Source organism: Chitinophaga sp. CF118, assembly GCF_900112615.1.
GTDB lineage: Bacteria > Bacteroidota > Bacteroidia > Chitinophagales > Chitinophagaceae > Chitinophaga.
This window is the reverse complement of sequence record NZ_FOMK01000009.1, coordinates 173,015-230,685: the sequence shown is the minus strand read 5'-3', so window position 1 is coordinate 230,685 and position 57,671 is coordinate 173,015. Positions and strand designations below refer to the sequence as shown.

At 42.2% G+C, this 57,671-nt stretch carries 54 protein-coding genes (2 of these 54 running past the window's edge); 28 read left to right on the top strand and 26 right to left on the bottom strand.

Going from position 1 to position 57,671, the window contains the following annotated elements:
- The 3 genes from BM176_RS26345 to BM176_RS26335 all read right to left on the bottom strand — a co-directional run.
- Window positions 1–848, bottom strand: the 5' portion of a protein-coding gene (locus BM176_RS26345) for an Rne/Rng family ribonuclease (RefSeq protein ID WP_090107391.1). Its footprint begins 703 nt before the window's first position; the window shows 848 of its 1,551 coding nt (coding positions 1–848); its start codon is at window positions 846–848; its stop codon lies beyond the left edge, outside the window.
- A gap of 432 nt (window positions 849–1,280) precedes the next feature.
- Window positions 1,281–2,126 carry a tetratricopeptide repeat protein gene (locus BM176_RS26340; protein ID WP_090107390.1) on the bottom strand — a complete coding sequence of 282 codons (846 nt, stop codon included), beginning with the start codon at window positions 2,124–2,126 and terminating at the stop codon, window positions 1,281–1,283.
- Window positions 2,127–2,149: 23 nt separating this feature from the next.
- On the bottom strand, window positions 2,150–2,437 hold the full coding sequence (locus tag BM176_RS26335; protein ID WP_073084475.1) for an HU family DNA-binding protein: 288 nt from the start codon (window positions 2,435–2,437) through the stop codon (window positions 2,150–2,152).
- A gap of 644 nt (window positions 2,438–3,081) precedes the next feature.
- Here BM176_RS26335 and mutY point away from each other — a divergent pair.
- The 7 genes from mutY to BM176_RS26300 all read left to right on the top strand — a co-directional run bounded on the left by mutY (window position 3,082) and on the right by BM176_RS26300 (window position 9,407).
- On the top strand, window positions 3,082–4,146 hold the full coding sequence (gene mutY, locus BM176_RS26330) for an A/G-specific adenine glycosylase (RefSeq protein WP_090107389.1): 1,065 nt from the start codon (window positions 3,082–3,084) through the stop codon (window positions 4,144–4,146).
- Window positions 4,147–4,325: 179 nt separating this feature from the next.
- On the top strand, window positions 4,326–4,781 hold the full coding sequence (locus tag BM176_RS26325) for a single-stranded DNA-binding protein (RefSeq protein WP_090107388.1): 456 nt from the start codon (window positions 4,326–4,328) through the stop codon (window positions 4,779–4,781).
- Window positions 4,782–4,951: 170 nt separating this feature from the next.
- Window positions 4,952–6,310, top strand: coding sequence for a gliding motility-associated protein GldE (gene gldE, locus BM176_RS26320; RefSeq protein ID WP_255373591.1), 1,359 nt, complete (start codon window positions 4,952–4,954; stop codon window positions 6,308–6,310).
- Window positions 6,311–6,340: 30 nt separating this feature from the next.
- Window positions 6,341–6,961: a gliding motility lipoprotein GldD gene (gldD, locus tag BM176_RS26315; RefSeq protein WP_143097937.1), complete on the top strand. Its 621-nt coding sequence runs from the start codon at window positions 6,341–6,343 to the stop codon at window positions 6,959–6,961.
- Between the two features lie 124 nt (window positions 6,962–7,085).
- The gene (locus BM176_RS26310; RefSeq protein WP_090107386.1) at window positions 7,086–7,661 is read left to right on the top strand and encodes a DUF3109 family protein; all 576 of its coding nucleotides are present in this window, start codon (window positions 7,086–7,088) and stop codon (window positions 7,659–7,661) included.
- Between the two features lie 118 nt (window positions 7,662–7,779).
- Window positions 7,780–9,156 (top strand): LutB/LldF family L-lactate oxidation iron-sulfur protein, encoded by a 1,377-nt coding sequence (locus BM176_RS26305; protein ID WP_090107385.1) that lies wholly within the window; start codon window positions 7,780–7,782, stop codon window positions 9,154–9,156.
- Between the two features lie 47 nt (window positions 9,157–9,203).
- Window positions 9,204–9,407, top strand: coding sequence for a YqaE/Pmp3 family membrane protein (locus BM176_RS26300; protein WP_090107384.1), 204 nt, complete (start codon window positions 9,204–9,206; stop codon window positions 9,405–9,407).
- 119 nt (window positions 9,408–9,526) lie between these two features.
- On the opposite strand, the gene BM176_RS26295 is transcribed toward BM176_RS26300, so the two are convergent.
- The 7 genes from BM176_RS26295 to BM176_RS26265 all read right to left on the bottom strand — a co-directional run bounded on the left by BM176_RS26295 (window position 9,527) and on the right by BM176_RS26265 (window position 20,701).
- Window positions 9,527–10,891 (bottom strand): energy transducer TonB, encoded by a 1,365-nt coding sequence (locus BM176_RS26295; RefSeq protein WP_090107383.1) that lies wholly within the window; start codon window positions 10,889–10,891, stop codon window positions 9,527–9,529.
- On the bottom strand, window positions 10,875–11,462 hold the full coding sequence (locus tag BM176_RS26290; RefSeq protein WP_090107382.1) for an RNA polymerase sigma factor: 588 nt from the start codon (window positions 11,460–11,462) through the stop codon (window positions 10,875–10,877). The genes BM176_RS26295 and BM176_RS26290 overlap by 17 nt, the downstream gene beginning before the upstream one ends.
- Before the next feature lie 73 nt (window positions 11,463–11,535).
- Complete coding sequence (gene purH / locus BM176_RS26285) at window positions 11,536–13,050, bottom strand: bifunctional phosphoribosylaminoimidazolecarboxamide formyltransferase/IMP cyclohydrolase (protein WP_090107381.1); 1,515 nt, start codon at window positions 13,048–13,050, stop codon at window positions 11,536–11,538.
- Window positions 13,051–13,062: 12 nt separating this feature from the next.
- Window positions 13,063–15,096, bottom strand: coding sequence for a ComEC/Rec2 family competence protein (locus BM176_RS26280; protein WP_090107380.1), 2,034 nt, complete (start codon window positions 15,094–15,096; stop codon window positions 13,063–13,065).
- Window positions 15,097–15,608: 512 nt separating this feature from the next.
- Window positions 15,609–18,425, bottom strand: a complete 2,817-nt coding sequence (gene carB, locus BM176_RS26275) for a carbamoyl-phosphate synthase large subunit (RefSeq protein WP_090107379.1) — start codon at window positions 18,423–18,425, stop codon at window positions 15,609–15,611.
- A 268-nt stretch (window positions 18,426–18,693) separates the two neighbouring features.
- On the bottom strand, window positions 18,694–19,953 hold the full coding sequence (locus BM176_RS26270) for an MFS transporter (RefSeq protein WP_090107378.1): 1,260 nt from the start codon (window positions 19,951–19,953) through the stop codon (window positions 18,694–18,696).
- Window position 19,954: 1 nt separating this feature from the next.
- Window positions 19,955–20,701: a DeoR/GlpR family DNA-binding transcription regulator gene (locus tag BM176_RS26265; protein ID WP_090107377.1), complete on the bottom strand. Its 747-nt coding sequence runs from the start codon at window positions 20,699–20,701 to the stop codon at window positions 19,955–19,957.
- Window positions 20,702–20,773: 72 nt separating this feature from the next.
- Between BM176_RS26265 and BM176_RS26260 the strand changes: the two genes are divergently transcribed.
- Window positions 20,774–21,295, top strand: a complete 522-nt coding sequence (locus tag BM176_RS26260; RefSeq protein ID WP_090107376.1) for a 5' nucleotidase, NT5C type — start codon at window positions 20,774–20,776, stop codon at window positions 21,293–21,295.
- Here BM176_RS26260 and BM176_RS26255 read toward each other — a convergent pair.
- Both BM176_RS26255 and BM176_RS26250 read right to left on the bottom strand, forming a co-directional pair.
- On the bottom strand, window positions 21,290–21,739 hold the full coding sequence (locus BM176_RS26255; RefSeq protein ID WP_090107375.1) for a hypothetical protein: 450 nt from the start codon (window positions 21,737–21,739) through the stop codon (window positions 21,290–21,292). The two genes, BM176_RS26260 and BM176_RS26255, sit on opposite strands and share 6 nt — an antisense overlap.
- Before the next feature lie 204 nt (window positions 21,740–21,943).
- Window positions 21,944–22,570, bottom strand: a complete 627-nt coding sequence (locus tag BM176_RS26250) for a helix-turn-helix domain-containing protein (protein ID WP_090107374.1) — start codon at window positions 22,568–22,570, stop codon at window positions 21,944–21,946.
- A gap of 398 nt (window positions 22,571–22,968) precedes the next feature.
- Between BM176_RS26250 and BM176_RS26245 the strand changes: the two genes are divergently transcribed.
- The 3 genes from BM176_RS26245 (at window position 22,969) to BM176_RS26235 (ending at window position 26,433) form a co-directional block, all read left to right on the top strand.
- A complete protein-coding gene (locus BM176_RS26245; protein ID WP_090107373.1) occupies window positions 22,969–23,265 on the top strand; it encodes a hypothetical protein in 297 nt (98 codons plus the stop codon).
- 204 nt (window positions 23,266–23,469) lie between these two features.
- Window positions 23,470–25,383 carry an acetate--CoA ligase gene (gene acs, locus BM176_RS26240; protein WP_090107372.1) on the top strand — a complete coding sequence of 638 codons (1,914 nt, stop codon included), beginning with the start codon at window positions 23,470–23,472 and terminating at the stop codon, window positions 25,381–25,383.
- Between the two features lie 246 nt (window positions 25,384–25,629).
- Window positions 25,630–26,433 (top strand): alpha/beta hydrolase, encoded by an 804-nt coding sequence (locus BM176_RS26235; RefSeq protein WP_177230553.1) that lies wholly within the window; start codon window positions 25,630–25,632, stop codon window positions 26,431–26,433.
- Window positions 26,434–26,633: 200 nt separating this feature from the next.
- Here the strand turns inward: BM176_RS26235 and BM176_RS26230 are convergent, their stop codons facing one another.
- From BM176_RS26230 to BM176_RS26205, 6 genes are all read right to left on the bottom strand, one after another.
- A complete protein-coding gene (locus tag BM176_RS26230; protein ID WP_090107370.1) occupies window positions 26,634–27,197 on the bottom strand; it encodes a L,D-transpeptidase family protein in 564 nt (187 codons plus the stop codon).
- Window positions 27,198–27,316: 119 nt separating this feature from the next.
- Window positions 27,317–30,262, bottom strand: coding sequence for a M16 family metallopeptidase (locus tag BM176_RS26225; RefSeq protein WP_090107369.1), 2,946 nt, complete (start codon window positions 30,260–30,262; stop codon window positions 27,317–27,319).
- Window positions 30,263–30,437: 175 nt separating this feature from the next.
- Complete coding sequence (locus BM176_RS26220) at window positions 30,438–30,677, bottom strand: hypothetical protein (protein ID WP_090107368.1); 240 nt, start codon at window positions 30,675–30,677, stop codon at window positions 30,438–30,440.
- 32 nt (window positions 30,678–30,709) lie between these two features.
- Window positions 30,710–31,615: an outer membrane beta-barrel protein gene (locus BM176_RS26215; protein WP_090107367.1), complete on the bottom strand. Its 906-nt coding sequence runs from the start codon at window positions 31,613–31,615 to the stop codon at window positions 30,710–30,712.
- Between the two features lie 48 nt (window positions 31,616–31,663).
- Window positions 31,664–32,731, bottom strand: a complete 1,068-nt coding sequence (locus BM176_RS26210) for an anti-sigma factor (RefSeq protein ID WP_090107366.1) — start codon at window positions 32,729–32,731, stop codon at window positions 31,664–31,666.
- A gap of 16 nt (window positions 32,732–32,747) precedes the next feature.
- On the bottom strand, window positions 32,748–33,233 hold the full coding sequence (locus BM176_RS26205) for an RNA polymerase sigma factor (RefSeq protein ID WP_090107365.1): 486 nt from the start codon (window positions 33,231–33,233) through the stop codon (window positions 32,748–32,750).
- Between the two features lie 313 nt (window positions 33,234–33,546).
- Here BM176_RS26205 and kbl point away from each other — a divergent pair, with 313 nt between their 5' ends.
- The 7 genes from kbl (at window position 33,547) to BM176_RS26170 (ending at window position 41,738) form a co-directional block, all read left to right on the top strand.
- Complete coding sequence (gene kbl / locus BM176_RS26200; RefSeq protein ID WP_090107364.1) at window positions 33,547–34,734, top strand: glycine C-acetyltransferase; 1,188 nt, start codon at window positions 33,547–33,549, stop codon at window positions 34,732–34,734.
- A gap of 388 nt (window positions 34,735–35,122) precedes the next feature.
- A complete protein-coding gene (gene blaOXA, locus BM176_RS26195) occupies window positions 35,123–35,917 on the top strand; it encodes a class D beta-lactamase (protein ID WP_090107363.1) in 795 nt (264 codons plus the stop codon).
- A gap of 252 nt (window positions 35,918–36,169) precedes the next feature.
- Window positions 36,170–37,204, top strand: a complete 1,035-nt coding sequence (locus BM176_RS26190) for a VWA domain-containing protein (protein ID WP_090107362.1) — start codon at window positions 36,170–36,172, stop codon at window positions 37,202–37,204.
- Window positions 37,201–37,986: a tetratricopeptide repeat protein gene (locus tag BM176_RS26185; RefSeq protein ID WP_090107361.1), complete on the top strand. Its 786-nt coding sequence runs from the start codon at window positions 37,201–37,203 to the stop codon at window positions 37,984–37,986. The genes BM176_RS26190 and BM176_RS26185 overlap by 4 nt, the downstream gene beginning before the upstream one ends.
- A 57-nt stretch (window positions 37,987–38,043) precedes the next feature.
- Complete coding sequence (gene ispG / locus BM176_RS26180) at window positions 38,044–39,996, top strand: (E)-4-hydroxy-3-methylbut-2-enyl-diphosphate synthase (protein WP_090107359.1); 1,953 nt, start codon at window positions 38,044–38,046, stop codon at window positions 39,994–39,996.
- 452 nt (window positions 39,997–40,448) lie between these two features.
- The gene (locus tag BM176_RS26175; protein WP_090107351.1) at window positions 40,449–40,724 is read left to right on the top strand and encodes a hypothetical protein; all 276 of its coding nucleotides are present in this window, start codon (window positions 40,449–40,451) and stop codon (window positions 40,722–40,724) included.
- A 105-nt stretch (window positions 40,725–40,829) separates the two neighbouring features.
- Entirely contained in the window at window positions 40,830–41,738 is a 909-nt protein-coding gene (locus tag BM176_RS26170) for a LysR substrate-binding domain-containing protein (RefSeq protein WP_090107345.1), read from the top strand.
- A 52-nt stretch (window positions 41,739–41,790) separates the two neighbouring features.
- Here the strand turns inward: BM176_RS26170 and BM176_RS26165 are convergent, their stop codons facing one another.
- From BM176_RS26165 to BM176_RS26150, 4 genes are all read right to left on the bottom strand, one after another.
- Window positions 41,791–42,285: a lipocalin family protein gene (locus BM176_RS26165; RefSeq protein WP_090107343.1), complete on the bottom strand. Its 495-nt coding sequence runs from the start codon at window positions 42,283–42,285 to the stop codon at window positions 41,791–41,793.
- 93 nt (window positions 42,286–42,378) lie between these two features.
- Window positions 42,379–42,837: a hypothetical protein gene (locus tag BM176_RS26160; RefSeq protein ID WP_090107341.1), complete on the bottom strand. Its 459-nt coding sequence runs from the start codon at window positions 42,835–42,837 to the stop codon at window positions 42,379–42,381.
- A 206-nt stretch (window positions 42,838–43,043) separates the two neighbouring features.
- Window positions 43,044–43,496, bottom strand: coding sequence for a hypothetical protein (locus tag BM176_RS26155; protein WP_143097936.1), 453 nt, complete (start codon window positions 43,494–43,496; stop codon window positions 43,044–43,046).
- A complete protein-coding gene (locus tag BM176_RS26150) occupies window positions 43,497–43,997 on the bottom strand; it encodes an RNA polymerase sigma factor (RefSeq protein ID WP_090107338.1) in 501 nt (166 codons plus the stop codon).
- A 188-nt stretch (window positions 43,998–44,185) separates the two neighbouring features.
- Between BM176_RS26150 and BM176_RS26145 the strand changes: the two genes are divergently transcribed.
- From BM176_RS26145 to recR, 3 genes are all read left to right on the top strand, one after another.
- Window positions 44,186–45,577: a PD-(D/E)XK nuclease family protein gene (locus tag BM176_RS26145; protein WP_090107336.1), complete on the top strand. Its 1,392-nt coding sequence runs from the start codon at window positions 44,186–44,188 to the stop codon at window positions 45,575–45,577.
- 187 nt (window positions 45,578–45,764) lie between these two features.
- On the top strand, window positions 45,765–47,240 hold the full coding sequence (locus BM176_RS26140) for an Ig-like domain-containing protein (RefSeq protein ID WP_177230552.1): 1,476 nt from the start codon (window positions 45,765–45,767) through the stop codon (window positions 47,238–47,240).
- Window positions 47,241–47,304: 64 nt separating this feature from the next.
- Window positions 47,305–47,922: a recombination mediator RecR gene (gene recR / locus BM176_RS26135; RefSeq protein WP_090107333.1), complete on the top strand. Its 618-nt coding sequence runs from the start codon at window positions 47,305–47,307 to the stop codon at window positions 47,920–47,922.
- A gap of 136 nt (window positions 47,923–48,058) precedes the next feature.
- Here the strand turns inward: recR and BM176_RS26130 are convergent, their stop codons facing one another.
- Window positions 48,059–48,262, bottom strand: a complete 204-nt coding sequence (locus BM176_RS26130; protein WP_090107331.1) for a hypothetical protein — start codon at window positions 48,260–48,262, stop codon at window positions 48,059–48,061.
- 385 nt (window positions 48,263–48,647) lie between these two features.
- Between BM176_RS26130 and BM176_RS26125 the strand changes: the two genes are divergently transcribed.
- The 6 genes from BM176_RS26125 (at window position 48,648) to BM176_RS26100 (ending at window position 54,470) form a co-directional block, all read left to right on the top strand.
- Window positions 48,648–49,664 carry a homocysteine S-methyltransferase family protein gene (locus BM176_RS26125; RefSeq protein WP_090107330.1) on the top strand — a complete coding sequence of 339 codons (1,017 nt, stop codon included), beginning with the start codon at window positions 48,648–48,650 and terminating at the stop codon, window positions 49,662–49,664.
- A gap of 73 nt (window positions 49,665–49,737) precedes the next feature.
- Window positions 49,738–52,485 carry a methionine synthase gene (metH, locus tag BM176_RS26120; protein WP_090107329.1) on the top strand — a complete coding sequence of 916 codons (2,748 nt, stop codon included), beginning with the start codon at window positions 49,738–49,740 and terminating at the stop codon, window positions 52,483–52,485.
- 20 nt (window positions 52,486–52,505) lie between these two features.
- Window positions 52,506–53,270 carry an exodeoxyribonuclease III gene (locus BM176_RS26115; RefSeq protein ID WP_090107327.1) on the top strand — a complete coding sequence of 255 codons (765 nt, stop codon included), beginning with the start codon at window positions 52,506–52,508 and terminating at the stop codon, window positions 53,268–53,270.
- A gap of 20 nt (window positions 53,271–53,290) precedes the next feature.
- A complete protein-coding gene (locus BM176_RS26110) occupies window positions 53,291–53,593 on the top strand; it encodes a DUF4286 family protein (protein ID WP_090107325.1) in 303 nt (100 codons plus the stop codon).
- Between the two features lie 307 nt (window positions 53,594–53,900).
- Complete coding sequence (locus BM176_RS26105) at window positions 53,901–54,170, top strand: HU family DNA-binding protein (protein ID WP_029465307.1); 270 nt, start codon at window positions 53,901–53,903, stop codon at window positions 54,168–54,170.
- Between the two features lie 174 nt (window positions 54,171–54,344).
- Window positions 54,345–54,470: a 30S ribosomal protein THX gene (locus BM176_RS26100; protein WP_090107323.1), complete on the top strand. Its 126-nt coding sequence runs from the start codon at window positions 54,345–54,347 to the stop codon at window positions 54,468–54,470.
- 164 nt (window positions 54,471–54,634) lie between these two features.
- Here BM176_RS26100 and pdxH read toward each other — a convergent pair whose 3' ends face one another.
- Window positions 54,635–55,279, bottom strand: a complete 645-nt coding sequence (pdxH, locus tag BM176_RS26095) for a pyridoxamine 5'-phosphate oxidase (RefSeq protein ID WP_218162285.1) — start codon at window positions 55,277–55,279, stop codon at window positions 54,635–54,637.
- A 132-nt stretch (window positions 55,280–55,411) separates the two neighbouring features.
- On the opposite strand from pdxH, the gene BM176_RS32600 reads away from it, so the two are divergent.
- Window positions 55,412–56,497 (top strand): DUF3298 and DUF4163 domain-containing protein, encoded by a 1,086-nt coding sequence (locus tag BM176_RS32600; RefSeq protein WP_177230551.1) that lies wholly within the window; start codon window positions 55,412–55,414, stop codon window positions 56,495–56,497.
- Between the two features lie 244 nt (window positions 56,498–56,741).
- Here BM176_RS32600 and pyrH read toward each other — a convergent pair whose 3' ends face one another.
- The gene (pyrH, locus tag BM176_RS26085; protein ID WP_090107320.1) at window positions 56,742–57,455 is read right to left on the bottom strand and encodes a UMP kinase; all 714 of its coding nucleotides are present in this window, start codon (window positions 57,453–57,455) and stop codon (window positions 56,742–56,744) included.
- A 159-nt stretch (window positions 57,456–57,614) separates the two neighbouring features.
- Window positions 57,615–57,671: the 3' end of a translation elongation factor Ts gene (gene tsf, locus BM176_RS26080; RefSeq protein WP_090107318.1), read on the bottom strand. Its footprint extends 771 nt past the window's final position; only the last 57 of its 828 coding nucleotides appear in the window; its start codon lies beyond the right edge, outside the window — the gene reads right to left on this strand; the stop codon is at window positions 57,615–57,617.

Here is a 57,671-nt window from a genome sequence, read left to right as displayed (position 1 = left end):
CCATTATGATAGTGATGAACGATGTCCTGTTTTTCCGGGGCTATCTTTCCGATATAGGCCCTGGTATCAGTGTACATGTTCTTATCATTGATGACTATACGGTTAAAGCTCTCATTCAGAAGATCTCTTAATATACTGGTGGTTTTGGCCTGTTCACTCAGGATCTTTTGCGGAGGGGTCCCCCCACGAAGATTTGACTGAATGTTTCTCCAGGTTTCTACCAATGTAGTCAGATCTTCATGCAACTCTGCTGTTTTCTTTCCTTCTGCGGCAGTGCGGACAATAACACCAAAATTGGGTGTTTTGATAGCTTCCACAATCTTCTGCAATCTTTTTCTTTCTTCGGAAGAGTGTATCTTTTTAGATACCGCTACAATGTCGTTAAAGGGTGTTAACACAATAAACCTTCCGGGTAATGAAATTTCGCAACTCAGACGTGGGCCTTTGGAAGAGATCGGTTCTTTCAGTATTTGCACAAGAATGTTGGGCTTTCCGCCTAACACATCAGTAATTTTGCCGGTTTTTACAATTTCCGGCTCATTCTTAAATTTTGTAAAATCAAACCCTTCTGGGGTTTTGTCGGTGATTGCCTGCTGTGTAAATTTAAGTATGGATCGGATGTAAGGGCTTAGATCTGTATAATGCAAAAAAGCATCCTTTTCAAAGCCAACATCCACAAACGCTGCATTGAGACCTGGAATGAGTTTTTTAACTCTCCCCAGGTATAGATCCCCGACTGAGAAATTGGGATTACCACTTTCGTGGTGTAATTCAACCAACTTCTTGTCTTCCAGCAACGCTATTTCCACACCAGTAGGTGCCGCATTTATAATAAGTTCCTTGTTCAAGCGTCCAATATTTTAACCATTATAACTTCACCTTAGTGTTATGCACGACTATTAAATAACAGCTTACTGCATACCAGATTACAACTAACGAAATGTTAGTATACGTGATGATGGATTGCTTAAGGGTTTAGCGATCTGCAGGTAATATCCGGAATACTAAGCGGGATTTGTGGAAAAACCTGCATGACTTCAGCAATTTAAGAATAATCGCTAAAATCATGCAGGATATATAAAAAAATTTATCCGATCACCGCGCCGTAAATAAAACCTGGTTAGTATAAATGGCGGGAAACAGAAGAAAACTATTTTTTACCTTTCTTATGCCGGTTCTTTCTCAAGCGCTTTTTACGTTTATGAGTGGCAATCTTATGTCTTTTTCTTTTCTTACCGCAAGGCATACGCTAAAACGTTTTAAAGTTTAAAAATGAAATATTATCTAATGCTTTTAATATAGTTGTCGATTTCCGCTTTTAGCGATGGATCCTTGAGTAGCTTTTTACATTGCTCAAATAATTCAACCGCTTTCTTGACATCACCTTTGCTGCGGTAAGCCTCTGCCATGACAAATATAGCTTTAGCTTCGTCAGGATGTTTCTGTAGAAACGTTTCCATCCTTTCGATAGCCTTGTCGTTCTGGCCAGATTGAATAGCCAAATTTGCCAAAGTTAACTGAGCTTCAACATTATCAGGATTGGTTGCCACTACCTCCTTGAGTTTTGCCACACCCGTCATAGGCTCGCCGGTATTCATATACAGCAGCGCCTGTTTTATTTTCAGGGAATCATTACCGGGACTAAGCTGAAGGGCCTGATCGAGTAAGGTAATAGCCTGCAAGCTTTCCCATTTCGATACAGCAGGATCCTGTGCGTGTTCCAGGTGTTCTAAAAATAAATTGGCTGCAAAGGTGAGACTTTTTTCGGAATTTTCCAACTTGGCTGCTTCGCCAAGATAATAAGCAGCAATGGGTAATTGATTCAGGCTATCCCAGGTAGCATACAATTCTTTATAAGCGGCTATTTGCTGATTCTTAACATCACCTCTCACAACCTTGTTTTCCAAAGTTGTGATAGAGAGCAATTTTGATGCGGGTACTTTTTGCTTGGCTGCTGCCAGCAATTCGTTGAAGGCAATAGGTTGTCCCTCCTGACCACCACTATGCATGTGTGTGTCAGTTGGCATCGCTTTTTTGTCCGAATGTGGTATGGTGCGGCCGAAGGCTACCAATACTATAAGTAATGCCGCAGCGGCACCAACCAGGAGAACTTGTTTTTTTTGCACGCCTTTAAGATTAGGCTGCGAAATTAAGAACTTTTAAGCTTCTTTACTTCTGCAACGAATTCTTTTGACGGCTTAAAGGCCGGAATAAAGTGCTCTGGAATTTCAACTGCAACATTTTTCTTTATGTTACGGCCGATCTTCGCAGCCCTTTTCTTGGTAATAAAGCTACCGAATCCCCTTATATAGATATGCTCGCCATTAGCCAACGCTTCTTTGACCTCCTTAAACATGGCCTCTAGTGTTACTAACACATCTACTTTAGGTATGCCGGTTTTTTCAGCAATATTGTTAATTAAGTCAGCTTTTCTCATAATTGAAGCGAAGGATTACTTGTCCCAAAATTATCTATTTTTTTTTAATTGCTGAATTTTAAGCAAATAAATTTTATCTTTTTTTCTTATACCTTACTTTTTCTTAATATTTCCGGATGCAAGTCATTAACTATTAACTACTAGGCAAAATGTTGGACAATTGGGACGAAGGAATAATTTCATTACTATTGACCAGTACATGTTCACTTTTATAGGTATGACATACAAATTTTCACTAAACCACTCATTAACGAATATACAAAAAATAATATTCATTTCACCTTTTTTTTCTGCACTTAAGGACCAAATATGTGTCCTAAATAGCTGAAATCAATACTCAAATGCTACATTTATATAACGCATATCTTAACATATTCGTCTATTTCCCAATAAGTTCTGTTATAAAACTATTCGTTTCAGTATCCCGGACAGTACCAGAAAAGGCTCTAAATAGTATAATCCAGGGTTATTCTCCAGGACAGAAATCGATGTCATCAAACACAATCTACCTTCCTGGCCCTTGAAAAAATTTCATAAAATCTTACCTCTAAGGTCATTAGTTGTCCCTTTTATCCCTATCCACCCATTATATTTGTAATAAAATTCCAAGTCGCTTCCACACAGGAGCGTCCCGTTTATAACTAATGAAGCAATTCTTTCCCCCGGCCCTCCTCCAATGGAACAGCAATGATAATTCACGCTCCATGCCCTGGAAAGGTGAGAAGGATCCCTACCGGATATGGCTGTCTGAAATTATCCTGCAACAAACCCGTGTAGAACAGGGATGGGCATATTATGAGAACTTCATCCAGGCCTATCCCACCGTTCAGGATCTGGCTGCTGCTCCGGAAGAAGCCGTTTTCCGTCTCTGGCAGGGACTGGGATATTATGCCCGTTGTAAAAATATGCTGGCTGCTGCCAGACAGATTGTGGAACAGTTCCACGGTCATTTTCCCAATACATACGAATCCATACAATCTCTCAAGGGGGTAGGTCCATACACTGCGGCAGCTATTGCTTCTTTTGCCTTTAATCTGCCACATGCAGTATTAGATGGGAATGTATTCCGCGTATTATCCAGGTTTTTTGATATTGATACCCCGATTGATAGTACTGCCGGCAAAAAACAATTCACAACACTTGCACAGGAATTGCTACCACATGCTCAGTCGGCAGTCTATAACCAGAGCATCATGGACTTCGGGGCAGTGATCTGTAAGCCCCAGCAGCCTGCCTGTAACATTTGTCCGCTGGCCAAAAAATGTAAAGCTCTGCAACTTAACCTTACTACCCTCTTACCGGTAAAATCAAAAAAACTGGTGGTAAAAAAAAGATACTTTAACTACCTGGTGCTACAATACAAAGACAAACTCTATATTCGCAAACGTATAGAAAACGACATCTGGCAGAACCTGCACGAATTCATATTAGTAGAAACACAACAACCAGCAGATATTTCCACGTTACGGACAATGCCCGTCTTTAAAAATACATTGGGTGATATGCGTTACAACATAGAAGGCATGTCTGCTGCATTCAAGCAGCAGCTTACACATCAGAAAATTTATAGTCAGTTCATTTATCTGTCAGTATCAAAACAACCGGAAATGCCCGGCTACATTGCAGTTCCACGTAAACAACTGGATGATTTCGCCTTTCCGAAAACCATTACAGATTTTCTTAAAAGCGGAGAGTTAAGCCTGTTTTGATCTAATAATTCCGGGCGGGATAATTGCTCTTAACTTGCTGCGGCAAGGTATTTGAAGCTAAAAGTATGCCTTAAAATTTTCCCTGTCGATTGGAAAAAAATATTAACTTTAAGAAGGTTGTTTTATTTAAGAAGAATATATTTTCAATAGTTTAAATCAATAGATTAAAACCTGCAACAATGAGAGGTGTTAATAAAGTAATCCTGATTGGCAACTTGGGTAGAGATCCGGATGTACAATTTTTAGAAGGTAATATTGCAGTAGCTAAGTTTTCGCTTGCTACTACAGAAACATTTAAGGACAGGGCCGGTAAACTGATATCCCAAACAGAATGGCATACCGTTGTATTATGGCGCGGACTCGCAGAACTGGCACAGAAATACCTGCACAAAGGTAGCCTTGTATACATTGAAGGCCGCTTACGTACCCGTAGCTGGGAAGATAAGGAAGGAAATAAAAAATTTGCTACAGAAGTTGTAGGTGATAATTTAGTTATGTTGGACAAACGGATGGATCTCAACAATACTGAAAGCGCTATCCATCATAGTAATACAGGTAGCTCTACAGGAGATAACTTCCCCAACATGGAAATCCCACCCCAAATGAACGACGCTGCGGACGATCTGCCCTTTTAACTATTCAAATAAAAATATTAATTCTTTTTAATTGATAATCCCGTAATGGGACATTACTTATATTTGCATATAGGGAAAGCGATTCAATTTAATACCTGAATTTCTTTCCCATTTTTTTGGAACCTGCTTTGTAGTGTAAAGTCTCAGGTTTAATATTTATCACGTCAAAGTTGAACAATTTGGACACCTATCCGGCAAGCATTCTATTCGGTAAGCTTACCACATTACAAGCAGCAGTACCAATTGCCACCCCTAATGTGGTGATTTACCTCCTTGTAATATTTATATTGTTATTACTTGCCTTCATCGTATCTGGCGCAGAAGTAGCCTTCTTCTCGCTGAACTATAAAGATTTAAATGCCCTTAAAACGAGGCAGAACACCAGCGGCAAGCTGATTACGAAACTACTGGAAAAGCCACGGTCCCTCCTGGCATCCCTCCAGATAGCCGGCATTCTCCTTTCCCTGGCTTTTATCCTGGTTACCAACTACCTCATTACCCAAATGGAAGACCTTCAAACCCTGCCGGTCGTATCATTTGTAGTGCGGATTGCAATCATTACTTTCGTCCTCCTCTTCTTCGGCCAGGTACTTCCCCGTGTATGGGCTGCCCAGAATAATATCCGCTTCGCTACCTACTTCGCCTGGTTTGTCAGCATTATACATGCTACCCTGGAACCGGTAAGCGACTTCTATGTAAGCGTAAGCGAAAGCATTGAGGCGAAATTCTTCCACAGAGGCAGCGGCGCAGTGAACTACCAGGAAATAGATGAAGCCATCGAAATGAGTGTAGACCCTACCGCCTCCCAGGAAGAGAAAAACATACTCAAAGGAATCCTCAAATTTGGTAATATCACCGTAAAACAGATCATGCATACCCGTCTGGATGTGTCTGGTATTGAATATGATGATCCCTTCCCCTCCGTTGTAAAACATGTGGCAGATCTGCATTATTCCCGTTTACCGGTATATAAAGGCAATCTTGACAATATTGTAGGGGTAATCCATACAAAAGACCTCCTGCCCCACCTCGATAAAGGAACTGCATTTGATTGGCATACCGTTATGCGGCAACCATTCTTCGTGCATGGTCATAAACTGATTGAAGATCTCCTCTCCGAATTTCAGACAAGACGAATGCACTTTGCTGTAGTAGTGGACGAGTTTGGTGGCACTTCCGGGATCGTGACCCTGGAAGACATCGTAGAGGAAGTGATAGGTGATATCAAAGATGAGTTTGATGAAGAAGAGTTCAATTACAGCAAGGTGGACAACTTTACCTACGTATTTGAAGGTAAAACCATGCTCAATGACGTTTGCCGAATCATGAACATCCCTCCGGATACTTTTGAAGTAATAAAAGGAGAGAGTGATTCCATCGGCGGCCTGATCCTGGAACTCGCAGGGAAATTCCCAGAAGAGAATAGCGTGATCAGCCACGAGCAATATGACTTTACCGTACTGGAAGTAAGTAAAATGCGTATCCAGAAAGTACAGATAAGCATCCGCCAAAATGCAGAAGAAGAATAAAACAGCAGTGACCATAACAACCAGCTTGTGATGATATCTAAAAGGAACAAGATCTACCTTATACTACCTGCTTATAGCTGGTTATTTACACTATTATTATTCATAACTGCCTGTGAACAAACATATACGCCTAAACCACGTGGATATTTTGAGATAAAATTTCCCAAAAGAGAATACCGGCTTTTTGATAAACCGGGATATCCTTACACATTCGAATATCCCGTTTACGCAAATATTGTAAAAGATAGCCTGTTCTTTGGCCAGAAAACTGAAAATCCGTACTGGATCAATGTAGAGTTCCCTTCCCTCAACGGTAAAATCTACATGAGCTATAAAGAAATAGGCAAATCACAGAATGACTTTCAGCAACTAATCAATGATGCATTCAAAATGACCTATAAACACACTTATAAGGCTGAATACATTGATGAAAAAACAATTGCTACCCCTAACAATGTAAATGGTCTTTTTTACGAAGTAGGGGGTAATGCTGCCTCTGCCAAACAATTCTTCGTGACAGATTCTGTCCGTCATTTCCTTCGAGGCGCACTCTATTTTGATGCTGCACCCAATGCAGATTCTCTTGCGCCTGTAAACCAGTTCCTTCAACAGGATATGCTACACCTGGTGGAGACCCTAAAGTGGAGATAATAAATAGTTTATGGGTAACGGCATTCTCTGCATTAAACATACAACATGTTGTTTATGCAAACCAGCTGGATTGTTGTAATTTCGCGGGTATTAGAACACGTGTAAGTATTGATGCTAACTAACAATGATCATAATAGACGATAAATATATCAGCGATGAAGTGATTGAGGAACAATTCGTTTGCAATCTGGGTGCCTGTAAAGGGGCATGCTGTGTTGCCGGGGATTGTGGTGCACCGCTGGAAAAAGATGAAGTAAAGATCCTCAAAAAAATCTACCCTAAAATAGCTTCATACCTGCGGCCAGAGGGTATTGCAGAAATAGAAAAAACAGGTACCAATACCATAGATGACGAATATGGGTATGTTACTCCCATTGTAAACAAGGGAATCTGTGCCTATGCAACCATAGATGATTATGGTACGGTGGGATGTGGCATAGAGAAGGCATATAATGATGGCATAGTGGATTTCAAAAAACCAGTGTCCTGCCATCTGTATCCTATCCGGGTAACGAAATACGAAGCTTTTGAAGCGGTAAATTATGACCGCTGGGACATATGCAAACCTGCCTGTAAAAACGGTAAATCATTACGTGTACCGGTATACCGTTTCCTGCGCGATGCGATTATCCGCAAATACGGAAAGGAATTTTACGAGGTATTGGATAAAATAGCATTAAAGAAGTACAAAGCAGAGTAGACAAACGAGCTCATCCTATCCTTTCAATTCCCTATCTTTACCAACAGTTGTTAAGCAAAGCCCAAATACCGTAAAGCGGTACGGCTTTTGTAATTCGGAACTACGAATTCAATAACGTATGCATCAGAACGCGTCCACTTTTTTGGCAGATAGCGAAAAGAAAGTGGCCGACCTCGGCCACCGACAGACCATCAATCATAATATTGGTAAATATAACACGGCTGTTAAAGCCGGTAAACACCAGTTTGCCGACCTTACAACAGCGCGTGAACGGGCCAAGAATATCAAGTGGAGAGCACTGGAGCACCTTGATAAACATCTGGAAGATTTTGAATCCAACTTTACACGCCGGGGCGGGAAAGTGATTTGGGCAGAGAATGCACAGCAGGTTCTGGACGAAATCCTGGCCATCTGTGAAGCGAAACAATGTAAAAGCATTGTGAAAAGTAAATCTATGGCCACCGAAGAGGTTCATCTGAACAGCTTCCTGGCAAAACATGGGATAGAATGTGTGGAAACGGACCTGGGAGAATATATCCAACAGCTGGACGGGGAACCGCCTTACCACATCGTTACACCAGCCATGCATAAAAGTAAGGAAGATGTAGCCCGCCTGTTTGAAGAAAAGCTGGGCACAGCACCAAACCTTACTCCCCAGGAGCTTACACTGGTAGCCCGCGAAAAATTACGCCAGAAATACCTGGATGCAGAGATAGGCATCACCGGTGCCAACTTCATCCTGGCAGATATCGGGGCCGTTGCTGTTACTGAAAATGAAGGGAATGCACGATTGAGCACAGCCTTCCCCAAAACACATATCGTACTGGTAGGCATAGAAAAGATGTTACCATCCATCAATGACCTGGCACTTTTCTGGCCGCTTCTGGCTACTTATGGTACCGGACAGCAGGTAACCGTCTACAATTCTATTTTCAGCGGTCCACGGCAGGAAGGCGAAACGGATGGTCCGGAAGAAATGTATGTGATCCTGATGGATAATGGACGTACCAACATTTTAAAAGATACGGAAATGCGGGAAAGCTTGTACTGCATCCGTTGTGGTGCCTGCCTCAATGCATGCCCCGTATATAAAAATATAGGAGGCCATACCTATGGTACTACCTACAGCGGACCTATTGGTTCCGTCATTACTCCACACTTAAAAGGGATGGAAGAAAATATGCATCTCAGCTATGCCTCTTCCCTTTGTGGTAACTGTACCGAAGTGTGCCCGGTACGCATCAATATTCATGAACTGCTGCTGAACAACCGGCATAAAGCGGTGGAGGATAACCTGACTTCAGGTGGAGAAAAAATGTCCTGGTTTGGCTGGAAACAAGCTAGCCTAAGCCGCCGTATGATGAACCTTGTAGGCGGTAATACCAAGAATTTCTTTATGAAGAAGTTTTTTGCAGGTGCCTGGGGGGATAACAGGGAATTACCTGTTTTTGCACCTAAATCCTTTAATCAGCTATGGAAAGAGCGAAAAAAATAGTATCTTATTTTTACAACTCTTACTATTAATTCTTAAACCGTTATGCTATGATGCTGATAGCAATCCTTTTACCCTGGCTATCTTTCTTTCTAAGAGGTAAACTTTTAACAGGTATCGTTTGCCTGCTTTTGCAGATTACATTAATTGGGTGGCTCCCTGCCGCAATATGGGCTGCGTTTTCACTGAATGACAGTCGTGAAAACAGACGGAATAGAAAACTGATAAGGGCTATAAAACAAAATAGAGTATAATAGTCGCCCAAAAAAGAAAATCAACATCATAAGGTTGAAAAACAAAGCAGCGTATAATACTTTGAGCAATCACAGAGCATTATAGTCTGGGTTGCCAACTATAAAGTAGCATATAATACTCAGGGGGCAAAAGGAACATCTACCTGCACACGCGTAGATTTACCATCAGATGCGGGAATCCAGGCCGGCCCCTCTTTAATTACACGGATAGCCTCTGTATCGCAATCTGGCTGCAGCTTCCGGAGCACTCTAAAATTTTCCAGCCTACCATCTGCTTTTACCGTAAAAGCAACGCGGACTTTTCCAGTTATATTTTGTGCTGATGAAGGATACCGGACATTCTTTGCGATGTATTTTTCATAGCTCTCAAATCCTTCTCCGGGAGACGGTACCTGATAGGCTGCTTTTTTACGCCTGCTCTTTTCACTATCCATCTCCTGCATCTCCTGCCTGTGAATGTCCTTAGAAGTTATAGTAGCCTGAGCACTGGTTACAACGCTCTTCTTTTGGACTCCGTAGCCAACTACAGTCACTTCATTCAAACTATTATTCTGTTGGGCAATAGCAATATTGAGATTGTTCTCTTCATTTCCAATTGCCAGTTTCTTACTCATAAAGCCGACGGCATTTACACTTAACTGTACCTTTTCAGTACTGTCCACAGAAACAGCAAAATTTCCATCCTTGTCTGTAATCGCCCCCTTGCTGGTGCCAATAACCGCAACAGTAGCACCCGGCATACCAGAGTTATCATTCTCACTAATCACCCTTCCCCTAAGCATTCTCGTCCTGGCGGGTGCTAAAGCCGGGGCCGGAGCTGTGGGCTGGCGGCTTATATTAACACCAGCAACCTTACCACTAAGGACTGAAGGTGCTGCTTCCACTTCTTTCGCCACTTCCATATCTTTTGCGGGAGCCGCGGGCTCTCCCTGTATATTAGCATACCAACCCTGAGTAGTGGTATCACTTTGCAGCATTGCCTTCTTCTTTGCCATGACAGGTTCGGCAGGAGGAGTAGCTGATAATGGTTTAGGGACATCTGAAGCTCCTATACCCGGCTTTTTATCTGTCAGGTTGGCTGAAGCTTGCCCACTTTCATTCATAATTGCAGCAGGTGCTGTGGTATCCTGTGGAACTATCACTTTTGCCATTTCATGCTTTTCCGGCAACTGCCACATCTTTATTACACCTATGCCTGCCAGCAACAGAACTATTGCAGCGGCAGTCCAGCGATAATATACCGGCAGTTTCCGCATCTGTTTACGTGCTACCCTTTGTTCCAGGCGGTTGTTAAGATCCTCCAGGTTGGTTTGCTGATCAGGTGCATAGGCGGCCAACCCATCCAGCGCTTCGGCAAGAAATGGATCATCCAGCGCCTGCTTCTCCAGCAGGTGCATAGCTTTGTCATCCAGCTCGCCGGCCAGGTAACGGCGGATCAGTTCAGGATCCACCCCGTGTTTAATATCGTTATGCTTGTGAGGCATGTTGTTGTTCCATACAAATTTTCAGGTTCCGCTTTCCGTTTTGAATATAGCTTTTTACCTTATTCATATCGTACCCTGTCATATCAGCAACTTCCCGGTAACTCTTTTCCTTCAGATAAAATAGGTCTACACTCCGCTTTTGTTCTTCCGGCAGCGTTTCCAGGCACTTCTCCATATCCTGTAAATGAGCTTCTACGCTCATTCCATTTTCATGATGTACAAATGAATCGTTTTCCATAACAGGCAATCCATCCAGGGAGATTTCCCTGCCCTCCCTGTTTTTCAGTGACCGCAACCTCATCAGGCAATAGTTACGGGTAAGTACATGCAACCAGCTTTTAAAGTTCTGTACTTCATGCTGTTTCAGTTTCACAATCAGTTCTTCAAAAATCTGCATCACGGCATCCTTACTTGCTTCTTCATCAAAAAAACGCAGACACACCCCATATACCAGGTTCATATAGCGCTGATACAGCGCTGCCAGATAGTCCAGCTTGCCGGAGCGTTTATACTCCTGCATCAAAGCTGCATCATCTGCATCCTTCATGATATTGTGATGTAAAAAAGCCATAGTTGCAGCCTGCAAGTTATAAAAAAAGCACCGGCCAATGACCGATGCTCTCAATATTATAGTTTGTTAAATACTAATGTCTGAAATGACGCATACCTGTCATTACCATTACCATATTATTCTGTTTGCAGAATTCAACAGAGTCATTATCACGGACAGAACCTCCTGGCTGAATCACGGCTACGATTCCTTCTTCATGTGCAATACGTACACAGTCGTCAAATGGGAAGAATGCATCTGAAGCCATGGCAGCACCTTTAAGATCAAAATTAAATTGGTTGGCTTTTTCAATGGCATGACGCAAAGCATCTATACGGGATGTTTGTCCACAACCTTTGCCTATCAGCTGCCTGTCTTTTACCAGAGCAATTGCATTTGATTTTAAGTGTTTACATACCAGGTTTGCAAATTCAAGATCCGCTTTTTCATTAACAGTTGCCGGTCTTGCCCCTGTATCATTCCACTCTTTAAAGCTGCCTTTATCGGCTTCCTGTATCAGCACACCGTTCAACACATTCTTATAAACATAAGAGGCTTTAACCGGTTGTAACTGCTGTAACAGAATCCTGTTCTTTTTAGCTTGTAATACAGTAAGGGCATCTGGCTCAAAACCAGGTGCTATAAGGATTTCAAAGAATATTTCACTGATAGATTCTGCTGTAGTCTTGTCTACTACCGCATTACAAACCAGTACGCCCCCGAAAGCACTCTCTTTATCCCCTGCCAGTGCGGCATCCCAGGCTTCTTTCAGTGTAGCACGACTGGCAATACCACATACGTTAGTATGTTTAATCACCGCAAATGTAGTATCAGTAAACTCCTGGATCAGCTGGCAGGCAGCATCAACATCCACGAGATTATTATAAGACAATTCCTTGCCATGTAGTTTGTTGAATATTTCAGACAGATCTCCGTAGAATACACCTTTCTGATGAGGGTTTTCTCCATAACGCATTACCTGTCCTTCCGGGGCAGATACCTGGAAGTAGGCAGAAGGTTCGTTATGCAGGAAGTACTGAGCAATCGCTACATCATAATGAGCGCACACTTCAAATGCTTTTGCAGCAAATGATCTGCGATCTTCGATAGTGGTAGCACCGTTATTATCAACCAGCACTTTTTCCAGATCTGCATATTGATCTTTAGAGGCTACAATCACTACATCTTTGTAGTTCTTGCCAGCGGCTCTGATCAGTGATACACCACCAATGTCGATCTTCTCAATAATAGTCTGTTCTTCTGTAGTACTCTTTACTGTTTCCTCAAACGGATACAGGTCAACGATTACCAGGTCCAGCTCAGGAATCTCGTACTGCTTCAGCTGTTCAAGGTCCTGTGCATTTTCACGGCGGGCCAGTATGCCACCAAATACTTTAGGGTGTAATGTTTTTACACGGCCACCCAGAATAGAAGGATACGCGGTCAGTTCTTCCACAGCCACACACTTTACGCCCAACTCTTCAATAAACTTTTGTGTACCACCCGTTGAATAAATGGTTACGCCCTGCTCACCTAATTTTCTAACGATGTTCTCCAGATTATCTTTATAGAAAACGGAGATCAATGCTGATTTGATTTGCTTTTGCATGTATGGAAAAAATTAGAATTTTACGACATAAGCTCCCTGATCCGGAACCGAAAAGAAGCGCAAAGTTAGCGCGTAACAATCACTTTTCCATTGTTCAATACTCTTTCGTTTGTTTGAAGCATCAAAAATTATGAGCCCCGCATCAAATAATGCATCCAATTGTTTGATATCCACATGTGGATTATGTGAAAGTAAAAGATAATCTATCCTGATTTTTTTTCCTGTAGCAGCTACCTGTAATGCGCCGTCGATCACCAGCAGCCGTTTATTCCCCACAGTAAGATAGTGTGAAGGCGTACGGCAACTCCGGAGAATTTTAAAGGATGCTCTTGATGGTTGCAGGTAAAGATCTAAGAAAGCATCTCCAAAAAAACGTACACTACGTCCGTCTATTACATCAACAGCTGTATGTGCCGGAATGTTGTACACCACCAATTGATGCTGCTGGTGTGCCTGCAAACTGTCGGCCATATTCCACACAGCCCATATCAGACAACTCCAGAGTGCCGTTATCAATCCTCTCGTCCAACGGCACAACCACCACACCAAGATCCCTGCGACCATTATATAACAGCAAATGGTACCATATAATGTGATATAGATTTCCCGGATCAATGCTCCCGGCAGGTGTCCGATTTCTGCAATTCCTTTATTCATCCAGACCATCAGCCATTGTAGACAGGTGCCCATATAATGAGCCGGTATGTTGAATTTGCCCAGCATTAATAGCAGAATCTCTCCATAGAGGATTATAGTAGATAAAGGCACGGCCAGCAGATTCGCTGGCAGAAAGTACAAAGGAAACTGATGAAAGTAGTATAGGCAAACAGGCAAAGTAAGTAACTGAGCAGCCAGTGTAAGGGCGATGGCTTCCCAAATCTTGTCCAGCCAGCGATTGCGCAAATAGAGCAAACTATAGAGCGGTTTGAAACAAATAAGAATACTTAATACTGCCAGATATGATAACTGGAATCCCGCATCTGTAAGCAAACCGGGATCATAACATAATAACAGGAAGGCAGAAGCCGCCAGTGTATTGTATACATTGGTATAACGATCAAGTACAAACTTTCCCACCGTGATAAAAGTGAACATCACACTTGCCCGCAGTACTGATGCAGACGCGCCGGTGAGCAAGGTAAAAGCCCACAGGAGAAAAATGATAAGCAGCGCTTTCAACATGTTAGTAAACCGGTGAGCAGGCCACCACTGCAGCAACCATAACAGGCTACCGTAAATAAGAGCCAGATGCATTCCGGAAATAGCAATGATATGTACAATCCCCGTATTGGTATAATCCTGTACCATTTCTTTGTCCAGATCATACCGGTAGCCTATGAGCAGTGCTGCTGCCAATCCGGCCTCCTTTCCTCCTATATACTGATTGAGGATACGCAAACAGTAATTCCTGGCAGATAATAAAATATCTCCTTTATTCCGCTTATTTAACTGCCACTCTCCCGTTTGCAGATATGCCTGCTGATAAATCTGATGAGCTGCACAGTACCTGCGGTAATCAAATGCACCCGGATTACCACTATTGGATACTGCATTCAATTTATTACACAGCAACAACCGGTCTCCACACTGCAAAGCAGTAACAGCGGTATCTTTCTGCAGATACAAAAGCAGAGATCCTTTTACGGGTAGCATGCTATCCCTGCGGACAATAGCTGTTACCTGCACTGTGGTACGATAAGAACGGGCCTTTTCCTGTAATGGCTCTTTTACAATAACAAGCAGGAAATCTGTTGATCGCAAAACATGACCATAGTAATATTGGTTGTGCCGTACATCTGAGTAATATGTCAGGAGATAGCCAGCACAAATAATCAGGAGGTGTAGAATTACACCCATTGTCCAACCATATACATATCTGATCCAGACAGACAGGCGGGATAACAGGAATAGCAGCAGCAATAACAGTCCGCAACCGGCCCAGATAATTCCAGGGAATAATGGCAGATATGGTTGTAAAACAATGCCTATGGCTAATGGGAAGATCAGACGCACGAAAGGTGCGCGTTTCAAAAAGGCAACAAACATGGTTTTATATTTTGAGGTACACAAAGATCCCAAATATCCCTACGAAATTCTCCGGGGATTACCTTCATCTTCATCTTTACCTATGATACGCAAATATGCAAAATATTAGCACCAGACCCGTCTTTAAATTTTGAACGCTCGATAAGTTTTTAGGGCAAAATATATTTCTGCAATAAGATCAATTTTAAATATCTATATATTTAATAATTAATATTGTATTGATAAATAGTTATTTAATAATAACGGTTTTCTTAATCTGTTATTGATTAGTTAACATCTTTTTAATATTTAATATTTATAGTAAACTGCACTACCGGTCACGCTATTTATGCAAATAAATAGACGTGTCTTTAATGGTTATTTTGAGGGAAAAGAAAGAGCCTGATCTTCATCAGGCTCTGATTTTTTTATACCACACCGCGATATTATTGCTCTGCAAACAGACTAAAAATAAAAGCAAAACGCCTTCCAAAATGGAAGGCGTTTTGCTTTATAAGATATTGTATACTGCGCTATTTGCTCAGGTACATACTTTTCTCTTTGTATAATGTTCTAAAGTAAGGATCACGCAGATCTTTGATAAAGCGGATGGCCTCACCGGTAGATTTCATTTCAGGTCCTAACTCTTTGTTCACACCGGGGAACTTGTTAAAAGAGAACACTGGTTCTTTGATAGCAAAACCTTTCAGGTTCTTCTCTATCGTGAAATCTTTCAGTTTCTTGGCACCCAGCATTACTTTGGTAGCGATATTCAGATATGGCACCTGGTATGCTTTGGCGATGAAAGGAGTGGTACGTGAGGCACGTGGATTCGCTTCGATCACGAACACCTGTCCGTTTTTGATAGCAAACTGAATGTTGATCAGTCCGCGGATATTCAGTGCGCGTGCAATCTTCTCTGCATAAAACTCCATGGTAGTTACTTCCAGCGGAGTGAGATTGAATGATGGCAATAACGCATTGCTGTCTCCACTATGAATACCGGCAGGTTCAATATGTTCCATCACTCCCATCACATGGAAATCTTCTCCGTCGAAGATACCATCTATCTCTGCCTCCTGGCAACGATCCAGGAAGTGGTCAATCAGGATCTTATTACCTGGTAAGTGCTTCAGCAGGCTTAATACGGATGTTTCCAGTTCTTCCTCATTAATCACGATTCTCATACGCTGGCCACCCAGTACATATGAAGGACGAACCAATACAGGATATCCTACTTCTTTTGCTACTTCGATAGCGTCATCTGTATTATAAGCGGTACCGTAATTGGGGTAAGGAATGCCCAGATCTTTCAGCAGATCGGAGAAACGGCCACGATCTTCGGCAATGTCCATGTTATCGAAAGAAGTACCGATAATTTTGATACCTTTTTCTTCCAGACGTTTCGCCAGCTTCAGCGCTGTTTGTCCACCCAATTGTACAATCACCCCTTCTGGTTTTTCCAGCTCTATGATTTCCCAGAGGTGTTCCCAGAATACAGGCTCGAAGTACAGCTTGTCTGCCATGTCGAAGTCCGTAGATACTGTTTCAGGGTTACAGTTCACCATGATGGCGTCATAACCGCACTCCTGGATAGCCTGCAGGCCATGGGTGCAACAGTAATCGAATTCGATACCCTGACCGATACGGTTAGGACCGGAGCCCAGTACAATCACTTTCTTCTTTTCAGAAGGCTTGCTTTCATTCTCGGTATCAAAAGTAGAATAGAAATAAGGCGTTTTAGCTTCAAACTCCGCAGCGCAGGTATCTACCATTTTATAGGTACGGGTAATGCCCAGCGATTTACGCTTTTCATATACCTCTTCTTCTTCACAGTTACCAAGTAAGTGGGTCAGCTGCATATCAGAGAAGCCCATCTTTTTGGCATCGTGCAGCATGTCCTTGGGCACAGTGTTAAGGTCATACTCCAGCAATTGCTTTTCCAGCGTAACGATATCATTGATCTGGTTCAGGAACCATTTATCTATATAGGTAAGCTGATGTAAATGCTTCACAGAAACACCTTCCATCAGGGCATCCTTGATACGGAAGATCCTGTCCCAGGTAGGCGTTTTCATTCTTTCCAGCAATTGCTCGCTCTTCATGAGTGATTTGCCGTAATATCCTAATCCAAGCGCATCATTTTCCAGACTCTGACAGGCTTTCTGCAGCGCTTCAGGGAAAGTACGGCCGATGGCCATTACCTCACCCACTGATTTCATCTGCAATCCAAGAGTCTGATCTGCACCTTTGAATTTATCAAAGTTCCAGCGTGGCATTTTTACTATTACGTAGTCCAGTGCCGGCTCAAAGAAAGCGGAAGTGGTTTTGGTGATCTGGTTTTCCAGTTCATCCAGTGTATAACCGATAGCCAGTTTAGCAGCTATTTTCGCAATAGGATAACCCGTTGCCTTGGAAGCCAGGGCAGAAGAGCGGCTTACGCGGGGATTGATCTCGATAGCGATCAGTTCCTCATTCTCAGGGTTCAGGGAGAACTGTACATTACAACCTCCGGCAAAGTTGCCAAGGTCGCGCATCATCATAATTGCTTTGTTACGCATGTCCTGGAAAGCGGTATCGCTCAGGGTCATGGCAGGAGCCACTGTAATGGAGTCGCCAGTATGGATCCCCATAGGGTCCAGGTTCTCTACAGTACAGATGATCACCACGTTATCATTACTATCGCGTAGTAATTCCAGTTCGAATTCCTTCCAGCCCAGTACTGCTTTTTCTACCAGTACTTCGTGGATGGGAGATGCCTGTAATCCGCGTTGAAGTGCTTCATCCAGTTCATCTTTACTGTGTACAAAACCGCCACCGGTACCACCCAGGGTAAAGGATGGACGGATTACCAGCGGGAAACCGATTTCCTGGGCAAATTCTTTTCCTTCAAGGAAAGAGTTGGCTGTTCTGGCAGGAGCTACGGGCACACCAAGAGCAATCATCCACTGGCGGAACTGTTCACGGTCTTCTGCTTTATCGATCGCTTTAATATCCACACCAATCAGGCGTACATTATATTTCTGCCATATTCCCAGCTCATCCACTTCTTTACAGAGATTCAGTGCTGTTTGTCCACCCATGGTTGGCAATACGGCATCTATCTGATGCTCTTCCAGGATCTGTTCTATACTTTCTACCGTGAGGGGCAACAAGTATACCTTGTCGGCCATCATAGGATCCGTCATGATAGTAGCCGGATTCGAATTTATCAGAACCACCTTAATTCCTTCTTCGCGCAGCGAACGTGCCGCCTGGGAACCGGAATAGTCAAATTCACAAGCCTGACCAATAATAATAGGACCAGAACCAATAATAAGAACAGATTTGATAGAGGAGTCTTTAGGCATTTGCGTTTTCTATTGTAAAATTAAAAACCTGACGATTTTAATACCATTCACCAGACAAAAAAATCGTGCAAAAGTACGGTTTTCAAAGCGTATTGTTAGAATAAAAATTTTCCTCTTCAATAAGCTTTCAGTCTTAACCCTTTACTGACAAGAGAAAAAAGAAACGAATAGTAATTATACATATATCATAACTTAAAGATGGCGTATCAAATAAATGATACGCCATCTTTATAATTAATTCCAGGCCCTTGATTTATTTCCTCGCTTTTTAGTTCTTTAACTTCCCACTCATCAAAGCGATACACATTCCCATTACTGCTATAATAGAAAACGAAATTCGTAAACTGGTTGCCTGTGCCACAAACCCGATAAGCGGTGGGCCCAACAGGAAACCCAGGTAACCAATGGTAGATACTGCTGCCAGGGCCATACCGGGAGAGAATGTTTTACTCCGTCCTGCGGTGCTATATACTAAGGGCACCACAGAAGACACACCCGCTCCTACCAGCAGAAATCCGAAGATAGCAGTGGGAAAATAAGGTAATGCTACAGCAATGATCAACCCCGCGGCAGTAAGACCTCCGCTTAACTGCAACATCCGCTTTACACCAAAACGGGTGGTGAGTGCATCTGCAATGAAACGGAATGCCGCCATCGTACTCATAAATGCGGTATATCCAATTCCGGCAATGCCTTCTGGAGAATGAATCACTTTTTTGAAATATACCCCGCTCCAGTCAAACATTGTCCCTTCACAGATCATAGAGCAAAAAGCAATGATGCCAAGGATTACAATTACCTTCAATACACTCCATTTCCGTTTTACCAGGTGCACCAGGTATTGTCTTACTCTTTTTATTTTTAGCAGCATTACTCTCCTTATCAGTCTGGCAAGCTTTGCATCAATGCTTCTGTCTGTTTTTGCAAGAATGTCTTCTTCTATTTTCACATCATGGCGAACTACTGATCGGATACTTACTCCTACAATAATAATAGCGATTACCATGATGATCAGGAAATGCTGATAAGGAACAATCCCTCCGGCAGCCATCCCTGTTCCTATAGCCGCTCCAGTAAAGCCTGCCAGGCTCCACAAGCCATGAAAAGAGGCCATAATAGAACGTCCATACATTGCCTCTACGAGTACGGCCTGTGTATTTACGGCAATGTTTGCCATGTTTCCACAGAAGCCAAATAACATCAGGCAGCCAAATAACTGCCAGGAATGTTCTACCAATCCCAGTGTAGGCAAAACCCCACCGTAGAGTAATCCAGCCACCATGAGCACCTGCCGGCTTCCAAATTTGCCAACCAGCCATCCTGCCACCGGCATAGAGATCATAGAGCCTATTGGCAACGCGAGCAGCATACCGCCAAGTTCCCCTTCACTCATATGCAGTTTCTGCTGAATGGCAGGGATACGGGAAGCCCAGCTGGCAAAGCAGAGTCCTGTTAAGAAGAACAATGCACTTACCGCAATACGTGCGGTTTTTTTGTGAGGATAGTCTAAAGTTAGTTCCTGTAACATATTAAATCACTTTTATGCCCAATTGCAGGTAAGGAGTTGCCATTGCAAGTCCTGCTGCATCAGTAATGATGGTATCCATCTCTGTAATATCACAAACCTTATACGGTTCGGCTGTACCCATTTTATCACTGGTAACAAGGGCGATGACCCTGTTGGCGGATTGTACCATCACATTCTTCACTGCGGCTTCTTCCATATCCGGGCCCGTTACCCCTACTTCTGTATGCAGGCTGCATACTCCCATGAAACATATATCGGCACGTACCTTTTCCAGCATCCGGATAGTATCCAGTCCTGCTGTAACCTGTGAGCTTTTAAAAATACGCCCTCCTGTCAGGATCACTTCTATTCCAGGATGTTCCATCAATTGCATAGCAATGGGGATGCTGGGGGTAATAACTGTAAGTTTTAAGGAGGGTGGGAATAACTTTACGAGAGCATAGGTAGATGTTCCTCCATCTATAATTACCGTTTGCCCGTCATGTAAAAAAGACAATGCTTTACCCGCAATTGCTTTTTTAGAGTCTTCATGAATACCAATACGTTCGTTAAAAGTGTAAGGATGAGGAGAATGCGGGATAGCCCCGCCTCTTACTTTAATTAACAAGCCATTTTGCGCCAGAGTTTCCAAATCGCGACGTACAGTATCTTCAGATACCTGCAAGTCATTACTCAACTCGGTGTGCAATACTTTATGGTCTGCTTTTAATTTTTTGAGGATATAATCAAACCGCTCCTCTTTCAGCATGTTCTTGCAATTTTATGCAATATTATGAAATAATTTGCAATAAATGCATAACTTTGCAAAAAACAGCAGGATATGGCAAGAATAGCAATAGACATGGACGGCGTAATGGCAGATACTACTCAACAGTTTATCGACTATTATGCAAAAAAATATGGCGTGGAAGTAAACAGGGAGACGTTGAACGGGCAGCCTGAAGCAAGTGGTTTTCCGCATGACAAGGAAATTATCCGTAGTTTTTTATTTGAACCGGGATTTTTCAGGACCAAGGTGGTGATCAAAGACAGCCAGGAAATAATTAAGGCCTTGTGTGAGAAACATGAGGTGTTCATTGTGTCTGCAGCAATAGAATTTCCTACTTCATTAAACGAGAAACTGGAATGGCTGGAGGAACACTATCCTTTTATAAGCTGGCAGAATATTGTTTTCTGTGGATCTAAAACTATTGTACAGGCTGATTATATGATTGATGATCATGTAAAGAACCTGCAACATTTCAAAGGAGAAGCCATCATGTTTACAGCACCACATAATATAAACGTAACAGGCTACAAACGTGTAGACACCTGGCAAGAAGTAGGCGCTCTGTTATTATAGATCAATCCCTGCTACGTTATTGATACTATTAAATTCGTAGAATCCGGGATCAGTGGCATATCCTTTTGTAACAGGCTGGTAAAGCAGATCATAAGCACACCTTTCAAAGGCAACTGCATCAATGATCAGTTCCTGTGTAAGATTATGCCAGTTACAGGTAACACCATCTATCCCTCCGCTATCTTCCAGTTCCCTGGCGGTTGCATCCCTGAATACTGGCCACCACATTTCCAGTGTTAATGCTACTTCACGTATAATCAGATGGATGGTATCCGGTAGAATAGTGTACTCTTCTACCTTTATTAAGGCATTACGCTGATCACGGTTCAATCGTTTTGCCAGTATCTCACGATTCTGTTTTTGTGTAAGCAATTCGCTGGCACCGTTAATCTGCATTCCTATATACCATATGGGGGAATCAAATGCATTTGGCAGAAAATCCATATGAAGCAGATTTATAATTATCAGAAAATTAGTGTACAGTATTGATCTTATCAATATCCTGATGGTAACGTTAGTGAAATTATAATAATTTTATGATACAATAAAAAAGGAAAGGTCAATTTTCATAGGCTACAGAATAATAAAATAACTCGTGGAACTACAATAGATAACAATATGTTCTGGCTGATAAACTTATTATTCAAATCAGGATCCTTTTTTGGAACGGACCTGTTTGCGCAACTGGATAATATCTTTCTTGGCCAACTCCAGGCCTTCTTTAAGAGAGGAATAGTTTTTCAATAACTGATTGTGCTCTTCCAGTAATTTATAATACTTTTCCCGCATCGCCAGCATTTCATCATTATCAGCCTGTCGCGCATCGTCCAGAGCTCCGGGATACAGGAAACCAGCGGTAGTCATTTCAAGTGCCCTTGCTACACGCTCTAATTCTTCTGTACCAAAAAGTTCTTTCTCGAACAAATTATACATCGTTCTGCGGCTCATTCCCAAACGTTTTGCCAGCCTGGTTTTGTTCAATCCCCGCTCTCCTATAAGCTCCATTAAACGACTACCATGATGCAAAATGGTATGCTCCCCGGCTTTATCGCCACTGCTTACCGTAACACTGTTCCATTCATAAAATTCTTCCGGTGTAATATTTATTAACTCACAGAATTTCTCCAGCGTACTCCGCTTCATGTCACTTTTACGTAAATGGTAGTGGGCTATCTGGTTTGTAAAACCTGCCAGATCGGCAAAGTCGACTATCTTGATTTTCTTCTGCTTTAAAATTTGCTTCAGGCGCTGGCCCATGTGGATTAACCTGGACATGTATACTTTAGATTAGTTGATAGCTTCAGTGTGTGCAACCCATACAATATAATAATAATTTCCATTTCATTTTATCAAATGGAAATTTCATATAGACAATATGGTTATTATACTGCGAAGGAACTAAAAAATCAGTTATTAAAAAAAATAACCGTTACACAATTTGCTAAAACGAAAAAGTTGACATTTTCAGACACATATTAAAACTATCTATCTCAAAACCCTTTGCCACAGGGCGTTTCAAGAATAAATATATTCTTAAAAATATATGTGCAAAATTTGGGACAATAAAATAATTATAAATACATTTGCTTACATGTAACCATAAATAGATATAACGATTATCGCATTCCCAATAAATTAATGTTTCCCAAATTTTAAAAACAACAACTACTGATATGAAAAAATCCATGCCTTCTACACCACAACCTGTTAATGTATTACAGGATGTGCATTCCAGAATGATCAATCTTCCCATATATTTCCGGGAACGGGTATGTGAGGAATGCGCCTGGAGTGTGCCTACTTTTTATCGCAAGATGCGTAATGCAAACAAAGCCGGCGGTATTGCCAAAGACAAGATCATTCCTTCTCTCAGCAATGCCGAAACAGAAAAGATTATTGCTGTAATGGACGAAGTATACCAGAACTTCTGGAATTACTGCGAAAAATACCGCAAAAAACCAGGCAAGTAAACACTAAGCTGCGAATACTTCTCTCAAAACTCTGATTTCAACCCCTGTGTTTTCCCTCTCCTGATTCTCCTCTTTTAAAGATTTTCTTCTCCTCATTATCGATAGTATATCACTATTACTATTGACTATTGCTCATTTTTATTAAATTTAAGCCGCATTGACATCACGTTATTCACTTAATGACCAACAAAACTGATTGCAGATATGGCTTATCCGTACCAGATTAAAAGCTTAGAAGAGTATCAACAGAACTATCAGCAAAGCGTAATGGACCCGGAAGGCTTCTGGGCAAACGTTGCCGATCACTTTTACTGGCGCCGGAAATGGGACAAAGTATTAGAATGGAACTTTAAAGACCCCGATGTTAAATGGTTTGTTGGCGGCAAACTGAATATCACAGAGAATTGCCTTGACAGACATCTGGGTACATTAGGAAATACTCCTGCCATTATCTGGGAACCAAATGATCCCGAAGAACGTCACCGTGTTATTACCTATCGCGATCTATATAATAAGGTATGCCAGTTTGCAAACGTGCTCAAAAACAATGGCGTTAAAAAAGGAGATCGTGTATGTATCTATATGGGTATGATACCCGAACTGGCTATTTCCGTGCTGGCCTGCGCCCGCATCGGTGCCATCCATTCTGTAGTATTTGGTGGCTTCAGTGCCCAATCTATTGCAGACAGGATCCAGGATGCCCAATGTAACCTCGTTATTACCTGCGATGGGGCATTTCGCGGCAACAAAGACATTCCCCTGAAATCTGTGATCGATGATGCCCTGGTTTCCTGCCCTTCAGTTAAAAAAGTAATTGTATCTACCCGCACCCGCACTCCGGTGAGTATGATCAAAGGACGCGATCTCTGGTGGGAAGATGAAATCAAACAAGTGGAAACAATGGGCAACCCTCCCTGCCCGGCAGAAGAAATGGATGCTGAAGACATGCTCTTTATCCTCTACACTTCCGGATCCACCGGTAAACCAAAAGGCGTTGTACACACTTGCGGCGGCTATATGGTATACGCCAATTATACATTCGTAAATACCTTCCAGTACCAACCTGGTGAAGTATATTTCTGTACTGCAGACGTGGGTTGGATCACTGGCCATAGTTATATCATCTACGGTCCGCTGAGCGCGGGTGCTACCACACTCATGTTTGAAGGGGTACCTACCTATCCCGATGCCGGACGCCTTTGGTCTATCACTGATAAGTTCCGTGTAAACACACTATATACTGCGCCTACGGCTATCAGAAGCTTAATGAGCTATGGCCTTGGTCCGGTAAATCATAAAGATCTCAGCTCCCTGAAAAAACTGGGTAGTGTGGGTGAACCCATCAATGAAGAAGCATGGCATTGGTTTAAAGATAATATCGGGAAAGGACGCTGCCCTATAGTAGATACCTGGTGGCAAACAGAAACCGGGGGGATCATGATCACCCCAATAGCGGGTATTACTCCGGAAAAACCGGGCTATGCCACCTTACCTCTCCCCGGCATACAACCTATCCTTGTAGATGAAACCGGTAAAGAAGTAACAGGGAACAATGTGAACGGCAACCTCTGTATCAAGTTCCCTTGGCCAGGTATGTTACGTACTACCTATGGTGATCATGAACGCTGCCGTACCACCTATTTTGCTACATACGATAATCTTTATTTTACGGGTGATGGCTGCCTCCGCGATGAAGATGGTTACTACCGCATTACCGGCCGTGTGGATGATGTACTAAACGTGAGCGGTCACCGTATTGGTACTGCTGAAGTGGAAAATGCCATCAATATGCACTCTGGTGTGGTAGAAAGCGCTGTTGTGGGATACCCTCATGATATCAAAGGACAAGGTATTTATGCTTATGTGATCACAGACCGCATGACACACGATCCTGAACTTACTAAAAAAGATATCCTGCAAACTGTATCCCGGATCATTGGCCCTATTGCCAAACCAGATAAGATCCAGTTTGTAAGCGGATTGCCTAAAACCCGCTCCGGCAAAATCATGCGCCGCATCCTGCGTAAAATAGCAGAAGGCGAAACGGATAATCTCGGCGATACCAGCACATTACTTGATCCTTCTATTGTAGAAGAGATCAAACGTGGTAAAATATAAATGATAAAAAGAGAGCGTTCAATACGCTCTCTTTTTATTCCAGTTCCCAATGGAGTTAAGCGAATCCTAAGCCCTTTTATTTATTTTTCTTACCGCGTACTTTTTTGTTACATGAAGTTTTTTAAACGCCTCCTATATCTTCTTTTAGTACTCTTCCTTCTACTGAATGTAATTACAGCATTTCATGCATGGAAATTTACTCATTTCTACCCCGCCGGTTTATATAAAAACAAAAAACCGGAACAAATGAATGCATGGGAAAAAGCAAAAACTGTTCTTCTTGGCGTACGATTATCAAAATCTGTAGTCCGTATAAAACCAGATACTCCTTTTGAAACAGTGCTGCTCCATACTGCCAGCGGCCTTAAACTGGAAGCATGGTGGATCCCTTCTCCTAAAGCCATCGGCACCGTTATATTATTTCATGGCTATGGCGGTTGTAAAGATGGTACTCTTGCAGAAGCCAGTTACTTCCGGCAACTGGGCTACAATACTTTCCTGCTGGACTTCCGGGGCAATGGTAACAGTGACGGCTATACCTGTACCGTTGGCTTCAAAGAAGCAGAAGATGTAAAACTGGCTTATAACTATGTACAGCAAAGGGGAGAAAAACATATCATTCTCTGGGGAATGAGCATGGGGGCTGCGGCAATCTTAAAAGCAGTTCCTGAATATAAACTGCAACCAGACAAAGTGATCCTGGAATGCCCTTTTGCTACGCTGACGGATGCCGTGAAGGCAAGGATGAGGGCAGTACATGTTCCCGGTACGCCATTCTCCCAGGTACTTACCTTTTGGGGTGGAGTGGAACATGGTTTCTGGGGGGCCGGTTATAAACCAGAGGCATATGCCAGGGAAATAAAAATGCCGGCGCTCGTATGCTGGGGCGCACTGGATTTCCGGGTTACCCGGCATGAAACCGATCTTATTTATCAGCATTTAAACAGTAAGAAAAAACAGCTGGTTGTATTTAATGAGTCTTACCATCAATCTTTTTGTCGTAAAGAACCTCTTAAATGGAAAACCGCTGTTAAGAAATTTCTGCAATAAAAAACACGCTTCACAGAATGAAGCGTGCCCTTCACAAAGCCAATACCCGCTTATGATAATTCATGATACCAGCTACGCGCTGATATCACTACAAATGCTCTGCTTTCGATAGCAGCATTGATCCTTATCAATAAGGTAATGAGATTGGAGATTAACAGTCTTCAAAGATAACAGCGGAGACTGCAACAGGAATGCTATTATTAACGCCTGATTACTACAGGTGTTCCTACTTTTATGATTTCATACAGTTCTGCTACATCCATCGTTTTCATACTGATGCAACCCAGCGTCCAGTTGATCCGGCTTTCTACATAATTATCCCGGATGCCGGATTCGTATTCCACACCATGAATACCAATACCGCCGCCAATAGTTGCATTGGAAGGTAAAATCCCTTCAGATTGCAGCTGATGAAACTTTGTCCAGGAGGTTTCATTGGGGTAATCAAGTAACATGAAACGACTCCAGCTTTTATCAAAACGTTTACTCTGAATATGGAAAGTTCCTTCCGGTGTACGACGGTCTCCTTCCAGTTGCTTGTCCGACTGGTCACGGTTTCCGAATACAACTTTGTACACTTTGCGCAAGGTTACATCTTCATACAGATACAACCTGTAATCACTCTTATCTATCAGCAGAAATACTTTATCCGGATCAATATTATCACGAGTAACTTTCACATTATACAGGTCTTCAACTCTTCCGGCATTTAACCCTGTTACTGACACAAGTAACAGGAATAATATCAAACTATAACAACGCATCTTCACAAGGTATTAGCTTAATCTTAACGTTGGCCTTCAACTCTTTATTGTGAAATAAAAATGAAAAGGGAGGAAGAGCAAGCTGCCCTTTCTCCCTTTCATTTTACATTTATCAAAGATTAATATCCAAAGATCTCTTCGAGTGATAATTTTTTTACATCACCATATTTTTTCAGATTATCCAGACTAATCTTCTTTTCAGAAGCCAGGATACAATAAGTATAAGGCTTACCTGAAAGATTCTGATTATGGAATAATTTCACATTATCAAAAGTAATCTTATCAATATTCTCATATACAGTTTTACGGTAGTCGGTATTTAAACCAAGCTTTTTAGCAGCGAGGTAAGTAAAAATGATTCCGTCCTGTGTAATACGTTCTGTTTCGATATCCTGTTTCTGACTCATTTTAGATGTTTCAAACAATTTGTCAGAACGGGGTATCTCATTCAGTAACTCATTCATACCGGTAATGGCATCATCCATTTTATCTGCCTGGCTACCTACATAAGCAACTGCAGAATAACGCTCATCCTTTTTATCCGGAGAGGCATAATACGCATAAGTAGAATAAGCCAGTGCTTTGGATTCACGGATGGTCTGGAACACAATAGATCCCATACCACCACCGAAATAATTATTGAACAGGCTGAGAAGCGCTGTATTTTCAGGATTATATACAGTTGTATTCCTTACCCAGTCAACTTCCGACTGTACCATATCATAATCAGCAAACAATACTTTGTTCTTGTCCTGATTTTCTTTCACAAACTTCACTGCAGCAGGAGTTTCTTTAAAGACAGCAGGTAAAACATGCTGTTTTTTAACAGCAGCTACCGCTGATGCCAGTGGCTGAGGACCATAATAAATAATAGTATGTTTATACTCTGGCAATGTATGCAGCAATGCCACAAGGTCTTTGGCAGTAACAGCATCCAGATCTGCCTGGCTTAACTGATTATTGAAAGGGTTTCTTGGGCCATACATTCCATAACTTACCAGTCCTTTCAGGATTGCCCCTTTATTCAGCTTGTTATCTGCACGGCCTTTCAGTATACGCCCTTTTAATGTGGCCAGTACTTCATCGTTAGGCTGACAATTCTTTAGCAGATGTTCGAACAATGATACCGCTTTATCAAAATTTTCCTGTAAACCGGAAATAGTGATAGAAGTTGCATCTGTTCCTGAATTCACATTGAAATTACAGGCTATGTTGTAAAACTCTTTGCTGATCTGCTCTGTAGTATATTTATCAGTACCCAGGAATTGCAGGTACTGTGCTGCCAGAGGCAACAGTTTATTATTCCAGCTTCCCATATCAAAACGGTAGTAAAGACGGAATAAACCATTATCCTTATTCTGGACATACAATACATCTGCCAGTCCTACTTTTCCTTTCTGGATATCTTTATCGAAATCGAGCCACTGTGGTTTTACAGGTGTAGCAGGAATAGCATTTATTTTTGTGATGAAAGCCGACTGTGCTTCGCGGTTTACTTCTACAGGTGTGATGACTGGTTTTTCTACCTTTTCGATATTTTTATCTTCACCTTTCCGTTTGTACAGTAATACGTAGTTGTTCTTCAGATATTTATCCGCAAAATCTACGATTTCCTGTTTGGTCACTTTACCCATATCATCCACAAAAGACACATCTGTAAGCCAGTTTTGACCTCTGTGCTTAATGAAACCATCCATCAGCGAATTAGCACGGTTGTTATTATCTTCCAGTCCCTGCAGTTCTGCCAGTTTAGCATTGTTAACGATCGCTTTTACCAGTGTTTCATCAAACTCACCCTTTTTCAGGATCTCCAGTTGTCCCAGCAGCAGATCTTTCACCTCTTCAAGGGTCTGGCCCTGTTTTGCTTTACCTGCCAATGTGAAAACGGTATAATCCTTCCATTGCATCAGCCCGGCACTTGCGCCCAGCACTTTCTGCTGTTTGTTGATATTAAGATCCAGCAGGCCGGCTTTACCATTGTTCAATACCTGGGAAACCACGCTGAGCAAGGTAGAAGATTTTGTATCCAGCGCTCCCGGCATACGGAATGCAATTGTTACATTTTCTGCATCAGGACCGAGTACTTCTTTTACGATAGGGGCAGTAATAGGAGCCTCTACAGGAGCTTTATATTCAGGTACCGGCTTGGATTGCATATAAGCAAAACTATTGTCTATACTTTTGATCACATAATCAGGATCAAAATCGCCTGCCATTACAATAGCCATATTGTTTGGCACATAATAGGTTTCATAAAACTTGCGGATAGCCTTCAAATTGGGATTTTTCAGGTGTTCCACTGTACCGATGGTGCTCTGTTGTCCATAATTATGAGTAGGGAACAGCGCATTCAGCATCAGCTCGTAAGATTTACGGCCGTCGTTATCCAGGCCCCTGTTCTTTTCTTCATATACGGCTTCCAGCTCTGTATGGAACAGGCGGAAAACGGGATCTTTAAAACGTTCTGATTGTACTGCCAGGAATTTATCTACAGCATTGGAAGGGATATCTTCTTCATAGATCGTTTCTTCCGTCCATGTGTGAGCGTTTGTACCCTGTGCGCCCATTCCAGACATCAGCTTATCGTATTCATTGGCGATAGCATATTTTGCTGCCAGTCCGGATACACTATCTATCTGGTGATAAATGGTTTTCCGTGCAGATGCATCGGTAGTCAGATTGTAGGTGTCATACAATCCTTCGATGTTGTCCAGGTAAGGCTTTTCCTTTGCCCAGTCAAGGGAACCAAACTGCTGGGTTCCTTTAAACAGGAGGTGCTCCAGGTAGTGAGCCAACCCTGTGTGATCACTTGGATCATTGTCACTTCCGGCCCTTGTTCCAATAAGGGTTTGAATCCGTGGATCTTTTTTGTTCACACTGAGAATTACAGTAAGGCCGTTCTTTAACGTGTAAAAACGTGCCTTCATTGGGTCGTTGGAGATATACCGATATTTGTAGCCTCCGGACTCTCCCTCCTTCCATTCATACTTCTGCTGTGCTCCTGCTGTATTGATAAGGGCACAGGTTAACAGCAATAAACAGATTGCGTTCTTAATGAGGTTCATGTGTTGGTGGTGGTTTTTGAAAAATAAAAAAACATTACCAAATATAATGGTAATGTCCGGATGTGATACAACAGGAAAATGTTAAATGGGGCAATAGAATGAGCAGCGGGAGCAATCTTTCATTAGTCAGTGTATAATTCTTATAACACTGATAGTAACTGCATTAAGTTAATTATCAATCAGGATATACTCTTCTGGCGCTGACGTTTATTGTATCCAGATAAACGGTACGGATATAATGTGCAAATAATACTGGTTTTGCATGTACCAGATCTGGAACCGATGGTTCGGGTCTGTAAACAGGCCCGGGAACTGGTTCATGAGCATAAGCTTTTACCCCCACAATTCTTGTATCACACGAATGAGCCCAGACTATAAATCCGGTGCAGGCTAAAAAAGCAACAACAGAACGCATAAATATATTATATTATATTCTACCCAAAAACGTTAAAACCCGTTAAAACGTATACCAATGGAAAATGGATATTGTTCAAGACCGTAGTCATGTAATGGCGTAAGCGCAAAATTACCGTACAATTTTAATGGTCCGTAGCCGATATCTCCGGTGAGACTAACCTTCCATTTGTTGAGGTTAAACTCATCAGTATTCTTCACTTTGCCACGTTCTTTGCTGATCTGTTTGGTACGGGCTTTTACAAGATACCCGCCCATAACACCCATACTCATTTTAAAAGCTCTTGACGGACGCGCCGGATTACTATTAAAATTTAACATGAGCGGTATGCTCAGGTATTCAGCAAAAAGTTTATTCTTTGAAAAACTGATAGTATCACGTAAAATTTCTGTAGGATAACCGGGTACATAGGTAATATTCCTTGCAAAGCGATAGTTATTCATTTCTATCCCCAATGCGTATACCATGTTCAGTTTATGCCTGTAGATATTTAAACGTTGCTGGAACAACCAGATATTTACATTGAGCGATTTTCCAGTTATCAGCTTGAATTCTGATGGTGTTAAAGGCGCACTCCCTGTGCGGGGAGCCAATGTATTAAGGCCTTGTGCAGAATAGGTATAAGATCTGTTCAGATCGGCCAGGTAAGCATTCGTAGGTGTATAATAGGCCTGGGAAACAGCTCCTGAATAATCACTCCGGTCTATATAGTTATTAAAGCCCAGGTCTATCACCAGCCACTTGGTTTGCAGGTTTTTCCTCAGTCTGGCACGTGCATAAGCAGTGTCATTATAGACTTTAAAAATACGCTTACCCTTAATATCTTTTCCCTGCAAAATAATCAATCCTTTCACCTGGATAGTATCCGTGGTCTGGGCTTGTGCACCCACACCTGCAATAAGCAGTAATAATAGCCAGCGTAAAACTTTACACTTCATAGAATATATTTTCAATCATACTGCCGGATCCTACATCCGGCATAACTGTTACTTCTTTCTTTTTGAAAAGAACCTTGCCACATTAGCAACACCGTTCAATAACTTACTGTCTCCGTTCATAGACACAGATACTACCAGTTCTCCCTGTACAGGGGCTGCTACTACCTCAGCTACTTTATTGCTATTATTGGCAGTCGTTGTGGCATTCGCCAGTACCGGAGCTTTCTCTACCGGGTTGCTAATGACTGCTGCCGCAACCTGTTCCTGTTGTTCATTGATCTTATCATGCAGTTGTTGTACAACTTCTCCGGAAGTAGTTACCGGCTGTGCCAGCTTTGTCAATCCCGGATTACTGTTATCGGTGGCCTCCTTCTGAGTACTAATCACATTTGCAGCAGCTATCTGCTGATTTCCGGAGGGCAATTTTTTATTTGAGGATGGCTGTTTCTCTGTTTGTTGTGTATTAGCAGCCAGTTGTGGTTGCTGACGATCTGTTACCGCTGCAGTTACTGTTTCCTGCTGATGATCAGCCACAGGCGTATTTGCAGGCTGTGGAACAGTTGTACCGGATGCTTTTACAGCAGGCTGATTAACAGCTACCTGCAAAGATTTCTCAGATTGATTACCGGGTAATGCTGGTAATAATAAAATGGCAACTCCGGCAACGACTGCTGCGGCAGAACTCCACCACCAGATAGGATGCACTTTCCTGCGATTCTGCCTGTAAAGAGATGTTTTGTTCCCAAATTGAAGGGATAGATCAGGTTGTAACCTCGTCTTTTGTAATATGTTAAGCTCCTGCAATAAATGAGGCTGTTGCTGAATCAATTGTTCCAGTGCCTGCTTTTCAGGCCCATGCAGCTCATTATCTATATAGTTTAGTAAGTGACTTTCATAATTTATAGCAGACTGTTTATATAACAGTTCCCTGGCATCAAACCGTATCTCCGTATCTGGTGTAAGCCTGGCAGATTTCAGCAATGCCAGTTCTTCCCGGATATGCGGATACTGTTGCAGGAACAGCTCAAGAGCCGCCATTTCGTTTCCGCTCAGTTCACCATCTACGGCACTCAGCAGATACTCTTCATAGTTCGATATGTTGATTTTCAGATCCAAAACTGCTTATTCATTGTTAAATAACATTCTCCATTTTTACGAGATACTGCTTCAGTGCCAACCTTGCCCTGTGCAGGTAAACCTTCACCTGGGAGGGGTTCAGTTTCATGATTTCCCCTATTTCTTCATAGCTGTATCCTTCATAATCCTTTAATAAAATCAGCGCACGTTGTACTTCTGTTAATCTTTCCAACGCTCTTTCAAGCACCTTTTTCGCATCATGCGTCCGTTGTTCCGATATTCTTACTTCCTCTTTAAACTCATCAACCAGCGTTATCCGCTTTATTTTCCGGACATGATCTATCATATTATGGTACCCTACAGTAAACAGGTATGACTTTGCCTTCTCGAAAGGCACGTCCATACAATGTTTCCACAATATTTCAAACGCATTCTGTACTACATCTCTAGCATCTTCTGTGTGGTCTAGGTTTTTAACTATAAACCGGAAGAGATTATCCGCGTACAGATCCACGCATTTGTTGTACTCCTTTTCGGTCATCCGGGTTCTGCGTGATTTTAGTGCTAATGTCCGACAATTACTTTTTATAACGTAATATCTCTCCGTCTCTTATACTCCCCCCATCTACTACCTGTACAATATTCCTGTTTTTATGATCCGGTTGATAAATTTTCACCTTTCCGATCCTATTAACACAAAACCCAGGGTCCAGACATTACTATGACGCAGACCTACTGTCAAATGTTACACCCCGGTCAAACTTTTTACATGATTCCTATAAAAGCCTCTCCAGCTGCCCGAATCGTAATACATTTAATCATATAACTTTGAACAAGGTTACAAAATCTGTATTATGAACGAAAAATTCATTACCCGTCTGCAACAGGAACTGGAAGAGATCCGTACTGCGGGCCTTTTTAAGAAGGAAAGAATTATTACTTCCGAACAAGGAGCCGAAATTCAGGTTGGAGGAAACACCGTTATTAACTTTTGCGCTAATAACTATCTCGGTTTGTCCAGCAATCCTGATGTGGTAAAGGCAGCCAAAGATGCTATAGATACCCACGGCTATGGTATGAGCAGCGTTCGCTTCATCTGTGGTACCCAGGATATTCACAGGGAGCTGGAACAGAAACTGGCACAATTCCTTGGTACAGAAGATACTATCTTATATGCGGCAGCTTTTGATGCAAATGGCGGTGTATTTGAGCCCCTGTTCAGTGAGCAGGATGCCATTATCTCAGATGCCCTTAATCATGCCTCCATTATTGACGGGGTACGCTTGTGTAAAGCACAACGCCTTCGTTATGAGCACAATAATATGGCCGATCTGGAAACCAAACTCCAGGAATCTGCCTCCCTCCGCAGCCGGATTATCGTTACTGATGGTTCTTTCAGTATGGACGGAACTATTGCCCAGCTGGACAAGATATGTGATCTGGCAGATAAATACGATGCTATTGTGATGATAGATGAGAGCCATTCCTCCGGATTTTTGGGTAAAACCGGTCGCGGTACTCATGAATACCGCAACGTAATGGGCCGTATAGATATCATAACCGGTACCCTGGGTAAAGCTTTGGGTGGTGCCTCCGGTGGTTTCACCAGCGGACGTAAAGAGATTATAGATATGTTACGCCAGCGCAGCCGGCCTTACCTGTTCTCCAATTCCGTAGCTCCCAGTATTGTAGGAGCCTCTATAGCCGTACTGGATATGCTGAGCGCTGCCACCACCCTGCGGGACAAACTTGAATATAACACACAATATTTCCGCAATAAAATGACTGCCGCAGGTTTTGACATCAAACCCGGAGATCATCCTATTGTTCCTGTAATGCTTTATGATGCTCTACTTAGTCAGCAGTTTGCCGATAAACTACTACAGGAAGGTATTTACGTAATCGGGTTCTTCTACCCTGTGGTGGCCAAAGGACAGGCCAGGATCCGTGTTCAGCTGAGTGCTGCGCATGAACAAGCCCATCTTGACAAAGCCATTACTGCCTTTACAAAAGTAGGTAAAGAGCTGGGGGTGATTAAATAACCACATTTTATTAAAATAAATAAGGCGATTAAAAAGTTCCGATGGGCTTTTTAATCGCCTTATTTATTTTATACATTATACATAATGCATTATTGATCACTATTAAAAAAGCTCCTTCATATCTATACCATATCATAATCTATTGATATCCAACCCTCTCAGTAGTATAACCCCTATATAACCCCTATCTAACTCCTATTTATCGCTTATATAAGTCCCACCTATTAAGATAGGGCTTATATAGGCATTATATTCCCTTTAATTAGATTTTTTCGTACTCACTCAAGAGGGACACCACTCTTTAAACAGAGGAACTTCTATGATTGAAAAGAGGGATGGCCTTAACATTCAAAATGGCTACTTTTGCAGCATCAAAAAATGATCTTCAATGAAACAGCCCGGCTGGATACTACTCCTCGTAGCCATATTGGCAAATGCCTGTGCACCGAATAATGTTAAGAATGAACCGAATTGGGAAAAATATTTTGCCGAATACAAGGTAGAGGGATGCTTTATGCTCTTCGATAATGGTAAGGGTACTTTCCGTGTTTATAATATAGACAGGGCAAAAGAACGCTTCCTGCCTGCATCAACATTCAAGATCTTCAATTCTCTTGTAGGACTGGAAACCGGCGTGATCAAGGATACTTCTATGGTGATTCCCTGGGATGGCGTTGTGCGCTCCCGCGCAGAATGGAACCAGCCCCTCAGTATGCAGCACGCTTTCCATGTTTCTTCCGTTCCTTATTTCCAGGAAGTAGCCCGCCGCATTACAAAACCAGTAATGCAGAAATGGCTGGATTCCATTAAATACGGCAATATGAAGATCAGCAGGATTGATACTTTCTGGCTGGACAATTCCCTGCAAATCTCTCCAGATGAAGAATTGGGCTTTGTCAAAAAACTCTACTTTGACCAGTTACCTTTTCATAAACTCACTATGCAATGGGTAAGAGGTGTAATGCTGATGGAAAAAACACCTAAATATGAACTCAGTTATAAAACCGGCTGGGGAATAGTGGGGAAAAAACAAATTGGCTGGGTAACTGGCTGGATAGAGAAAAATGGCCTCCCCACCTTTTTCGTCCTGAACATAGAATCTGAAAATCCGGATATCGATATGCGAACTATACGTAAGAACATCCTGACGAATATTCTGAAAGATGGCGGATATATAGAATAAAGCAAATAATATAGCCTGGCCCATAGTTGCACAAGTCTTTTTCTTGTTCTGCTATGGGCTATTCTTTTGATCCTAAGTACCTTAATCTGTTAATTGATCCCCAATTCAGGTAAAAGAACCAATTTTATCTGCCAACTACGTTAAAAAACTCCTAAATCCCACCCTTTACATAGCGTAAAATGTACTAAAAAATTTATATTTGATCTTTGTGTCCATTACCATAGCTTTAGACACATTTGAAACCTGAATTGCATGATGTTACGTTTTCAGCATAGCGAATATTTATGGGCACTGGCATTGTTGCTGGTATTACAACTTGCATTTATCAGTATTTCCTGGTGGAAACGCCGCTCCGTTCGCAAACTGGGAGACCCTATACTGGTAGAAAAACTCTTTACAGGATATTCACGCAAGCGTTTTACGCTTCGCTTCCTGCTCGTTTTCATTGCTTTCTTCTTTGGTGTACTGGGATTGGCCAATATGCAAAAGGGAAGCCGTATGGAAAAGATCACCCGCAAGGGCGTGGATGTAGTGATTGCCCTGGACGTGAGTAAAAGTATGCTGGCCGCGGATGTTAAACCAGACCGCCTTACCAGGGCTAAACAACTCATTTCCAAACTAGTGGACAAATTGGATAATGATCGTGTTGGTCTCGTTGTGTTTGCGGGCAATGCCTATCTGCAGATGCCACTGACAATCGATTATTCTGCCGCCAAAATGTACCTGACCACTGTAGGCCCCGAAATGATCCCTACACAGGGTACAGCAATCGGTCAGGCCATCCAGATCAGTGATGAGGCCTTTAATAAGAAGGAACGTAAACATAAATCACTCATTATCATCTCTGATGGGGAAGATCATGACGAAGCTGCTATCTCAAAGGCAAATGCTGCTTTTGATAATGGGGTAGTAATCAATACTATTGGTATTGGTTCTCCTACCGGTTCTCCGTTACCTGATCCGGAAACAGGCACCTTCAAAAAGGATAAGGAGGGAAATACCATTATCTCCAAACTGAATGAAGAGGAACTGAAATCTATTGCCTCAGCAGGCAGAGGGATCTACGAACACCTGGATAACAATACAGAAGAAGTAGTGAATTCACTGATCCGTAAAATAGATAGTATGGAACAGAAAGAATTCGGTGAAAATATCTTTACAGACTATAACAGCTACTACCAGTATTTCCTGGCAATAAGCGTACTCTTACTGGTAGCAGAATTCTTTATTCCTGAAATCAGACGCAGAACCCGTGTAAATGTTGTTACCGCTACAGAAAAACCATGAGAAAACTACACTTAACATATAAGACCTTACTAGCAGGCACTTTAATATGCCTCAGCAGCAGTGCTTTTGCGCAAACCGGTAATAAATTTATCCGGAAAGGGAACGAACTGTACAAACAGAAACAATATACCGACGCAGAAGCCAACTACAAAAAAGCACTGGAAGTAAACCAGAAATCGGTTGAAGGACAGTACAACCTGGGCAATTCCCTGTACGAACAAAAACGCTACGACGATGCCCGTACCCAGTACGCTAACAGCTTTAAACTGTCGCCTAATAAAACTGAAAAGGCAGATGCCAGTTATAATATAGGCAACACCTTCATGGAAGGAAAGAAGTGGGAAGAGAGCATCAAAGCCTATAAAGAGGCGCTGAAAATGAACCCTTCTGACGAGCAGGCCCGCTATAACCTGGCTTATGCACAGGCTATGCTGAAAAAACAGCAAGGCGGTGGTGGTGATAATAAGGACAACAAAGACAAGAACAAGGACCAGAAGGATAAGGATAAGAAAGAAAACAAGGATAACAAAGACCAGAACAAACAGGACCAGAACAAAAATAAAGATCAGAACAAGGATAAGCAGGACCAGGATAAGAACAAAGATCAGAATAAAGAAAAAAATAAAGACCAGCAGGACGAGAAACCAGAGCCTCAGCAAAGCAAATTAAACAAACAGGAAGCTGAACGTTTATTGCAGGCGCTTGGCCAGGAAGAAAATAAACTGCAGGATAAAATGAAAAAGGCCAAAGGCCAGGCTGTACAGGTAGAGAAAGATTGGTAATTCCGCTTTCGAGATTCAATTCGTTACCTTTGCTCCATATAATTTTCGAACATTTTTATGCAGCTATATTGTAATTCATTGACGGAGTATAAACGGTTGGCCACTTTAGAAGTAAAGGTAGGTGATCTGCTCATAGGCAATTTTAATCCTGTACGTATACAAACCATGACCACTACGGATACCATGAACACTCAGGGTACCGTGGAACAAGCTATCCGCTGTATTGAGGCGGGAGCTGAGCTGGTTCGTATTACCGCTCCAAGTAAAAAAGAGGCAGAAAACCTGCTCCCCATCCGTAACGAACTGCGCAAAAGAGGTTATACCACTCCCCTCGTGGCAGATATCCATTTTACTCCTAATGCAGCTGAAATAGCCGCCCGCATTGTGGAGAAAGTAAGGATCAACCCGGGCAATTACGTTGATAAAAAGAAATTCGAAACACTCACTTATACAGATAGTGAATACCTGGAAGAAATTGAAAGGATTCATAAACAATTCACTCCACTGGTAAAAATATGCCAGCAGTATGGTACTGCTATGCGTATTGGTACAAATCATGGTTCTCTGAGTGATCGTATTATGAGCCGCTATGGCGATACTCCGATGGGGATGGTGGAAAGCGCAATGGAATTTCTGCGTATAGCAGAAGCGCTCAACTACCGTAACATTATCCTGAGTATGAAGTCCAGCAATCCACAGGTGATGGTACAGGCTTATCGCCTGCTTATTCATACCATGCAGGAAGAACTGGGTCATGCCTATCCGCTGCACCTTGGTGTTACAGAAGCTGGTGATGGCGAAGATGGACGTATCAAATCGGCCGTAGGTATAGGCACTCTGCTGGAAGATGGTATTGGAGATACTATTCGTGTATCCCTTACCGAAGATCCGGAGTTTGAACTGCCTGTATGCAGGGATCTTGTAAAAAGATATACTACCCGTGAAGAGCATATGCCCATCCCTCCGGTAGAAGAAGTGCCTTACTCACCCTTTGCTTATAAACGCCGCGAAACACTTGCGGTAAACAATATTGGTGGCAAACAGGTGCCTGTGGTAGTGGCCGATCTCAGCGACCAGGAGAACATTACACCTGATCATCTGAAGGCAATTGGTTACACTTATAATGCAGCTACCGACAAATGGAACATCGCCGACGCTGCCGCTGATTACCTTTTTACATACGAACTCTTAACCTTCGCATTGCCCGGTACTCTAAAGGTTATTGTGCCTTTTACTATCTGGCAAACATCTGAGGATAAGGAGAAATACATGCCTATCCTTTCTCCTGTAGAATATGTAAGGGAAAAGGACAAATCAGCCATTCTCAATTTCATTGACTTTAATACTGCCGTTGCATTACCGGAAGAGATCCTGTCACAACTGAAAACGGATACTACAGCAGTCCTCTGCCTGAACTCCTTCAATGCGCATGCCATGCCGGAAATCCGTCGTGCTTTCATTACATTGCAGGACAACAATATACAAACTCCCTGTATCCTGAAATGTTTTGCATCAGATGAAACGGCAGGCGAACAACTGATTCATGCAGCTACCGAAACCGGCGCTTTATTGCTGGATGGTTTTGGAGATGGTCTCTGGCTGGTAAATACAGCAAACGGAACGGAAAACACTGATTACAACTTACTCAATAATATCGCTTTCGGAATTTTACAGGCTACCCGTACCCGCATTTCTAAAACAGAATATATTTCCTGCCCTTCCTGCGGCCGCACCTTGTTCGACTTACAGGAAACTACTGCAAAGATCCGGGCTGTCACCAATCACCTGAAAGGCGTTAAGATCGCCATTATGGGATGTATTGTGAATGGCCCCGGTGAAATGGCGGATGCCGATTTCGGTTACGTTGGCAGTGGTGTGGGAAAAATCACATTGTATAGGGGAAAAGAAGTGGTGAAACGTGGACTAAGCAGTGACGTAGCTGTAAATGAGCTGATTGATCTGATCAAAGAAAATGGTATGTGGGTAGAAACTCTAAGTACAGCAGAATAAACTCACTCTTTAAAATAAATGAAGGGCCTTAGGGCCTAAATAAGAAGAGCCTGTACTTGGAATACAGGCTCTTTTTCTATGTGATTATTATATGTAAGTGAGGAGAGATAACTTTTGATAAAGGAAAAAAAGAAGGCTGTTCTTTTAACAGCCTTCCGCAGCAGATGTGCCATTTGAGGTTAACGGACGACTAATGATTCAATAAAGGGGTTATATATTTTCAGACATTCGAATTGAAAAGTTTAAAACCAAAAACACATTCAGAAATGTCATTCTCTAATTGTGCGACACAAAGATACATCCAGATATGAGTTCCTGTCAAGCGTATAAATACGTAATTATATTGCGGGATCCACTGTAAACCAATCCATTGTAACTCTACTATAAATACTGCGTATTAGTAACAATTATCTTCAAAAAAATCATTAATTTTTCAGCAAAATCAATTGATTATGAAAAAGTTCCTTACGGGAATCCTCGCATTGTTGATATTCGCCTCTGCATCTATGGCGCAAGCACCTGCCACTGCAAAACCAACTAAGAAGGAGAAAGCCAAGACTGAGCAGAAAGCCGAAGCAACTCCGGCTGCCACAGCAAAACCATTGAAAAAAGATGGTACGCCCGACAAACGTTTCAAAGAAAACAAACCAACTGAAGGTCCAAAGAAAAAAGACGGTACGCCTGATAAACGCTACAAAGCGAATAAGGACGCGGCACCTAAACAATAATTTTCTTTCGTGAAGAGAATGCTGAAAGCATTAATGAGGGTGCATCATATCTTTGAGGCACCCTCATTCAATTTTCCCATCTTCATTATTTCGTACATTTAACGCATGTTGGATTTCAGGCTAAAAGTTTTCTATACGGTTGCCAGGCGACTCAGCTTCACCAAAGCTGCAGAAGAATTATTTATCTCCCAGCCTGCTGTTACCAAACATATTCATGAACTGGAGCAACAGCTGGGTATGGCTTTGTTTGAAAGGATCGGTAACCGGATCAAAATTACACGTGCCGGGCAAATCCTTCTCAAACATGCAGATGATATCTTTACCAGCTACCGCAACCTGGAATATGAGATCAATCAATTAAAACATGCCCAGGGAGGCCTGCTTCCTCTAGGTGCCAGTACAACCATTGCACAGTACTTTATACCGCCGGTATTGGCACAGTTTAACCTGCGTTATACAGATATAACTGCCTCACTGATGAGCGGAAATACGGAACAGATAGAACAGGCACTGTTTGATAAAACGATCCAGTTAGGCCTGATAGAAGGGCGCTCTAAAAATCCTGTTTTAAAGTATGTAGAGTTTGCCAAAGACGAGATCGCACTGATCGGTAATGTAAATTATACATACGGAGATAATATGCCGTTAACTGCCGCAACATTAAAAACTATTCCCCTGCTGATGCGGGAACAGGGCTCAGGTACACTGGAAGTGATCACAGATGAATTGAAACGGCTTAAACTTAAATTAACAGACTTGCACATAGCCATGTATATGGGCAGTACTGAAAGTATTAAATCGTATCTGCATCATGCACCCTGTGCTGCTTTTTTATCTTTGCAGGCAGTAAAAAGGGAACTTGAAGCGGGTGAGTTTAAAATCTTGCCAGTGAAGAATTTCCGGTTGGTGCGCAAGTTTCATTTTATCCATCTCCAGGGTCAGCAGGATAAATTAGCTCAGCTCTTTATGCGTTTTGCCCGGCAAAATGCAGGCACTATAACGCAAAACGCTTAATGTCGCATGCATTTGCATGAAACATTAAGCGCTTAACATTTTGCTTATTTTATTAGCTACGTTGTAATGTATAGATAAGGTAGCCGTTCTTGCCTTCATAATATACAGCTGCTCTCCACTCCATAGTCGTATTGCTCAGTGAGCTGATTTCTACTCTGTAACCATCTGTTACATTTTTTGCTTTCAGACCTGTACCTACTTTCTTGAACTGGAACTGATCTATCCCGTTCTGTTTGTATAATGACCATACAATAGGCTGTGTGGCAGTACTGCAACCATCATCAGTAGAAGATAAAGTATAAGAGCCATTGGCGTTGGAAGGTAATACCCACTGGCTTCCTTTAAAACAACTGAAAGATGCCTGATCAAAAACAGTCACTTTAGAATGTGCGGGAATGCCTTCAAACCGGATATCGGTAACAATCCAGTTTCCTTTCACGGCTCCTTTAGTAATACTTTGTGTAGTGCTGGCTCCGGATTGAGTTTTGCAGGATATAGTAAAAATTGTTGCCACCAGGCATAATGCAGCAAGTGTAAGATGTTTCATGTACAAATAATTTAACGTTAAGATGTCAGTAACACAACCGTTTACCGGCGCAAGATGAGGAAAGACAAGAAATGTACCAAAATAGACTTTCAATTATTTACTCATTGGCGGCATTACAGGTTGAGAGAGAGGATGTAAATGCAGTAAGCGCTGCTCCAGCCGGGAATATTTCTGATAAAAATAAACATTACTGGCCATCAGGGCCACCACTAATATACACAGCATGATGAAAACACAACGCCACCAGATACTGGTAGTCTTTCCATCGTTCTGAGGTTGTAAAACATATGTGAAACCGTTAGGGGCAGGTTTTCTGCTGGTAATATCCTCCCATTGAATTCTTTCTGCTATCCTGTTCCACACCTGTGCAGGAGGAGCCATGCCGCCCTCTTCTCCTATTTTTTGCAGTTTATATTCAACAGTAGCTATCTCCCCATTCAATTGGGGATAAATATTCCGCATACGTTCAAACATCACTACCTCATCGCGGGTAGCAAGGCCAAGCAAATAGCTTTCTATAATGCCACTTTCTATGTAATCGTCAAGGTCCAAGATAGTATTCGTAATAAATGGTTATGATTTTGAGTATCAAGGTCAACACTTCCTTAGTAGTAATCCGACTTTCAAATGTCAAATTAACTTAATTCATTTCCAAATAAAACCAAACATTATTATAACAGGCTTTTTATCAGCTTGATAATGAATAGATTATTGTTACAACAAATAAATATTAGTAGCTGTTTTCCGGCATTCTGAGGTTATTTTACCGGAATATGCTGTTCTACATGGGGCGTTTTCTTCTCTTTTGACTGCTGATATTTAAGGTAGAAGTAAATAGCAGCAAACAGGCACACTTTAGAGACTATGAATGTCATGATAAAGAAGAGTTTCCACCATTTGTGTACGGTAATATAGTCCCGGTTTTTTGATTCTATATTTATAAAAGTCAGGCTGGGGTTACCTTTTTCAGTGTTTCTATCTTGCTGCTCCCAGTCAATACGCTGAAATATTCTGTCTTTCAGTCTTACAGGAAGCATTACACCTTCTGTTAAAGCCACCATTTCTAACCTGCGCTCAACCATCCGTATTTCGGTGTTCAACTCCGGATACAGCTTTCTCATATGCTGCAATTCTTCTATTTCGCTCATGGTAGCGAGTCCGAGAGCATAACTTTCTATAATACCGCTTTCTATGTAATGATGAAGTTTCAATTAACTATTTAAGAATTTTCTGAATGCAATCATCACTTCCTTTAACTGACAAACTACCTCATCCGTATGCAATCCAAGCATACGGGCTACAGCTTCTTTTGATAATCCTTTGTAATAGCAAAGACGGAATATGGTTTGCATTCCTTCAGGCAAACCCATTGTAAAACGAAGTAATAAACTACGGTTCTTTAACATCAATCCATTTTCTCCCGGCACCTCTGCTCCTGTGTACTTCAGGGCCATTTGCCGTGATAGTCGCATCATCCAGCCAAACAGGGTAATATCACCAGATTCCCTGTATGCGATGCAATCGCTGAAAATATATACGAAAAGCTGGATAAGAACGTTTTCTGCTTTTTCATTATCAGCAGTAACCTGGAGGATAATATTAAATAAGGCAGGACCGTAATGATCATATATAAATTCCCTGGCGCCGGGATCGCCGGCTATCAGGCGCTCAGTTAGTATATCATCGTCGATATGAACAGCTGTGTCCTGCAAATGTTATAGGTTTAACCTGAACTAAGATAGATATTAAATCATGAATGGTCAACTCTTTTGCCAGCCGGCAAAGGGCGGATTATCTGAACATCAGTGCTGACATTTAACAAGGTACTAATACTGTAAACGATATATTTTCCCATAACTTTATATTTCGTCTGCCAAGGCTTATATCTTCAAATATAATCATGTCCCATAATTCTTTAAGTGAAGCTCATATCAAATTACTAAAACAGCCGCTTGTACGTAAAATACTGACTATCATGCGGTACCTGGCAGCAGAACTGGATACATCCCATAGTGGAGATGAACTCCTTTTCTATATTCTGCATTACGATTTTTACAATATCCCCACTGCAGAAGTGATTAAAGTAAGCCGTCGGGTAGCGGAAAAAGGTTACAGAGATAAAGTATCTCTCCGGCAGTATCTCCGGGAATGGCATCATTCCCAGGCACTTACACTGTTTACCCCGGCAGCGGAACAAGCTATGATGGAACTGAGCCCATTACTGGAATACTGGATTAAAGAAGCAGCCCATCTGCCACTGCCACAACTGTTCAGCCTCATTATAAATGAGGAACGTATACTTAAATTGCCGGAAAAAGAATTGCTTTCTGAGCTTACTGCTTTAATCAATGAAAACTCAGATCTTACCCTTGCTTCCTTTATTGACAAAGTAGATCTGGTCGACCGCTACGAACTACCTGATGCAGTGAAATTGCTGGCACCTGAAATTGCCGCTATGGACCCGCTGTTCATAGACAAACTGGTGTCCGGCTTTGTGATGAATGTAACGGCACTCAATAACTATCTCGATTGCCCGCTGGGATTTTTCTACAAAAGCCTGATACGTGTACCTGCCGGGCGCTCTGAAAGTATGGAGTTTGGTTCCGCAATACATTATGCTGTAGAAAAGCTGTTTCAGAAAATGCAGGACAACGCACTTAATGAGTTTCCATCAATAGAGGAATTTATAGCAGACTTTATTGAGAGCATGACCCGTAACAGGGAATACTTTACCCGGGAAGCTTTTGAATACAGAATAGCGCATGGCAGGAATATCCTTACCAATTATTACAACACATACATTCATACATGGAACAAGGTTGTGAGCGTGGAACGCAATATCCGTAATGTTTCAGTAAGCGGAGTTCCCCTGAAAGGGAAGTTGGATAAGCTTGAATTTGACGGGAACAAAGTGAACCTGGTGGATTACAAAAGTGGTAGTTATGAAAAGGCAGTTAAAAAATATCACAAACTTGACCCACCCGGGGAGTATAATCCCCAAGGGGGCGATTATTGGAGACAGGCAGTATTTTACAAGATTTTGCTGGATAATTACCAGCAAAAGAACTGGCAGGTAGTTAGCACGGAATTCGACTTTATTGAACCTGACGCTGAGAATGTATATCATAAAGAAAAGGTGATTATTACAGCCGCCGATGTTACTACTGTTACCCAGCAGATTATAACTACCTGGGATAAGATCCGGCAAAAAGACTTTTATACAGGATGTGGGAAGGAGAACTGTCGCTGGTGCAACTTTGTGAAAGAGAATGATTTGCATGTAAATAAATAAGTGTTTGGCCTTGTGAGCTTCGCTCATACATTTGAAAAGATGTGAGAGGCTTTTAGGGACAGTATTTATAGGGATGAGTTTGAGTCGGTCCCATAGATAAAGGCTTTGACGTACCCTTGCAGGGAATTTGGATTTTACTGTTTGGAATTTGATCTTTGGTGCCGGTTTTCGGAATAATAAAATGAAAATGAATCAAAACTTTCGTGGCTGGGCTTCCTGGCTGTTAATAATAGGTAGCTGCATACTTTTATTCCCCCGCTGTGCCAACATAGTACCACCTAGCGGTGGGCCCAAGGATACAACAGCTCCCAGAATAGTAAGTGCCAATCCACTGGATTCAACCCTGCATTTCAAAAGCAAGAAAGTAGTGCTCACCTTTGATGAGTATGTGGAGTTGGATAATATTTTTGAGAAACTGATTGTATCACCCACGCTCAAACGTACGCCTACAGTAACATCCAAGCTGCACACCGTAACGATGGTGATCAAGGATACACTGGAAGCCAATACTACTTATACCTTTAACTTCTCTGATGCCATCAGAGATATCAATGAGCGTAATCCTATCAAGGAATACTCGTATGTAGTATCTACAGGCGATTATCTTGATTCCCTCCAGGTAAAGGGATTTATTATTGATGCTGAAACAGGAAAACCGGACAGTAATGTATCGGTGATGATGTATCGGCATAGTCAGGACTCTGTAGTATCTAAGGAAAAACCGGTATATTATGCCCGTTCTAAAGGGAACGGCGGTTTTTGGTTCAAAAATCTGGCTCCCGGCGATTATAAGCTGTTTGCATTGAAAGAAGAAGATAAAGACCTTCAATACAATCAGCCTGCAGAGCTGATCGCCTTTGCAGACAGCCTGGTGCGGATCCGGGAAAAGAATATCAACGACCTCCCATTGTTGTTATTCCTGGAACAGGACAGCACGCTGAAAAAGCCGGGAGAGATGGGGAATGAACCACCACCGGAAGAAGATAATAAAGAGAAAGAAAAAGAGAAGGAGAAGGAGAAAAAGAAGAAACGCCGGCTGACTGTTACTCCAGTGCTCGTAGACGCACATCAGGAACTTGGACAGCCTCTGCTTATTACCTTCAACGAACGGATAACGAAATTTGATAGTACTACCTTCCAGTTAACACAGGATACAATCAATACACCAGTCAAATTTGTGACATCTTTCGATTCCACACGTACAAAACTTTCTATTGCGTATGACTGGAAAGAAGGCACTCCTTATAGGCTGATCATCCCGAAAGAATCCCTTTCGGACAGCACGGGATTACAATTAACCAAAGCGGATACAATCAAATTCGTATCAAAGAAAGAATCTGATTATGGCAAAGCTATGGTAACGCTTCAGCTAAGCGACAGCACCAAAGCTGCGGTGAGTGATACGATGCATTATGTAGCAGAACTGATCAAGGATAAAGAGGTTAAATATTCAGGGAAGCTCGTGAATGGCGGCTGGACACAGAAAAGGATCCAGCCCGGGGAGTATGAAGTATGGATCCTGCTGGATACCAATAATAATGGAAAGTGGGATCGTGGTGTGTATTACGGAACGCCTAAAAAGCAACCGGAAAGAGTAGTGAGCTTTCCTAAAAAAGAAAATATAAAAGCTAACTGGGGTGTACCTATACGCCTCACTCTCTAACAGCCGGAAAGGCTAGAAATGTGCTGCTGTATCATACATCAGCACATTTTTTTAACTTTGTGATATGATCTTTTCTTCAGCCCTGATAGAAAATGCGGTAAATGAATTTGCCCGGTTGCCGGGCATTGGCAAGAAAACAGCATTACGGCTTGTATTACATCTTTTGAAACAGGATCCCGGCCAGGTGAAATTATTTGGCGAAGTGGTTACCCGCATGCGGCAGCAGATCAAATTCTGCAAGGTATGTCATAACGTATCCGACGAAGAGGTGTGCAGTATCTGCGCCAGTCCTTCACGGAACAAGGCAATGGTATGCGTGGTAGAAACTATACGCGACGTAATGGCCATAGAAAGTACCCAGCAGTTTAACGGAGTATATCATGTATTAGGAGGCATCATCTCTCCTATTGATGGCATTGGTCCGGAGCAACTGAATATTTATTCTCTGGTAGAAAGGGTACAGCAGCAAGGTGTAGAAGAAGTGATAATGGCACTGAGCCCAACAATAGAAGGAGATACTACAATTTATTATCTCTCAAAAAAACTGAAAGAATCACCTGTAAAGATTACTACTATTGCCCGTGGTATTGCCTTTGGCGGTGAGCTGGAATATGCAGATGAAATGACCCTGGCCAGGTCTATCTCCAACAGGCTACCGCTGGAAAATTACGTGCAGAAATAGTCAGATAGTAATAAGCTGAATGCTTAATACATTTCCTGTATTATTCATTCAGCTTAAAGAATAATACGGGTGTTAAATAACACCCGTTTGTGTTTAACCTGTAATTCCACGTTATGAAAAAGGTAATGGCTGGTTTCTAGTTTTTGTTTTTTAATGGTAATAATTCATTGTGATTGTCTTTGCGCTCATTTAATTCTTTCCAGCGCTGCATCTCGTTATGGTTTAGAAAACATATCTTAAAAATTGCAGACTCTTCATCTGTATTCTTTTCCGGTACCTGGTATAATCCAAATTGCGCGAGATGTTTCTGTAAGCTCTTTACATGCTTAGAGATACTCATAGTTATTAATGAATTTAAAATAAACTAATCGGGCAATGGTGGGTGCTCTTTAATATTACATCCTGTATAAACACATGATATATGCTGGCTGTGTACACGAGGTAGCGGAACAGCTTACTGATTGTTGAACCTTTTTTTCCATAGTAATTTTCATTGCGGAAGATTAACTTCCTATTACCCTACAAATATAGTAGACTTTTAGTTTCTAAACAAAATTTTAGTTTTTTCTCTGATAATTGTAAAATGCAGATGCTAACAGGCTATGATGGGCTATACTCCTAGTTTATAGACAATTATTAACTACCTTTGCAATGCTTCCGCAGGTGGATTTGTTTATTGTTCGACCTTCGGTACATCAACTGTAACTAATAAACGCATTAAAAATATGAAATCATTATCCCAGTGCGCAGCAGAGCGCATTTTGATTATTGATGGGGCCATGGGTACCATGATTCAGCGCTACAAGCTGGAAGAAGAGGACTATAGGGGAGACCGCTTCAAAAACCATCACTCCGATGTGAAAGGTAATAATGACCTGCTCTGTCTTACACAACCCCAGATTATCGAAGATATCCATAAGGAATACCTGGAGGCAGGCGCGGATATTATTGAAACCAATACCTTCAGCAGCACCGTGATTGCTATGGCAGACTATGACATGCAGCACCTTGCGTTTGAAATGAATGTAGCCGCCGCCCGGATTGCAAAAAAAGCAGCAGCAGAATATACTCTTAAAACGCCCGACAAGCCCCGGTTTGTGGCAGGTGCTATAGGGCCAATGAATAAAACATTGTCTCTTTCTCCGGATGTGAACAATCCCGGATTCCGCTCTGTTTATTTTGATGAGGTTGAAAGTGCCTATTATGAGCAGGTCAAAGGACTTCATGAAGGTGGCGTAGATATCCTGTTGATTGAAACGATCTTCGATACACTCAATAGCAAAGCTGCTATTCATGCTATCAAGAAATACTTCCGCGATATTAACCAGCCGGAACTGCCCGTAATGATCTCCGGTACTATCACGGATGCATCCGGCAGAACACTGAGCGGGCAAACACTGGAAGCCTTCTATATTTCAGTAATGCATGTAAAACCTTTCTCAGTAGGGCTTAACTGTGCATTGGGTGGTGAACAGATGCGACCTTATATAGAAGAATTGTCACAGATTGCCGCATGTAATGTAAGCTGCTACCCTAATGCCGGCTTACCTAATGCCTTCGGTGAATATGACGAAACTCCCGATCAGACAGCACATATTATACAGGATTTTGCACAGGAAGGTTTTGTAAATATTGTAGGTGGCTGCTGTGGAACCACACCAGATCACATACGTCATATGGCCGAACATGTTAAAACAATACGACCAAGAAAGTTGCCCGTGCTTGTAGCCGGACTTGCGTAAACACTGTCCCCGGCTGAGATTGCCGGCAGTAAACTGTTTAATAGGAGAACTCCTCTAATTACCACAGCAACAAATGAGTGAAACAATAACTACCGAAGATATTTTGCAGGACGATAAAAAAATCATCAGACCTTACCTGCGACTAAGTGGGCTGGAACCACTGGTGGTAAGGCCGGAAACCAATTTCCTGAATATAGGCGAACGTACCAACGTTACTGGTTCTAAAAAATTTGCCCGCCTGATAAGGGAAGGCTTATATGAAGAAGCATTGTCCGTGGCCCGCCAACAGGTAGAAAACGGCGCGCAGATCCTGGATGTGAATATGGACGACGCCCTCCTCGACGGAGAAGTGGCCATGACCACCTTCCTTAACCTGCTGGCTTCAGAACCGGATATCTCCAGGATTCCGGTAATGATCGATTCCAGTAAATTCAGCATCATTGAAGCCGGACTTAAATGCTTGCAGGGTAAATGTATCGTGAACTCCATCAGCCTGAAAGAAGGAGAAGCGAAGTTCATTGAACAGGCTTACATCTGTAAAAGCTTTGGTGCTGCCGTAGTGGTAATGGCTTTTGACGAATACGGACAGGCAGATACCGAAGAGAAAAAAGTGAGTTTCTGTCACCGCGCTTATAAAATCCTTACAGAAGTAGTGGGTTACGATCCACAGGATATCATCTTCGATCCTAACATATTTGCCATTGCTACCGGTATAGAAGAACATAATAACTATGCGGTAGACTTCATTAACGCTACCCGCAGAATAAAGGAACTGATGCCACTCACCAGCGTAAGCGGTGGGGTAAGTAACATATCCTTTTCCTTCCGTGGTAATGATGTGGTACGCGAAGCCATGCACTCCGTATTCCTTTATTATGCCATTAAAGAAGGTATGAACATGGGGATTGTGAATGCCGGGATGCTCCAGATCTATGATGAGATAGAGCCTACACTGCGTGAGCTTTGTAATGATGCTATCCTCAACCGCCGCGAAGATGCCACTGAACGTTTGATTGCTTATGCCGAAACCGTAAAGGCAAAAGGTAAAGTGATTGAGAAAGATGAAACCTGGCGTCTCGGTACTGTGCAGGAACGGCTGAGCCATGCATTGGTAAACGGTATTACAGATTATATTGATGCTGATACCGAAGAAGCCCGTCTGCAATACGCCCGCCCGCTGGATGTGATAGAAGGCCCCCTTATGGATGGGATGAACATTGTGGGAGACCTCTTTGGAAGTGGTAAGATGTTCCTGCCACAGGTAGTAAAGAGCGCCCGTGTAATGAAAAAGTCCGTAGCCGTATTAACCCCTTTCATTGAGGAAGAAAAACTCAGAATGGTGGCCGAAAACGGTGGAGTAGTAAAAGCTGCAGGTAAAATATTACTGGCAACAGTAAAAGGAGATGTACACGATATAGGAAAAAATATTGTGGGCGTCGTATTAGGCTGTAACGGTTATGACATTATAGATATGGGCGTAATGGTCCCTGCAGACAAAATTCTGCAAACTGCCCGCCTGGAAAACGTGGACATTATTGGCCTGAGTGGTCTTATCACTCCCAGCCTGGATGAAATGGTACACGTGGCCCGGGAAATGAAACGTCAGAATTTTAATGTGCCTTTATTAATAGGTGGTGCCACTACTTCCCGTATGCATACTGCTGTGAAAATAGCTTCTGAATACGAACACGGAGTAGTACACGTACTGGATGCATCCCGTAGCGTAACTGTTACCGGTAGCCTGCTCAATAAAGCACTTAAAAAGAACTTCCTCTCAGAAGTAACTTCAGAATACGAAAAACTGAATGAGGGCTTCCGGAATAAGAAATCGACCAAGCAGTTTCTTTCTGTTGCCGATGCCCGTAAGAATAAAGCAATCACAGACTGGACTGGTTTTGTGCCTGTAAAGCCTAAAAAAATGGGTATACAGGTATTTCATGCATACGATCTGGCAGAGATTGCAGAGTATATTGACTGGCAGCCATTCTTCATCTCGTGGGAATTGCACGGTAAATTTCCGCAGATCCTGACGGATAAGATAGTAGGCGTAGAAGCAACACGCCTTTACAGTGATGCAAAGGATATGCTGAAACGCATTATTGAAGAAAAATGGCTTACCGCCAATGCAGTAATAGGACTGTTCCCCGCCAGCAGAACCGCAGATGATACTATTACAGTAGAATCTCCACAGCCAGGCGGAGGTAAAGTAAACCTGGAATGCGTGAGACAACAGGTGAAGAAAGCTCCGGGACAACCAAACTTTTCGCTGGCCGATTTCATTGCTCCTGCAGAATCCGGGATCCAGGACTATATGGGGGGCTTTGCTGTAACAACCGGCAATGACATTGAAATATGGCTGGAGAAATTCAAACAGGACCATGATGATTATAGCAGCATTATGCTGAAAGCCCTGGCAGACCGGCTGGTAGAAGCATTTGCAGAACTTATGCATGAACGTGTAAGGAAAGAATGGTGGGGATATGCTACTGAAGAACATCTTTCCAAAGAAGATCTGATCAAGGAAGAATATCTTGGTATACGCCCGGCTCCCGGTTATCCGGCCTGCCCTGAACATACTGAGAAGTATAAGTTGTTCGATTTACTGGATGCTACCAATAATACAGGCATCACATTAACGGAATCACTTGCTATGATGCCCGCTTCCAGTGTGAGTGGCTGGTATTTCGCAAACCCTGCGTCCAAATATTTCGGGATTGGTAAAATCGAAAAAGACCAGGTAGTGGATTATGCGGAACGCAAAGGCTGGACTGTGGAAGAGGCGGAAAAGTGGTTACGGCCTGTACTGGAATATGATATGTAGACCATTTATTAATATTGATCATGAGAATTGTTTCCTATAACGTTAATGGTCTGCGCTCTGCCATGACCAAAGGTTTTACTGACTGGTTGCGTACAGATCCTGCTGATATTATATGCCTGCAGGAGATCAAAGCGCATAAAGACAATGTAGATCATCAACAGTTCGACGAACTTGGTTATGAGCATTACTGGTATCCTGCGCAGAAGAAAGGCTACAGCGGTGTGGCTGTTCTAACCAAAATAAAGCCTACCCATGTACAATATGGGAATGGTTTTATGCAAAGTGATGCAGAAGGAAGGGTAATACGCCTGGATTTTGGAGATATTACCCTGATCAATACTTATATTCCTTCCGGTACCAGTGGCGATGAACGCCAGGGCTATAAGTATCAGTGGCTGGATGAATTTTACGGATACCTTGAACAGTTAAGGGTTACAAGACCTAACCTGATAGTTTGCGGGGATTATAATATCTGCCATAAGCCTATTGATATTCATGATCCTGTAGGTAATAAGAATTCCACCGGCTTTCTGCCAGAAGAAAGGGCCTGGATGGATAAGCTTTTTAATAATGGATTTGTAGACACATTCCGGCACTTTAATCCCGAACCACATCAATACAGCTGGTGGAGCTTCCGGGCTAATGCAAGGGCCAATAATAAAGGTTGGCGGATTGATTATATTAATGTCACAGCTCCTTTACAGCCACGCCTTCAGGCAGCCAGAATCTGGCAGGACGTGAAACATTCGGATCATTGCCCTGTTTTCCTGCATATAGGAGAGTAAAGCATTTATCATTCATCATCATGATTATCTATAACGTCACTACAAAAGTAACCAACAATATCAATGAAGCATGGCTCCAGTGGATGAAACAGGAGCATATTCCGGCAATAATGGCTACTGGTCTTTTTCATGATTACCGCATCAGCAGGCTGCTGGAGCAGGATGATAATGATGGCCCTACCTACTCAATACAGTACTTTACGGATACCCTGGAAAACTATCAAACCTATCTCGCAGAACATGCTCCAAGGTTGCGACAACTGTCGTATCAGCTGTTCGGGAGCCAGTTTGTGTCATTCAGAACCGTTATGCAGGTTGTATAACTGTTAAACTTATCCACAGGAAATCCACTGTTTATAAGGGATTTAGACTTTGGTACAATACTTGAACATATACAGCGTTTATTAGAAATACCATGGTAAACACTCTATAGTGGCCAGTTTCAGAATATGAAGGTGTAATACCCAACGTTGTCAACACAATGGTGAATCTTCTGTAACCGTTACCTGTAGGCGCTTTCAGCCGATAGTTTTTTGCTTAAAAAAAATTCAAAAAATTTGGTAATCTGATAAAACGCGCTATATTTGCTCACATCAAACATTTTAATTAACTAGTTAAATCTTACTAGCTATGAACAAAGCCGAATTAATCGACAAGCTGGCGAAAGACGCCGCAATCACAAAGACCCAGGCTAATGAAGCTCTGGATTCTTTTACTAAAGCAGTTGCTGATACCTTGAAAAAAGGTGGCAAAGTAACTTTAGTAGGTTTTGGTACTTTCTCCGTTTCTAAACGTGCTGCACGTAACGGTAGAAACCCGCAAACTGGTCAGATCATCAAGATCAAAGCTAAGAAAGTTGCTAAATTCAAAGCTGGTAAGGCTCTGTCCGACAAGCTTTAGTCTGTTAGCTTAACTTATTCAAGCAAGGAACACTTCTGTTTCTTGCTTTTTTTTTGCCTGTATCTTATGCTAAATTTGGGTGCAGATTACCATGAATTACGCGAATTAGCGTAATTTGCAGCAAATTAGTGGAGTTACATCCACACAATACTTTAAAAAATCAAACTGTTTACAATGGGTAGAGGTGATATCAAAACCAAAAAAGGTAAAATTTTCAGTGGCTCTTTCGGTAAGTCAAGACCTGCTAAGCCAGCTAAAGCAGCAGCAGCGAAGGCAGCAGCAGCAGCTAAGAAAGCCTAAAACATCATTATTATGAATGACCAATTACTGCTTACGAAACGTATTCAGTAATTGGTCATTCGTAATTTATAAGAGCCTCTGGCCACGAATCGTCCCATCTCTTATTCAGTAGAGATTATTATGGTCCCCGTCTCTTTTTCTATAGTATAAAACAATATAGGAGATCAGGGAGCCAACCGTTCAATCTTCCAGCCACTTCCCTCCTGGCTATATAATAAACGATCATGCAGGCGGTTACTACGTCCTTGCCAGAACTCTATTTTCACCGGTTTTACAACGTACCCACCCCAATATTCAGGACGCACCGGCTCAATCAACACATATTTCTCTGCCAATAGCTGCACCTGTTCTTCCAGAAAACTGCGATGCGGCACTACCCTGCTCTGCGGTGAAACAATAGCACTGAGGCGGCTTCCCGGAGGGCGGCTGTTATAATATTCATCACTCATCGCTGCGGAAACCTTACTAACAACACCGTCTATACGCACCTGTCGTTCCAGCTCACGCCAGAAGAACAGCAATGATACCTGCGGATTAGCAGCCATTTCCTGTCCCTTGCGACTCTCATAATTTGTAAAAAAAACAAAACCGTTTGTATCAAAGTGCTTCAGCAATACAATACGTGCTGAAGGATACCCATCCGGTGTGCTCGTTGCCAATGTCATTGCATTGAATTCATCAACTTCGCTCTTGATAGCATCTTTCCACCAATGCTCAAATTGTACTAAGGGATCCCGGGCTACATCATTCTCATCCAGGGAGGCCAGGCGGTAATCTTTACGCAGGTCTGCAACTTGTTTATTCAACATGGGCCTATATTTTTCTATTCCGCAAAGATAGGAGAAGCAATGCAATTGTACCGGTACGCAGCCGGGTTGAAAATATGATTATCATCAGTAAAGACACTTTAACCGGATACTAATATTTAGTACTTTTATCACATGAGAACTCTTCTATTTGCTATCACCTGTTGTATTCTTGTTTCCTGCGGCAGGCAAACCAGACATAGTACTTCAGTTACGGTACCAAACCTTACAACTACCCCTTATTTTTATGTGCATCTCACCGGTACGATCGGAGATCAGCCGGTTACGATGGACCTGGTAAAGTCTGGTCCCTGGATGTACAAGGGTTATTATATGTATGATAAAATCGGCGAACCTATTTTAATATGGGGTAGCCCGGACAATAGTAAAAGAATAGTGCTGAATGAAAATACAGATCGCAATGAAGAAAGATTCTTTACAGGGCAGCTTGATAGTGCGGGCACTTTTAAGGGCGTTTGGCGGGGCAAAGGCACTTCATATCCATTTACCTTAAAAGCTAATTTTGATGGCGCTATAGCCCTTGATGTGTATTATGCAGCAGACTCTTTGAAGTTGTTTCCCAATCATCCTGCATCACCTACCGGAGAAGCAAGCAACAGTATCGTATGGCCTTCTGCTGAGGTTACTGATGAACCTACCGCAGATTTTATCAGGAAAAGTATTACAGGAGGAAAATCAGTAAATAATGTGCACCAGTTTATAAAAAGAGATATCGACTCTTTCCTTCTTACTTATAAAACCGCTGCTGTAGATATGGATACCACAGAAGGAATTCCGCTTACATCAAACTGGGCTGCTGATGCAGATATGAAAGTGGTGTGGAATCACTATCCGCTACTCTCATTGGAATACTTTAGTTACGAATACACAGGTGGAGCACATGGCAATTACGGCGCCAATTACATGGTATTGGACCTGGAAAAGAAGAAGATCCTTACACTGGATGATATCTTTAAACCCGAGTATAAAACTGTGCTGATCCCGGAACTGGAAAAGTCATTCCGTAAAGCGTTCAAGGTAGAAGAAGATGAATCTATAGAAGGAATGTTGCTGCAAAAAGAGATCAAGCCTAATAATAACTTTTACCTTACAGATAAAGGTGTGGTATTTAGTTATACTCCTTATGAAATTGGACCTTATGCATTAGGGCAGGTTTCCTTATTCATTCCTTTTAAGGATATTAAACCGGTGTTGAAATAACTATCATGGGTTATTATTCCATGAATGAAAAGCCATTATTTAGAGCATTAAATCATTAATAAAAAGCCTGGAGATTACTTAAACAAGTATACTTTTTCATCGGGAAAGAGGCCTAAATAAAAAGGAAGGGGTAGTATCAAAAATAAACGAAAGAACTAAGGATCGTTTACGACCATAGGTACCAAATGAAAAAGGTTGTACCATACTTTGATACAACCTCTTCCTTAATAATTTATCGTAAAGTTCATCCGGTTACCAATGTACCCACATTTTTACCCATGATCACCTGCAAAAGATTGCCCACTCTGTTCATATCGAACACAATGATGGGCAGTTTGTTTTCCTGGCAAAGAGTAAACGCTGTCATGTCCATTACATTTAAAGACTTCTGATATACTTCTGAGAAAGTAATGGATTCATAACGGGTAGCGGTAGGATCTTTTTCAGGATCTGCGGTGTAGATACCATCTACACGTGTACCTTTCAGAATCACATCTGCCTGGATTTCGATAGCGCGAAGGGATGCTGCCGTATCTGTAGTAAAGTAAGGGTTACCGGTACCCGCTCCAAAGATTACCACACGTCCTTTTTCAAGGTGGCGGATAGCCCGGCGACGGATATAAGGTTCTGCTATCTGTTCCATTTTAATAGCAGATTGAAGGCGTGTATAAAGCCCGGCCTTCTCCAGTCCGCTTTGCATAGCCATACCATTGATCACTGTTGCAAGCATGCCCATGTAGTCTCCCTGTGCCCTTTCAATACCAGTTTCTGCTTCATTCATCCCCCTGTAGATATTACCACCGCCAATAACGATGGCTACCTGTACGCCCAGGTCTGTTGCGGCTTTGATATCGTATGCATACTGCGAGATCACTTTGTGATCGATACCATAATTACCATCTCCCATCAGGGATTCCCCACTCAGTTTGAGTAAAATACGTTTATACTTTGGCAACATGATTATTGAAAAATGATATTGAGATTGTAGTTAGAGAATAGATTACTAGGCCCGAAGATACAAAAAATGCGGAACGCTGCATTCTTATTACATGCTGTCCATATAGGCACAAAAAAAAGGAGAGAACTAAAAGTCTCTCCTTTCTTACAGGTAAATAAATTACCCTAATGCGATCCTGGTGAATCCGGTTACCTTCAGGTCTGCGCTTACAGATTT

Bases quoted from the DNA above. Each gene is read 5' to 3' on its own strand.
- BM176_RS26130 (WP_090107331.1), bottom strand. From the start codon at position 48,262: ATGAGTATCTCTAAGCATGTAAAGAGCTTACAGAAACATCTCGCGCAA.
- BM176_RS26115 (WP_090107327.1), top strand. From the start codon at position 52,506: ATGAGAATTGTTTCCTATAACGTTAATGGTCTGCGCTCTGCCATGACC.
- BM176_RS26215 (WP_090107367.1), bottom strand. From the start codon at position 31,615: ATGAAGTGTAAAGTTTTACGCTGGCTATTATTACTGCTTATTGCAGGT.
- BM176_RS26295 (WP_090107383.1), bottom strand. From the start codon at position 10,891: ATGCCTCACAAGCATAACGATATTAAACACGGGGTGGATCCTGAACTG.
- recR (WP_090107333.1), top strand. From the start codon at position 47,305: ATGATCTTTTCTTCAGCCCTGATAGAAAATGCGGTAAATGAATTTGCC.
- BM176_RS26205 (WP_090107365.1), bottom strand. From the start codon at position 33,233: ATGACCGAAAAGGAGTACAACAAATGCGTGGATCTGTACGCGGATAAT.
- BM176_RS26305 (WP_090107385.1), top strand. From the start codon at position 7,780: ATGCATCAGAACGCGTCCACTTTTTTGGCAGATAGCGAAAAGAAAGTG.
- BM176_RS26245 (WP_090107373.1), top strand. From the start codon at position 22,969: ATGAAAAAATCCATGCCTTCTACACCACAACCTGTTAATGTATTACAG.
- pdxH (WP_218162285.1), bottom strand. From the start codon at position 55,279: ATGTTGAATAAACAAGTTGCAGACCTGCGTAAAGATTACCGCCTGGCC.
- metH (WP_090107329.1), top strand. From the start codon at position 49,738: ATGAGTGAAACAATAACTACCGAAGATATTTTGCAGGACGATAAAAAA.
- BM176_RS26225 (WP_090107369.1), bottom strand. From the start codon at position 30,262: ATGAACCTCATTAAGAACGCAATCTGTTTATTGCTGTTAACCTGTGCC.
- BM176_RS26235 (WP_177230553.1), top strand. From the start codon at position 25,630: ATGAATGCATGGGAAAAAGCAAAAACTGTTCTTCTTGGCGTACGATTA.
- BM176_RS26140 (WP_177230552.1), top strand. From the start codon at position 45,765: ATGAATCAAAACTTTCGTGGCTGGGCTTCCTGGCTGTTAATAATAGGT.
- BM176_RS26110 (WP_090107325.1), top strand. From the start codon at position 53,291: ATGATTATCTATAACGTCACTACAAAAGTAACCAACAATATCAATGAA.
- BM176_RS26175 (WP_090107351.1), top strand. From the start codon at position 40,449: ATGAAAAAGTTCCTTACGGGAATCCTCGCATTGTTGATATTCGCCTCT.
- BM176_RS26300 (WP_090107384.1), top strand. From the start codon at position 9,204: ATGATGCTGATAGCAATCCTTTTACCCTGGCTATCTTTCTTTCTAAGA.
- BM176_RS26220 (WP_090107368.1), bottom strand. From the start codon at position 30,677: ATGCGTTCTGTTGTTGCTTTTTTAGCCTGCACCGGATTTATAGTCTGG.
- gldD (WP_143097937.1), top strand. From the start codon at position 6,341: ATGATATCTAAAAGGAACAAGATCTACCTTATACTACCTGCTTATAGC.
- acs (WP_090107372.1), top strand. From the start codon at position 23,470: ATGGCTTATCCGTACCAGATTAAAAGCTTAGAAGAGTATCAACAGAAC.
- BM176_RS26100 (WP_090107323.1), top strand. From the start codon at position 54,345: ATGGGTAGAGGTGATATCAAAACCAAAAAAGGTAAAATTTTCAGTGGC.
- blaOXA (WP_090107363.1), top strand. From the start codon at position 35,123: ATGAAACAGCCCGGCTGGATACTACTCCTCGTAGCCATATTGGCAAAT.
- BM176_RS26265 (WP_090107377.1), bottom strand. From the start codon at position 20,701: ATGCTGAAAGAGGAGCGGTTTGATTATATCCTCAAAAAATTAAAAGCA.
- BM176_RS26325 (WP_090107388.1), top strand. From the start codon at position 4,326: ATGAGAGGTGTTAATAAAGTAATCCTGATTGGCAACTTGGGTAGAGAT.
- BM176_RS26145 (WP_090107336.1), top strand. From the start codon at position 44,186: ATGTCCCATAATTCTTTAAGTGAAGCTCATATCAAATTACTAAAACAG.
- carB (WP_090107379.1), bottom strand. From the start codon at position 18,425: ATGCCTAAAGACTCCTCTATCAAATCTGTTCTTATTATTGGTTCTGGT.
- BM176_RS26125 (WP_090107330.1), top strand. From the start codon at position 48,648: ATGAAATCATTATCCCAGTGCGCAGCAGAGCGCATTTTGATTATTGAT.
- BM176_RS26185 (WP_090107361.1), top strand. From the start codon at position 37,201: ATGAGAAAACTACACTTAACATATAAGACCTTACTAGCAGGCACTTTA.
- BM176_RS26250 (WP_090107374.1), bottom strand. From the start codon at position 22,570: ATGTCCAGGTTAATCCACATGGGCCAGCGCCTGAAGCAAATTTTAAAG.
- BM176_RS26270 (WP_090107378.1), bottom strand. From the start codon at position 19,953: ATGTTACAGGAACTAACTTTAGACTATCCTCACAAAAAAACCGCACGT.
- BM176_RS32600 (WP_177230551.1), top strand. From the start codon at position 55,412: ATGAGAACTCTTCTATTTGCTATCACCTGTTGTATTCTTGTTTCCTGC.
- kbl (WP_090107364.1), top strand. From the start codon at position 33,547: ATGAACGAAAAATTCATTACCCGTCTGCAACAGGAACTGGAAGAGATC.
- ispG (WP_090107359.1), top strand. From the start codon at position 38,044: ATGCAGCTATATTGTAATTCATTGACGGAGTATAAACGGTTGGCCACT.
- BM176_RS26290 (WP_090107382.1), bottom strand. From the start codon at position 11,462: ATGGCTTTTTTACATCACAATATCATGAAGGATGCAGATGATGCAGCT.
- BM176_RS26310 (WP_090107386.1), top strand. From the start codon at position 7,086: ATGATCATAATAGACGATAAATATATCAGCGATGAAGTGATTGAGGAA.
- mutY (WP_090107389.1), top strand. From the start codon at position 3,082: ATGAAGCAATTCTTTCCCCCGGCCCTCCTCCAATGGAACAGCAATGAT.
- BM176_RS26280 (WP_090107380.1), bottom strand. From the start codon at position 15,096: ATGTTTGTTGCCTTTTTGAAACGCGCACCTTTCGTGCGTCTGATCTTC.
- BM176_RS26255 (WP_090107375.1), bottom strand. From the start codon at position 21,739: ATGGATTTTCTGCCAAATGCATTTGATTCCCCCATATGGTATATAGGA.
- BM176_RS26230 (WP_090107370.1), bottom strand. From the start codon at position 27,197: ATGCGTTGTTATAGTTTGATATTATTCCTGTTACTTGTGTCAGTAACA.
- BM176_RS26105 (WP_029465307.1), top strand. From the start codon at position 53,901: ATGAACAAAGCCGAATTAATCGACAAGCTGGCGAAAGACGCCGCAATC.
- BM176_RS26190 (WP_090107362.1), top strand. From the start codon at position 36,170: ATGATGTTACGTTTTCAGCATAGCGAATATTTATGGGCACTGGCATTG.
- BM176_RS26165 (WP_090107343.1), bottom strand. From the start codon at position 42,285: ATGAAACATCTTACACTTGCTGCATTATGCCTGGTGGCAACAATTTTT.
- BM176_RS26260 (WP_090107376.1), top strand. From the start codon at position 20,774: ATGGCAAGAATAGCAATAGACATGGACGGCGTAATGGCAGATACTACT.
- BM176_RS26170 (WP_090107345.1), top strand. From the start codon at position 40,830: ATGTTGGATTTCAGGCTAAAAGTTTTCTATACGGTTGCCAGGCGACTC.
- BM176_RS26335 (WP_073084475.1), bottom strand. From the start codon at position 2,437: ATGAGAAAAGCTGACTTAATTAACAATATTGCTGAAAAAACCGGCATA.
- pyrH (WP_090107320.1), bottom strand. From the start codon at position 57,455: ATGTTGCCAAAGTATAAACGTATTTTACTCAAACTGAGTGGGGAATCC.
- purH (WP_090107381.1), bottom strand. From the start codon at position 13,050: ATGCAAAAGCAAATCAAATCAGCATTGATCTCCGTTTTCTATAAAGAT.